This is a genomic window from Thermodesulfobacteriota bacterium, assembly GCA_040753795.1.
In the GTDB taxonomy this organism is placed as follows: domain Bacteria; phylum Desulfobacterota; class Desulfobacteria; order Desulfobacterales; family Desulfosudaceae; genus JBFMDX01.
This window is the reverse complement of the sequence record JBFMDX010000011.1, coordinates 1-57,671: the sequence shown is the minus strand read 5'-3', so window position 1 is coordinate 57,671 and position 57,671 is coordinate 1. Positions and strand designations below refer to the sequence as shown.

Sequence of the window (57,671 nt, the reverse complement as noted above, 5' to 3'; positions counted from 1 at the left end):
AGCCCTGGCCGCCGCCGCCCATGTAGGCCAGGGAACGCGGGCCGTGCTTGGCCAGAATCCCTCGCAGTTTTTCGGAAATCTCGGCCACGGCCTGGTCCCAGGATATGGGGACAAAGGCGTCGCCGACACGCTTGAGGGGGTGGGTGAGCCGGTCGGCGTGGTGCTGGTGATGGGCCACATTTTTTCCCTTGCGGCAGATATACCCCCGGCTGCGGGGGTTGTCCCTGTCCGGGGTGACTTTAACCATGGTGTTGTTTTCGACGGTCACTTCCAGGCCGCAGTTCTGGGCGCAGAGCACGCAGCCGGTTTTATGAATTGTCTTCATACAGATCCCTTATGGCGTATAATATGTTCTTGCATATTGTTTAACGAAAAAGTCGCGCTCGACTGGTAATGGTTGGGTAGCATCAAACGGCTCAAACATAAACCGGAAGGAGATTTTCTGATGTTAAGGATAGCAAAAGGCGCGGAGGAAGCAAAGAGGTAAAAACGCTTCAGGTGATCGATGCCGATCGGTCGGCGCATAAATTTTGTTCGATTACCGAGGGGGACTGCCCTATTATTCATGCTGGATGCTCATGTATTGCTCAATACTCAAGTACTTTTCCCGAATCATTTTTATCAGATAGGGCGGGACAGGCTCATGTTCTAACCATGATTCAGAAACGATCCCGGGCTCAAAAGCGCTATAATATTCATTTAATCCTCTACGGATAAAGCGATCATCGACTTCTCCTAAGTGGAGTTTTTCCGAGAGAAATTTCATTAGATACACCGCCGCGAGTTTATTGCCCTCCTCATTCCAATGCCCGTCTTTCCTGAAATGACACAGATCAGATATCCGTTGGTATTTTATGGCGTTTTCCAATACTGATTTGATGTTTTTTTTGTCAGCGGTTTCAATAAGATGGATTATTAAAGGAAACAGGTATTCGTTTTCGTCTTTTTTGCTATTAAAGGTGTCCATCAATTCAATCAGTTTATTTTTATCGGGATCATCAAGGCTATCCAGTAATTTCCGGCTGGCCGTATCGATATAGTCTTTTCGCATATGGGCCACTTCGTTTTTGTTGCCGCTGAAATACTCCGTTATATTTGAATAAAATTCGTTGATAGTTGATACGTTGGCTTCATTCTCCATCATATTTGCAGGATCAGTTTTTGTCTGGCATGAAAAGGCCTCAAAAAGATCAAGGTACTCGATTTTCATGCTGGCCAACTCCGTTTTAACAGAAATATTAAAATCAGAACCGGGTAAAATGGCCACGAAAAAAGACTGCCCTCTGCGATCCGCTTCTTTCTTCCATTCTTTTAAGATCATCAAAAAAAAATTACGCGCTTCAGACAATTGGGTGTCTTCCGTATAATCTTCAAACAAAAGATATCTGGCCTGAAGTTGCCGCGCTCCACGGTTTTCGTAATCATAGTTAAGGCAGCCCTTTTCCTGATCCCATGCTAAAAAACGTTTAAAGGGCTTAACCGCTTCTACAACCAGATAGGTCATATAGAATTTTTTGATGATGGTGATAAAAACATTTTTATCATATTCGCGGAAACGGAGATTGGATTTCCTGTCAACATAACACAATCTGTTAGCAACCAAATCCATCAGATCATTATTACCGAAAACATAAATAATCGTATCGAGATCATATTGGCGTGTATCATCCATATACTGGAGATACATCTGGTCAGTTCCGTAGCCATCAACTCCGAAGTTCAAGACTTCAAAGGCGTTACCTGTTCTGTTCAGGAGGTAGTCAAGCGGTTCTGTGAAGGAATATTGCGCCGCCACTCTGAGATTTTCAGTAAAGGAATCCCCGAAAAAAGCGATTCTTTCGACCCCAGGCTTTTTTGATTGAGCAAATTCCCTATGCTGCCGTAATCCGAGGCTGTTATGAATCACCAGGTGCTTCCTGCCGGTATCTGGATGGTGACGCGTGCCCCACGTTTTTGGAATGTTCTTATAAATTCTGAATCGGTCTATTTGGTATTTGGCATAAACCACTTCTTTAAGATCAGGACGAAAAAATCTAAGCGCTATTTCGCAAATTGAACATGCAAAAAGGGTGGAGAGAAAAACGATCAGGGCGTTAATGAAAAGCCGGTACTTCTTCGGCAAGTTGTCCGTAATCAATAGTCTTATTTTTCTCTCATGACGATGACGCCGTTCCAGTCGGCCGGGGGCGGGTTGACGGAATACGCTTCGCATCTCTCCGCCATGATCTGGGCAGGTTTGTCCTGCGGCCTGGCAGCCAGAATTTCCTTGAAAACCCGGGCGGCCTCGGCCCACTTTCTGTCCAGGTACAGGGACACGCCGGTATTAAACCGGGCGATGAACGCTTTGTCTTCCCCGGAAATGTTGTCTTTCTCTGAAATCAGTTCATAGATGGGGACCCCGCCGCTCCGCCCCTTGACGGCCACGACATCCAGGAGCCTGGCTTCGATCTCGTTCTGCGCCGCGGAAAAAGTGGAGCCGCTGATGATGATGCCGGTTCCGTAATACTTGTTCAGCCCCTCGATGCGGCTGGCCAGATTCACATTGTCGCCGATGGCGGTGTAGCTTAACCGCTCCTCGAAGCCCATGTTCCCCACCACCGCTTCCCCGGTGTTCAGGCCGATGCGGGTATGGAGAGTGGGCAGTCCTTTTTGCCGAAACGATTCGGCGACACCGGCGATGTGCCGCTGGCACTGCAGGGCTGTTTGGCAGGCCAGGACGGCATGATTGCCCACCGGGGAAGGGGCGCCCCAGAAGGCCATGATGGCGTCGCCGATGAATTTATCCACCGTGCCCTTGTTCTGGTGGATAAGGCCGGTCATGCCCTTGAAATAGACGCCCAGGGTTTCCGCCATCCGTTCCGGGCCCAGCAGTTCCGATATGGTGGTGAAGTTGGCAATATCCGAGAAAAAGATGCTGATCTGCTTTTTTTCCGCTCCCAGGGCCGCTTCCTTCTGCAGCCGGATCAGTTCCGAGACCAGTTCGGCCGGGACATACTTTTTAAAGGAGCGGAGCCCGTTCTTCATGTTGGCCACGGCCGTCTTCATTCTGATCAGTTCGATGACGCGGGATTCGATGCGGGGGTTGCCATCCAGTTCCAGGTTTTGAATTTTTGACATTTCGTCTTGCAGAAGGACCAGCGGCTTGCTGAGAGAACGGGAAAACAGAACGCCGGCCAATGCGAAGATCAGGCAGGCCGCGGCGGCTACGGCCAGAATGATGAACAGGTGCCGGCGCTCATAGCCCACGATCCGGGCCGCGGAAATATCCATGCCGACGATACATTCCAGGTCGCCGTTTTCCGCCAGCACCGGCGCGTAACCGGAAAGCCAGGTGCCCCACTCGTCGGAATAGAACTGATTTTCCACCTGTACGCGGTAAGGTTTTTCAAACGCCGCCATCATGGCGGGGGACTGCTCGCCCTCGTAAACATCGCCCAGATGACTCATCTGTTCCGGATCTTTTTCCGCGTCAACGATAAACACGGCTTGTCCCGCGACGTTCCTTCTCATGGTGTATACGAACCGGACATGGGTCGTCCGGCCCTGAATCTCCTGCAGGCGTTTTTTGATGGTAAGGTAGGCTTCGCTGCCCTCATCCACCACTGTCTGCAGGACCGCGTGGGCTTCCGGGTCTATCTGCATGGCTGCCAGTCCGACCGCGTCATGAAGCCGTTCACTGATGTCCTGCCGGATAAAAAAATGGACGCTGAAATAGGTGGCCAGTCCGACGCAAAGGGAGGTGATCACCACCAGCACGACAAAGGCGCTGGAAAGGCTGAATCGAAAAGTGAAGAGCATGTGGTTTTTGTCTTTTGGTTCCATGGTAAGCCAATCGCTTGTGGGTTGAAGAAAATACGGGTTTCGATAAAATGATGTATCAATAGCAAGGATTCGCAGATGTGTCAATATCCCAGACACCCGGTTTTATTATACATTGACATCCTTTACCACGCTTGGTAAAGTTGAAGTATAAATGCCAATTGATACCATCACTATAATAAAAAGTCTTAACTGAAGAAAGGACCAGGGCATGAAAAAAATTCTCGTGTGCGTCGTTATTCTTGTTTGCCTGTGTTCATGCGCGTCAACCCAGAAGAAAATGCTGACGTTGACCACCGGCATGTCCCAGGAGCAGGTCATCACGGTCATGGGTGTTCCGGAAAGGAGCGAGTTGTACGAAGCGGTGGACGGCAGCATGGTTTCCATTCTTTATTACCGCATGAAAGACAGGGGCGCGGTCATCCTGACACTGAAAGATGAAAGCACCCCGGTCGTTCTGGTCAATGGCCAGTTGATCGGATGGGGGGAGAGACTGCTTGACTCCAACATCAACCAGCTTCGGGTGAAAACAAAATAGATACCGGTCCGCGCCGGCAGATGCTGCCGGCGCGGGCATCCCCTTCAGATCCAAAACGGAGAATCCCGATCACGGACCGGATCGTTCGTTGCCTGTTGTTTTGTTTTTCCCTTCCGTCGGCCATCAGCGCAGGTTGTTTTTATCCCCCGACCGATGTGGCCGGCCGCCGTATTCCCGACTATGAAAATTACCATCTACAATCTGCATGACCTGTGTGAACACAACACCTTGTTCCTATCCCGGGCCCGGCGATACTTTGAGCTGAACGGCCACCATGTGATCGACGATTCGGATCAGGGAGACGGGGTGGACATGATTTTTGTTGGCGGCTGCGCCGTCACCGACGCCATGCGCCAGCGGTGCGAGGAAAATATTCGAGAACTTGCGGCGTCCCGGAATCGGGCCCGGGTGGTGGTGTTCGGCTGCCTGGCAGCCTTTCCGGAAAATCTGCTGACCGGCGATGCCACCGAAAACCGCATCGCCCTCATTCCTGTCCGGGAAGGCCGGGCGCTGGACAACATCATCGACGCCCGAATCCCCTTTGAATCGGTCAGCGTTAATCATTTGACGGGGCATGTCCCCTATCAGCCCCGTATGGGTTCCGACGATGCCTATGTGCTGATAGCCCAGGGATGCGTCAATGACTGCAGTTACTGCACCATCAAAAAGGCCAAGGGCGCGGTGACCAGCCGCCCGGAAGCGGCCATCGTCTCGGAAATCCGCGACCTTTACGACCGGGGCACCCGCACCGTGACCCTGCTGGCCGACGACTGCGGCTCCTATGGACTGGACGGGGCCACGGATCTGCCGTCGCTGCTGGACCGGCTTAACCGCACGACCCCCGGAATGAACTACAAAATTTACGCCATGTTCCCGGGGATTTTTTTGAAACAGGCGAGGCGGCTTGAGCCGTTTGTCGCCGGCCGCCGGATTGCCTACATGTGTCTGCCGGTTCAGTCGGCCGCCCCCCGGATTCTGGACCTGATGAACCGGCGCTATGATACCGGCGAAGTGGCTGAAGCCATCGGTCGGCTCAAGTCGCTTGACCCGGAGCTGTTTGTATGTTCTCATTTCATTTATAATTTTCCCACCGAAACGCCGGAGGAGTTTGAACAGAGCCTGAATTTCGCCCGTTATTTTGATCATTGCGTGTTCATCGGCTACGGGGAAAACAGCGGCACCCGGGCGGCGGCCATTTTCCCGAAATGCGATGACCGGGAGCTGCAAACCAAGACCCGGCGCCTGGAAGGACTGGTCCGGGAAGGCCGGCTGACCGCCTTCGTGGTGCCGCGTACGTGAGGCGGTTTCGGATCCGAAGATCGGCTTGACTGATTGGTGATGACGTTCTACACAATCCCTGACCCGCAAGAGGTATTCTGAAGTGGAAGCTGGAACACCGGCATATCCGCCGGCGCAGCCTGTTGTCACGCCCGACATCGACGGTTCAGTTAGCCGCGGCCGGATTTTTATCTTTGATCCCATCAAACGCTGCGAGCCCAACGCCTACCAGTTTACCCGGATGGTAAAATTTTTTCTGGTCAACGGATATGTGATGACCGGCGACATCGGCGAAAGCGACATCATCCTGGTCAATTCCTGTTGCGTCACCAAAGATATGCTGGCGGCCTCGCGGGCGGACCTGGACGCCGCCCTGGCCCGGGGAAAGGGCAAGCGGGTCGTGCTCTTCGGCTGCCTGGCCGGCCTGCCGCTTCCGGGGGTGGACCGGAAGGACCTGATCGTCATCGGCCCCGAGCACCCGGACACGCTCCTGGAACTGGAACGGCACTTTCCCCACCACGTCCCCTTGAGCCGGATCGAGGTGCATCACCTGCCGCCGGTCTTTTATGAGCCCAGCCAGGGGCTGGGGTACGGAGACTACCTGGTCATGATCGCCCACGGCTGCGCCAACGGCTGTTCCTACTGCAATATCCGGCGGGTCAAGGGCGGCGTCCGCAGCCGGCCGCCGGAAACCATTCTGGATGAAATCCGGCAGGGGCTGTCACTGGGGGTGAAGGAGTTCGCCCTGGTGGCCGATGACTGCGCCAGTTATGGCCGGGATCTGGGGATCGATCTGACGCTGCTTCTGGAAAGGATGTTTTCCCTCGGGGACGGGTTCCGGGTGAAGCTGGGCTATTTGTTCCCCGGAATGGTGTTGAGTCATTTTGAACGGCTCCGGGACCTGTTTGCCACCGGCCGGATCTCCTACGTCAACATTCCGGTGCAGTCCGGCTCCCAGCGGATTCTTGACCTCATGAACCGGCGCTATGACATCGCCGGAATCCGGCAGGCCGTCCGGCAACTGCGGGCCGCGGCCCCGCGTACGCCCTTCTGTACCCATTTCATGATTAATTTCCCCACTGAATCCGAGGCTGATTTCCAGGACTGCCTGCACCTGGCCGATGAGTTTGATGGCGTGATTTTTCTCAACTACTCCGACAATCAGGGGACCATTGCCGCCGGCATCCAGCCCAAGGTCCCGGAGCAGGAAGTGCGCCGTCGTCTGGATCTGGCTTCGGACTATGTCAATCGCCGCCGGCCCGGCAGTGGTGTCGTGATCGGTCATTTCGACTGCAACATGCCTTACAACCTGGACCGGAAAGCAAGGGGCTGCTGACATGGCACCATCTTTCTTCATCATCGATCCCAGCAAACGGTGTGAACCGAGCGCCTATCTTTTTACCCGGGCGGTGAATTTTTTTCTGGCCAACGGCTATGTCCCGGCCGGTGATGTCGAAGAAAGCGACATCGTCCTGGTAAACTCCTGCTGCGTCACCGAGGACAAGATCGCGACCTCGCGGCAGGCTTTAGATGCCGCCCGGGCCGGGGGCGGAGGAAAACAGATCGTGCTGCTGGGCTGCCTGGCCGAGCTGCCGCCTGACGGGCCGGAACCGGAAAACCTCATCCGTATCGGTCCGCATTGCCTGGATCGGCTGCAAGATCATTTTGCTTACCGGATCCCGCTGGACCGGATCGAGACGCATCAACTGCCGCCGGTTTTTTATGAGCCGGGCCAGGGGCTGGGATACCGGGACTATTTTGTCATGATCGCCCAGGGGTGCGCCAACGGCTGTTCCTACTGCAACATCCGGCGGGCCAAGGGGGATGTCCGCAGCCGGCACCCGGAAACCATCCGGGCTGAAATCCGGCAGGGCCTTTCGGCCGGAGTGAAGGAGTTCGCGCTGCTGGCCGATGACTGTGCCAGCTACGGGCGGGATCTCGGGACGGATCTGGCGGCACTGCTGGAGGATATTTTTGCCGTCGCGGACGGGTTCCGGGTGAAACTGGGATATCTGTTCCCGCGCTTTGTCCTCACCCATTTTGACCGCCTCAAGGGGCTGTTCGGAACCGGCCGGATCAGCTATGTCAACATCCCGGTGCAGTCCGGGTCTCAACGGATTCTGGATCTCATGAACCGCCGCTACACAGCCGAAGCGGTCCGGGAGAAAGTGCTGCAACTCCGGGATGCCGCGCCGGAAACCCGGTTCTGCACTCATCTCATGATCAATTTTCCCACGGAAACCGAAGCGGATTTTCAGGCTTCCCTGGTCCTGGCCGACGCCTTTGAAACCGCCATTTTTCTGAACTATTCCGACAACCGGGGGACGGCCGCCGCCGACATTTATCCCAAGGTGTCCGACGAGGAGCGGCGGAAGCGGCTGGACCGGGCCTCGGATTACGTCAACCGCCGCGGGCCCGGCGGCGGTGCCGTCATCAGCGATTTTAACTGCGACCTTCCCTATAATGTGACCCGCGAAACGGGGGGATAATCATGGGCCTGCCGACGATCAACGTGGTGCAGTTGACGGTGACCAACCGTTGCCAGTGCCGCTGCCGGCACTGCGGTGTGTCGCAACTGCGCCGGGAAATGCCGGAGGAACTCCCCCTGGACCGGATCGAGGCGCTTTTCCAGGACCTGAAACTGGCCGGGTGCCGGGTGGTCGATCTGTTCGGCGGCGAGCCCACCCTGCGGCATGATTTGTGTGACATCATCCGGCGGGGCAAGGCATACGGCTTCTTCGTCTCTCTGGAGACCAACGGGTATGTTATTGACGAGGCTTACATGGCCGGCCTGGTGTCGGCCGGGCTGGATCAGATCTATGTCAGCCTGGATGACTACCGGGCCGAACGCCATGACGATGTCCGCGGCCGGCAGGGGTGTTTTGATCGGGCCGTGCGGGCCCTGGAGCTGGGCGCCCGGGCGGGCATCCTCATGCATGTCTCCATCGTTCCGCCGAGCCGGGAATTTTTTTTCAGCGGGGACATGAACCGGTTCATGAGTTTTGTCCGGGAGCGCGGCGCCGCGCAGGTCCGGGTGCTGCTGCCCCGGTTCGCCGGTGATTCCATCCGCGACCAGGGCGGCCCCCTGTACGCCGGAGAAGAAAAGGACCTCTTCTCCTATGTTTCTCCGGAATACTATCCGTTCATCTACGTTCATACGCCGGGAACGCCGCCGGGCGAAAAAAACCTGTGCACGGCCAAACAGGTCTTCTGCCATATCATGAGCAACGGCTGGATGACGCCCTGTCCATACTTCCCGCTGGTCTTCGGGGACGCCGTCCGGGAACCGGTCGTGGATGTGTTCGAGCGCATCCAGTCCCATCCCCTGGTCCGCCTGGGCGGCGACTACTGCCCCATGAGAAACGGGGCGTATATCGACACCTATCTGCGGCCGCTGGGCCTGGGCCGTCCTTTTTTTCCCATTACCGTGGAGAATCAGATCGATCTGGGCGCCCCCTGCGCCACCGCTTGCCCGGAATGCGATTACGGCCGGCGGTCCGCCTGCCGGCCGACGGACGATATCCTTCAGGCAATCGACAGGCTGCCGCCCGACTATACCCGGATCGAATTTTACGGCGGGGACGCCTTCCGGCAGGATGCCCTGTGGGAAATCCTGGCCCGTGTGCCCCGGCACATGAAGATCGTTCTCTGGACCGCCTGCGGCCCACCGGGTATTGATGCCGCCACGGCCGAACGTCTCCGATCCTTTCCCGTGGAAGCCGTTAAGATTCTTCTGGCGCTGCCCTCGCCGGCAACGCAACCGCAAACGGATGTGCCGGCGGAACTGGCCTCCGCCCTTGAAAAGGCCGGGGTCATGGCCCGGCTGGGCCTGCCGGTCCACCTGTACGTGCCCGTGGATCTCATGGCCGTTATTCACCGTTCCCTGGCGGAGCGATTACATGAGACCGGCGTGGAGCGGCTCTACTCCATCAGCAGAGATGACGCCCGCCCCCTGGTCAATGCCGTGGCCTGTTTCGGGAAAGCGGTCGGAACCGCCCGCCTGCTCTGGGCCCGGCGGTAACCCGTTCCTCCTTCGTGCCGGGGCGCTGGCAGGGCCAGCCTGTCTCCCGGGGTTGAGTCGGAATGTTCATATCAATACCGGAAACTGCCTGGTGTCAGGATAGGATTGCCGGTTGTCCGGTGTTGCGTTTTCTGGTATGTCTGTCCGGTATAGCATCGTTTTCAAAATAACAATGGATCAGCGCATCGTTACCTTAAGGACGCAACCCATGACGGAAGAGGCAAAACAACCTGAAGCGCTGGTGCTCTATCTTTCTCCCCACGGCACCACCCGGCGGGCGGTCGAAGCGCTGGCCGCGTCCCTGACGCGAAACGGGGTGGCGGCCGATGTCCGCGACATGCGCGAATTCGAGGGCGACAGGGAGGAACTGTATCTCCGCCTGCCTTCCTACGCGCTGATCGTTTTCGGTTCGCCCACCTATTTCCACCACGCCCCGCCGGTGTTTACGGATTTTATCAGAAACATTCCCGATGCCGGTGGGAACCAGGCCGTGGCCTTTCTTTCCACTTTCGGCGGCGTGTCAAGCGGCGTGATTCAATTTGACCTTGCCAGGTCGCTTTATGGAAAAAAATATCGCCTGATCGGCGGCATTCAGGTGCTGGCCGAGCATTGCCTGACGTTTCAGGAGAAAGAGGCCTTTCATGGCGGCCGTCCCGGGGAAGGGGACCTTGCGGTTATCAGGGAGTTCGGTAAAACGCTGGTTGCCCGGCTGACGGACAAAACCGGCAGGAAATATCTTCCGGAGGCGTTCCGGGACAAACCGTTTCTGCTTAATTTTTTTGATGCCCATGTCAACAGCCTGAAGACCTTCGCCTGGAGCATGCCGGGCATCCGGGTCAAGAAAACGGCCTGTACGGGATGCGGCCTGTGCGTGATGAATTGCCCGACCGGCAATATCGCACTCGATCGGGTGGCTGTTCACGGGAAACACTGTACCTACTGCTACAGTTGCGTCAGGTATTGTCCGGAAGGCGCCACCACGACATTTCTCAAACCCGCGGAGGTAATCGTCAGGTGGCTGGCCGGAAGGTTCGCGCCCCATGAGGAGCAGATCACCCGGCAGGTGGTGTGACCGGCGGAAACCGGCTGACAGGGAAGGGTCAGAACCGGACGCCCACTTCCAGCAGGGCCGTGAACTGGTCGCTTTCCATATCTTCCTCAATGGAATAACTCCAGCTGTCGTTGATATAGGTGTCGGCTGTTCCGTCGGCTTCAATGTAGATCTGGGACAGGGATAAGGCGCCGTACCAGCGCTCCAGAAACGGGTAGCTTCCCCGGAATGAGAGCAGCCACGCGTCCCCGTCGCAATCGGCCCTGGAGGTCAGGTTCCGGGTCAGATGACGGTCCTTGTCGGTGGCGTCGACATACGGGCTGTACCCGGCGGAACATTCCACTGTTATGTTGTCCGCTGTTTCCAGTCGCGCGCCCAGTTCAAGAAAAGGAATCCGGTATTCGACCGAATAGTTCAACGTGCGGCCGGGCACGAAAACATCTTGTCTGCTTCCGCCCGGATAGGTCTGCCAGGTATCTCCGGCTTCAAAGTCGAGCTGCCGGTAAAGATATCCGGCGCCGGCCAGCAGCCGCAGGCGGTCTGCATCGGAAAAAAAGAGAGGAAGACGGCCCAGGCCTATGGCGGGAAAGCGATACTGAATTTTCCCCGAGAGCGTGTCCGTTTCCATGTCCAGATCGCTTTCCGAATAAATGGTGAGCTCATCGGGGGAGTCGATCCAGTCATAATCCCGCATGTCGTCCGGATCACTGCTCAGATCCGTTGCCCAGGAGAAGGAACAGACCAGGCTGTTAAGAAAGGCGATTTCGGCGTTGAGGGAAAGCACGTAGGCGTCGATGGGGAAATCCAGCTTGCTGACGGGGAAATGGGTCACATAGGTCCCGCCGGCGTTTCTGACCCTGCCGCCGATGCGGTATTCCGTGTCCCCGCTGATGGCGCCGCATCCGGCGGAAACATCCGCCTGGAATAGTTCGCCGGCCCCGGCCGGAAGGCCTATAATGGCAGCGACCAGCAGGCCAACAACCGTTTTCCGGAATGAAGGGCGCATTATTTTCCTTTCCAGGTAATAAGTTCGGGACCGCCAGGCCCGGCTGTTTTGACGGGTTTGCCTGAATGAATTGTTTTTTGCTCGTATTTTCAGTAACAAGGCGGTACCTCCGTGTCAATCATTTTCTTGCGGTTTGCCCCGGTGATTCATCCCCTCCCGGGCCACCACGCTCAAACGAAAAAAATATGGATGCATCATTCCAGAAAACAGGCCGTTTTCCGGCCGGTTAACCAAAATAATCGTTGACATTTCTTCCTTATTTTAAAATTATTAATATTATTTAGGGGGGTTATAAATATTTAATCAAGGAGAACATCATGAAACAGTCCTCCCGGCTTTTTTACACGGTCCGTCTGGCTGGTTTTCTGGCCATTCTTGTCCTGGGAATGGTGTCCATCATCGGCACCGGCGGCGGGGGCAGCGGGCTTTCAAACCGTGACGAGTCACGGACCTATTATCGTGACAGCGATGGCGACGGATATGGCGATCCGGATGATTCCGCCCGGTTTGATACCCTCCCGCTGGGTTACTATGTGACCGATAATACGGACTGCCTGGACAGCGACCGGAGCATCAATCCCGGCGCCGCGGAAATTTGCGGCGACGGCATCGACAATAACTGCGATGGCCGGATTGATGTGAATTGCGACTTCACGGATATGGACGGCGACGGCGCCTATGCCGAAACCGGAACCGGCGCCGCCGTGGATTGTGATGATGCCGATCCCGACATCCGTCCCGGTGCGAATGAGGTCTGCTGGGACAATATCGATAACAACTGCGACGGGCAGGTTGACGAGGGCTGCCTCCCCACCTGCACGGACCAGGATGATGACGGCTATTATGCCCAGAATGACTGCGGTACGCCCGTGGACTGCAATGACGGAAACGCCGCCGACCATCCCGGCGCCGTGGAGGCCTGCGGGGACGGTCATGATAACGACTGCGACGGACAGATCGACGAGGAATGCCAGGCCGGGCTGTCGCCTGTCCCGGATACCGGCCAGACCACCTGCTATGACAATGACGGACATGTCATTACCTGTCCCGTCGCCGGAAGGGCCCTTTACGGTCAGGATGCCTGCTATACCATCAATCCTCCCTCTTATACCCGGGTACGCGGTAACGCCAACGATTTCATGGTCAAGGATAATGTCACCGGCCTGATCTGGGAACTCAAGACCGATGACGACGGGATCCATGACAAGGATGACCGCTATACCTGGTATAACGCCCTCAACGTTTTTATCGCCCGGCTGAACGCCGATCAATACGGCGGCTATTCCGACTGGCGGATACCGACCCAGCGGGAACTGCTGTCCATCGTCGATTACGATAATTATAATCCGGCCATTGACATGAATGCTTTTCCCAACACCATCCCCTCCTATTACTGGGCCTATCCGACCTATGCCGACAATCCGGGGGAATCTTCCTGCATCAACTTCCTCTACGGTCATGATTTTGACCTGGACAATACCACGACTTATTACGTGCGCGCGGTTCGCGGCAACCAGACCCCGTCGGCCTTTACCGCTAACGGCGACGGCACGGTCACCGATAACGCCACCGGCCTGATGTGGTCGCAGGTTACCGATCTGACGCCCTTGAACTGGCAGGCGGCCCTGGCCTGGTGCGAAGACCTCTCCCTGGCCGGTTACGAAGACTGGCGGCTGCCCACCCTCAAGGAACTGGCGTCAATCGTGGATGATGATGTGGACGGCCTGGCGGTCGACAGCACCTATTTCCCGGATACCATGGCGGCCTATTACTGGACCTCCACGTCCAGTGCCTACAATCCCGGGCAGGCCTGGCTGGTCAGTTTCAGCCTGGGCAACAACGGTCACGGCAGCAAGAATTCCACCTATTACGTTCGTGCGGTCCGGGGCGGCCGGGGATCGGCTTTCTGATAAAAAGACGATATGGACGGGGATGACAACGGGAACGATTGACGGATATGTGCCGGTCCGGCAGGGTCGGGGATCAGGCGCGCGCAACGGGGCGATGATCAATCTTCGACACATACTGCTCGGTCTCTTGTCCCTGATGATCGGGACGCTGGTTTATCTCGTCGATCGCCCGCCGGACCAGACCTTTTTCCTGCAGGTGTTGCCTGTTTCTATAAGTCTTTACCGGGTGTACCCGCCCCTGTTCGGCCCCCTGGGGGATGTGCTCCCGGATTTTCTGCATGTGGTGGCTTTTATTCTGCTGACGGCGGGAATTCTGAACTGCGGACGGCGGTGGTACCCCCTGGTCTGTCTGTTCTGGCTGGCGGTGGACGGCGGCTTCGAACTGGGCCAGAAATACAGCGTTCAGGCTGCCGGCCTGGTGCCGGACTGGTTTGACGGTGTTTTTCTTCTGGAGAAAACCCGGGATTATTTTATGCATGGAGTTTACAGCAATCATGATATGATCGCCATCGTTATCGGCGCTGTTGTCGCTTATCTGATTTTACTATCCGGTCAGGATAAAAGGAGAACATCATGAAACAGCCTTCCCGACTTTTAAATGTATTGCGTTCGGCCGGCCTGCTGGCAATCGTCATTTTCGGCCTGGCGGCTATCATTGGTACCAGCAGTGGCGGTAACAGCGGCGGCGGTTATTCGAATGACACCGAGGGCGTTTCCTATTACCGCGATGCCGATGGAGACGGGTACGGGAATCCGGCTGATACCATGAGAAGCACTTCCCTGCCCCAGGGTTATGTGTCCAACGACAGCGACTGTGACGATACCGACGCGGAGATCCGTCCCGGAGTGGCGGAGGTCTGCGGCGACGGCGCGGATAACAACTGTGACGGCCGGACCAACGAAGGTTGCCCCTGCACCGACGCGGACGGGGACGGCTTTTTCGGTCAGCCCGGCTGCGGCTCAGTCGTGGACTGCGATGACGCCAACGCCTCCATTTATCCCGGGACAGCGGAAATCGGCGGTGACGGCATCGATAATAACTGCAACGGCGAGATTGACGAAAACACCAACTGCACGGACGCGGACGGCGACGGTTTCTATGTCCAGAGCGATTGCGCCGGAGAGCCGGACTGCAACGATGATAATGCCGCCGTTTATCCCGGCGCCCCGGAAAGGTGCTGGGACGGGACGGACAATGACTGCGACGGCCAGGCGGACGCCGGTTGCCCGTTCTTTCCGGATACCGGACAGATCGCCTGCTACGACAACGCCGGCAATGTCTCCGCCTGCCCGGCACCGGGCGCGGCGCTTTACGGCCAGGACGGCTGTTATACCCTTCACCCGCCTTCTTATGCCAAGCTGGACGGCGACGGCAATGAACTGCCGGACGACGCCGCGGAATGGGTCACGGTCCGGGACAATGTCACCGGCCTGATCTGGGAGGCCAAGACCGATGACGGCGGCTTTAACGACAAGGACAACCGCTATGCCTGGTATAACGCCGCCGACGCCTTTATCGCCCGCCTCAACGCCGACCGGTTCGGCGGTTTTTCCGACTGGCGGATCCCCTCCAAGCTGGAGCTGATCTGTCTGGCCGATTACGGCGTCTACAGCCCGTCCATCAATACCGACTATTTTCCCCACACCGTCTTTTCCTACTACCTGACGTCAACGGCTTACGCCGACAACATGGGCGCTCCCTGGAGCGTCAATTTCATTACCGGGCAGGACCACGATCTGTATGAATCCATCTCTTATTATCTGCGGGCGGTCCGCGGCCAGCAGACCGCGCCGTCGTTTACGGATAACAGAAACGCCACGGTGACCGACCAGGCCACCGGCCTGATGTGGTCGCAGGTGACGGCCCCGAACGCCATGACCTGGCAGCAGGCCCTGGCCTGGTGCGAAAACGCCTCCCTGGCCGGATATAATGACTGGCGCCTGCCCACCCTCAAGGAACTGCACTCCATCGTGGACGGGGACGGCGGTTTTGTGAAGATCAACACGGGCTTATTCCCGGATACGGTTTCCTCCTCGTACTGGACGTCCACGACCAACGCCTATTATCTGGACGACGCCTGGCTGGTCAGCTTCAGCTCCGGCGGCAGCGGTCATGTCAACAAGACCGCCACCTATTATGTGCGCGCGGTACGCGGCGGAAAATAACGGCCTGACCCGTGCCGGACTGAAATGACCATGCCATGTCGGGGATGACTCCTTTTGATGTCCTGACGGTTCCCCTGCAGGGAACCCGTCTGATCGAAGCCAGCGCGGGAACCGGCAAGACGTTTGCCATCACCGGCCTGGTGCTGCGGCTGATTGCCGAGGAAGGGCTGGATATCGGCCGGATCCTGGCGGTCACGTTCACCGAAGCCGCTACCCGGGAGCTGCGGGACCGGATCCGGGGCCTTCTCCATCTTGCCCGGATATGGGTTGATGAGCCGGAATCCGGAGGGCCTGCCCCTGACCCGGCGGCGGCCGGCATTCTCGATCAGGCCATCCGGCGCCATGACCGGCGGACCGTGGGGAAAGCCCTGCGGAAAGCCGTGCTGTCCTTTGATGAAGCCGGTATTTTCACCATCCACGGGTTCTGCAACCGGGTCCTGCGTCAGTTCGCATTTGAATCCTCCCTGTCGTTTTCCACCGAACTGGTTACCGATCAGAGCCGGTTTGTCCGGGAGGTCTGCGATGATTTCTGGCGGCGGACGTTCGGGCGGGCCTCACGGTTGATCTGCGCCGCGGCCGTAAAAAGAAACTTCTCCGCCGATCAACTGTCCGCCTTTGCCCGGATATTGATTGACAAGCCGACCCTGCGGCTGATCCCGGCGGCTTCTCCGGATGCCCGCGGGGAAATGGAAGACGCTTTTACGGCCGCCGGGCGCCGGTGGCAGGAAGATCATGGCCTGATCCTGGACATGCTGAACCAGGATCAGCGACTCAGCCGCGGCCGAGATGCCTACAAGGCCGAATCCGTGGCGGCGTACGCGGACGCCCTGAACCGGCTTTTTGGGGGCGACATCACCCCGGCCGGCCTGGCGGTTCTGGACCGGTTTACCCCGCGGGCCCTGGCGGCAAGCGTCAAGACCTCCAAAAAACACCTGGGCGCACCGGCGCATCCGTTTTTCGACTGCTGCGGCCGGTACGCGGCCGCCGAGCAGGCCTGGGCGGTCGATTGCCGGCATGAGTTCCGCGGGTATCTGGAGCATGAGCTGATCCGGCGCAAGCAGGCCTGTAACGTCCAGTATTTCAGCGATCTGCTGATCAGTCTGCACCGGGCCCTGGCCGCCGATCACCGGGGAGCGCTGGCCGCCGCCATCCGGGAGAAATACAGGGCCGTGCTGATCGACGAGTTCCAGGATACGGACCCGGTACAGTATGATATTTTCCAGACCCTTTTCGGTTCCGACGACCACCGCCTGTTTCTGATCGGTGATCCCAAACAGTCCATCTTCGCTTTCCGGAGCGCCGATGTCTTTTCCTATATCCGGGCCGCGGCCCGGATCTCCCCGGACCGGACATACGCCCTGCCGCGGAACTGGCGGTCGGAAACCAGCCTGGTGCGGGCGGTCAATCATCTCTTCGCCCAGGCCGACAATCCCTTCGCGCTGGGATCGGCGATCGGGTTTCACGAGGTAACCGCCGATCCCGGCAACGTCGGCAACCGGTCGCCGTTATTGATCGACGGCCGCCAGGCGGGGCATGTCGAGCTGTGGTTTGTGCGGGACGAAGAGGGCGGCGCCGGCGCCTTGAGCCGGGAACGGGCCCGGGATCTGGTTATCGACGCCGTCGCCCGGGAGATCGCGTCTCTGCTGAACCGTTCCGCCGGAGGCCAGGTCCGTCTCGGAGACCGGCCCCTGGGGCCCGCCGACATCGCCGTGCTGATTACCTGCAACGCGGATGCCGGCCGGGTCAGGGACCGGCTGGCGGAACTGAACGTACCGTCGGTCATATCGAAAACGGGCGGCGTCTTTTCCACTCCGGAAGCCTCGGCGGTGGAACGGGTGCTGCTGGCCATGGCCTCACCGTCGGATTTGAGACGGGTCAACGCCGCCCTGGCCGATGATCTGATCGGCTGCTCCGCGGAGGATATCCGGGCGTTTGCCGAGGATGACGCCCGCCATGACGAATACGAGGCGCATCTGGGGCGGTTCGCGGCGTATCACCGGATCTGGCGGTCCGGCGGCTTTATCCGGGTTTTCCGCCGGTTCCTGTCCGATTACCGCGTCCGGGTGAGGCTGCTGGGTTTTGCCGACGGGGAAAGACGGCTGACCAACGTCCTGCACCTGTCGGAACGGATTCACCAGGCCGACGTCACCGCCCGGCCGGGCATGAATGGCCTGCTGGACTGGATCGCGGAAAGACGCGGCGCCGCGGAGGAAGCCCCCGAGGAAGAACAGCTGCGGCTGGAACGGGACGACGAGGCGGTCCGGATCGTGACCGTATGGAAGAGCAAGGGGTTGCAGTATCCGGTCGTCTTCTGCCCGTTCATGTGGGCTAACGGCGCGGCGGTAAAAGACGGCAGTATTGTGTTTCACGACGGCCACGACCTGACCCTGGACATCGGTTCCGGAGATGAAGACCATCGCCGGGCCGCGGTCCGCGAGAACCTGTCCGAACTGGTGCGGCTGCTTTACGTGGCGGTGACCCGGGCCGTCAATCGCTGTTATCTGGTGTACGGCAGAATCGGCACGCCCGGGAAAGCGGGTATCACGTCCCTGGATTATATCCTGACCGGCGGGGCGCCCGTTGAAACCTTTTCGCTGGATGATTTGAAAACGCGGATCCAGTCGCTGGATGCCGGATCCCTTTATCAACTGGTGACCGGGCGGCTGGAGAATGCTCTGGATCTGATTCATTGCGGCTTTCATGATCCCGGGCCGTCCGCTCCCTATGAACCGTCCGCTGCCCTGCCGGAGAGTCCTTTGCGGCGGCGGGTGCCGGCCGGCGACCGCGTCGACCTGGGCTGGCGCATCGCCAGTTTTACCCGTCTGGCTCCCCACGGCCGTGCCGCGGCCTATCTGCCGGACGAGGGCGATATCAAGCGGGACGAATTTTCGACAAAGGCCCCGGCCGGGGACCGGGCTCCGGCCCGCACGATTTTTGACTTTCCGGCCGGTGCCGGTCCGGGTCTGTGCGTGCATGCCATTTTCGAGCGACTGGACTTCTCTCTGGCCGCCCCGGAAGAAGCCCGGCAGGTGATTGACGCGGCCCTGAAGCTGTATGGATTGAACGGGCCGGCGCCGGGCGGCGGTGATGCCTGGGGCCCGGTCGTTTACCAGATGGTGACGGACGTCCTGCGGTCACCCGTGCTGCCCCATGACCCCGGTTTCACGCTGGCTTCCCTTTCTCCGGAGCGGAAGATGACCGAGATGGAATTTTATTATCCGGTCCGCCGGCTTTCCCCCGGCCGCTTGCGGGCGGCCCTGGAGCGCGCAGTCGGCGGCGGATTGCTGCCGGATGTTGCCGTCAGCGGCGAAAGGTTCGAATTCAAGCCTTTCCACGGATATATGCGGGGGTTTATCGATCTGGTGTTCGAACAGGACGGAAAATATTATCTGCTGGACTGGAAAACCAACCACCTGGGATATGACCGCAACGATTATGATCATGCCGGCCTCTGCCGCAGCGTGGCCGAGGAGTCATACTATCTTCAATATTACATTTATACCGTGGCCCTGCACCGTTATCTGGCCGGGCGCCTGCCGGATTATGACTATGACGCCCATTTTGGCGGGATTGTTTATCTGTTTGTCCGCGGCGTAAGTCCCGACATGCCGGGCAGCGGCGTCTATTTTGACCGTCCCGGCCGGGAACTGGTGGAGGAACTGAATGGGGCGCTGGGATAAAGCATGAACGGTTATCCCGTAAAACAGCTTTACGACCGGGGACTGCTGACGGACATCGATCTGCGCTTCGCGGATTTGATGGCCGGGCTGTCCGGCGACCGGGGCGGCGACGCCCTTTACCTGGCCTGCGCGCTGCTCAGCAACACGGTGGTCCGGGGCAAGCATGTCTGCCTGGATTTTGACGCCTGGTCGGCCAGGCCCCTGGCCGTGCTTCTGGATGACGACCGCGACGCGCGGGAAAAGGCGGGACCGCTTGATGTCCTGACGCCGCCCGCGGAGGAGTGGATGCGGCAGATCGCCCGCAGCCCGGTGGCGGCAGCGCCCGGCGATTATGCCCCGCTGGTTCTCGACCACCCGGGCCGGCGGCTTTACCTGTATCGATACTGGCAGTATGAGCGGCAACTGGTCGCGGGCTTCCGGGACCGGCTGGCTCAGGCGCCCGGAAATATCCCTGCCGACCGTCTTCGGGACGCCCTGAACCGGTGTTTCCCCGCGTCGGGGATCGCCGCCGGCGTCAACTGGCAGAAAGTAGCGGCCTTCGCGGCTCTGACCCGGAACGTCTGCGTTATTACCGGCGGCCCGGGAACCGGCAAGACCTTTACCGCTGCCCGGATCATCCGGCTGATGCTGGAACAGCGGCCGGGCGTCACCATTGCCCTGTGCGCTCCGACCGGCAAGGCCGCCGCCCGGCTTCAGGAGGCGATGGCCAGGGTCCGCGGGGAGATGGCGGCAGCGGGCGCCGGCCCGGCCGACCGGTTCCCGGAAACCGTTACCACCATCCACCGGCTGCTGGGGGCATCCGACGGCGGGTTCGGATTCCGCTATCATGAGCATCGCCGCCTGCCGGCCGATGTCATCATCATTGACGAAGCCTCCATGGTCTCCCTGTCGCTGATGGCCAGGTTGTTTGCCGCTGCCGATCAACGGGCCCGGCTGGTGCTTCTGGGGGATAAGAATCAACTGGCTTCGGTGGAGGCCGGCGCCGTTCTCGGTGATATCTGCGGCGCGGCATCGGCCGGCGGGTTTTCCGATTCCTTCCGGAACGACTGCCGGACGGTCTGCGGGGAATCGCTGCCGGGATCCGGACCGGGCAGCCGCCTGGAGGACTGTGTCGTGGAACTGAAGAGCAACTTCCGTTTTCCGGAAGGCTCTTGCCTGGCCGCCGTCAGCCACGCCGTCAACCGGGGAGACGCCGATGAAACCGTCCGGGTTATCGACCGGGATGGCTCCGGGATGGTGGTCAAAGAACCGCTGCCGGACCGGCAGAATCTGGAAGCCGGCCTGGAACGGATCGCCCGCGGTCATTTTGAAAACATACTGGGGGCGGGAACGGTCGAAGCGGCCCTGGCCGCGCTGGATGCGTTCCGTATTGTCTGCGCCCTGCGGCATGGGCCTTACGGGGTTGAAGCCGTCAACCGGCTGGTGGAAAAGATGCTGGCCGTCCGGGGATTGATCGATATGTCAGATCCGTTTTACCACGGCCGGCCGGTCATGATTACCCGCAACGATTATGGCCAGAGGCTGTATAACGGTGATGTGGGTATCCTCTGGACGGACGCGGCCGGTATCCGCCAGGCTTTTTTCCCGGATCCGCGGCGACGCTTCCGGTCGTTTTCGCCTCCGCGGCTGCCGCCCCACGAAACCGTGTACGCCCTGACCATTCACAAGGCCCAGGGGTCGGAGTTTGATACCCTGCTGATGATCCTGCCGGAGAAAATGTCTCCGGTTCTGACCCGGGAACTGGTGTACACCGGTCTGACCCGGGCCAGAAAACAGGTGACCCTCTGGGCCGGGGATGATATCCTTAAAGCGGCGGTTGCCGCCCGCGTCAGCCGGCGCTCGGGCCTGCGGGACGCCCTGGCGGACATCGGCGCCCCGGCGCCGGCCGCCGGGGAAAAGGCATTAACAGGGCAAGAGGAACGGGCATGAGAAAAGACGGAAAAGATCAGCGCGCGTTTTCTGATATGTCGGGAGAGACAGCATGAAGGCATTGACGCCAGTCGCCGGAAGGCGCCCGGATGCCGGCTTCCCGGGCGGGTTGTTCTTTGACAGCAGGGACCACTATATCGTCCGGATGGTCAACGACATGATGACCGCCGAGAAGGTTCACTCCCACACCCAGCGCCGTTTCTTTCATGATTTCCACCCCCGGGGCATAAAGGAGATGGCCGAAACCCAGGGGCTCCGCATCGCTTACGCCGTCATCCACCTGCTGGAATCGCTGGAAAGCGGTCAGATTGAGCACCGGCTCAACGCCCTGCGGGCCCTGCGGGACGAGGTGATGTGCAGCACCAATCAGGACCTTCAGATCAACACCGGCCGCGTGCTGATAGAGATCATGAAGGACCTGGTCAGGGCGCACGGGAATTATCCCCGGCAGCTGGAACTCGCCCATGACTTCCGGCTGACCGCCACCGGCAAGCCCCGCATCGTGAGGGAATGCCTGAGAAAATATCACCTGCTCGAAATGCCGGAAGAGTGGAACCAGCTGGCGTTTGACGATCACGTCCACGACGCCAACACCAAGGGCCGGAAATCGGCCACCCACCTGATCATGGACGCCTGGATCAAGGGGATCCGCCGGCTGCGGGTCATCTATTACAATTTCATCCGGCCGGAAACCGCCGCCGAACTGCTGGAGGCCGCCGCCGTCATGGGCATTGTCGTGCGGATCGGCATTGAATACTCGGCCCGGTTCCACGACCGGTTCGCCCAGATCATCTGGGTGCCGCGCGGTTTCGCGGGCGCCCATGACTTCCTGAAGTTCCTGGACACACCACCGGTCCGGTCACTGATGGGTGAAGGCCGCCAGGTGTCTGAATTCCAGCGCCGGCATGTGATGGCCATGCTGGATCACTTCAACCGCCGTCACCGCCCCGACATCAACCGGGACCTGGGCATTGATCTGCCCCCCCTGGAAGAGTCGGATTTCTCGGCCTTTGTCGGGATGGGACAGGCCTCTCTGCTGCACCTGGCCAAGTTCATCCATATCCGCCTTCTTCCCCTGATGCAGGAAAAGGCCGCCCGGCTGCGGGAGCAATACGCGGATGCCGACGAGGCCGGACGGCGGAAGATCGCGATACGGATCAACCGCATGGACGAGATGGATACGGATCTCCTCCACGATCTTTATCTGGAGCCCGGGGACAACCCGGAAGTGCCGGACGCGGGGCGGCCCGATGCCCCGGACCTGCCGCCGCTGATGCGGCTGGCGCCCTGCGAACTGGTGGACCGGCTGGCCCAGATCCATTCGGGTTACCGTTTCACGCTGAACCTGAGCAACATGAAGGCCCATGACGTCCTGGAGCTCGTTTATGAATGCCGGGGGCGCATTTCCCGGCTGGAAATATTCAACCTGAAGGACTACGCCAACGGCAAGGTCGATCACATTCCCCTCATTGCCCGGCTGCAGGAGATTTTAAACAGCGGCAACGTGATCCAGCTCAAACAGATGATCCTGCGCATGATCGAAGAGCTGAAGCAGAGCCGGGACCCGCTGGATCACTCCCGGATCGGAAAATTCATCGGGATCCTCTCCGATCTTGAAACGCTGCAGAACATGTACCGGGTCAGGGAACTCAAGCCCAGGGTCGGCAGCGACTCCACCGGGCAGTCCCCCCGCCTTCACGGCATGGGCCTTGTCGTCATGGACTCCCTGCCGAAAAGGGCCCGGAAAGCGGCCGTCGAGGGCGGGGAATCCCCCCGGCTGGTCATCCCTTTCCGGGTGGAAACCCACCTGCGGATCAGTTACCTGCCGGTTCCCGCCACCGGTCCGTTGAGCGCCCTTCTCCTGAAGGTGATCCGTGCCGTTCCGGGCTGCGGCCACCTCGGCATGCAGCGCCGCCGGGAATGGTATGCCAGGGAAGGGTCGGTGAAAATGGTGCCGGACGGGAATATCGTCACCCTGGGCGGGCTGCAGCCTTACAACGCCAACCGGATTTCGCTGCGCCAGCCCGAAGCGGAGGTCTACCGGCCGCGCCTCCGGTGGCGGTATCTGCAGACCCACCTGAAAAACGCCCTTAAAATCACCTTCGGGTTCATCCCGGCGTTCCTGACGTTTTTCCTCGCCCATGACTGGTGGGTGCTCAGTTTCTTCGGCGCGTTCATCTGGTTCGGCATCACCGGCCTGCGAAACGTTATCCAGATGGTCCTGGGCGGGGGCGGGTTGAAAAGGTCCCGCCTGCTGAGATGGAACGACTATATCAGCTGGGAACGGCTGACCGACTCCCTGTTCTTTACGGGGTTTTCCGTCCCCCTGCTCGATTATTTCGTCAAGACGCTTCTGTTGAACCAGGGGTTCGGGATCACCACCGCCACCCACCCGGTCCTTCTTTATGCGGTCATGGCCATGGTCAACGGGGTGTACCTGACCAGTCACAACCTGTTCCGCGGCCTGCCCCCGGAAGCGGCCTTCGCGAATTTTTTCCGGAGCCTCTTGTCCATACCGGTCGCTTTCGGCCTCAACCAGCTGGTCGGCGGCGTGATGGGGTTTTGCGGGGCGGCGGCTGTTGACGCGACGCTTCAGCAGTGGGCGGCGGTGATTTCCAAGGCGGCCTCGGATGTCGTCGCCGGATTCATCGAAGGCACGGTGGACCGGACCCGCAACATCCGTCACCGGGTCAGCGACTACCAGAAGAAGTTCCGCCAGTTCCTGGATGTGTATGCCCATCTTGAAATTCTTTTCCCGGAAAAGGACGTCTTCGAGCTCCTGGACAGCCCATTGGAATGGTTCAAGTCCGCCGATGAAGAGGCCCGGCACAGTATCACCATCCTGATCATCAACGCCCTGGACCTGCTTTATTTCTGGATGTACCAGCCCCGGGCGCGGACCGCTTTTAACAAGCTTTTCTGCGCCATGGACCCTGACCAGCGCCGGATCCTTGTCAAGGCCCAGAAAGTGCTGACCATGGAGCGCGAAATCAGCCAGCTGCTCCTGGACGGGGTCCTGGGCCGGAATTTTTCAAGACCCCTGGCGTTTTACCTGGATAATTCCCCTGAATATCTGGCGGCGGTTGAACGGCTGGATGAGATGCTCTCGGACCGGGCGCCGGACGATGTCGGCTCCTGCCGCCTGAACGGTTCCATCTCCGGTTCAGGCCCCGCAGCCGGCCGGCTTTGGGAAAAAAGTTGATCCTTCGTATCTGTTTTTGCTATAGGTGGGGGCCGCAATGGAGGCCTCTTTTTTTATGACATATCCGGGCCCGGACCCGGCCGGTTTCAACAGGCCGCACCGGTGACTGGCCTTATCTCCAACCACAACGGGGGAACGCGCATGACAGACGGAATACGCAGGGGGGCGGTGCTGATCGTTGACGACGAGCCCGATCTGGTGGAGTTCGTCCGCTGGCAACTCGAGGAACGCTCCTTCCGGGTTGAATCCGCATTGTCCGGCGTCGAGGCCATCAGAAAGCTGGCCGCCAAACCCGCCGATGTCATGGTGGCCGACATTCGCATGCCGGGCATGGACGGCATCGAGCTGATCCGCCGGGCTTTGGAAATCCGGCCGGACATTCAGTGCATCGTCATGACCGGCCACGGTGAAATGGACACGGCCGTGGCGGCCATGCGGCTGGGTGCCATCAACTACCTGCGCAAGCCGGTGGGCATCGAGGAACTGGAAGTGGCCGTGGAAAAGGGAATGGAAAAGGCCGACCTCATCCGGGCGCTCCAGGAAAAGACCGCCCGCCTGGAAAAGGCTAACCTGGAACTGACCCGGCTCCGGCGCCAACTGGAAAATGAGCTTCAGAAGGAGAAGTCCGAGCGCCGGGCCGTGGAGGAGGAACTGCTCAAAACCCGCCGGCGCGAGACCGCCGTGGAACTGATGAACCACGCCCTGCGCTGCTGGAAGCAGTCCTCCGGCAAGACCAAGATCGACCTGGCCGAAGAAAGCCGCCTGTGGTCCGCCTCGGTCGACAACGGCGGCACCTACCGTACCCGTACCCTGGACCGGTACCTGAGCATCGCCACCCTGCCGCCCAATCCCCGGTTCAACGACGTGCTGGACACCGGCTATTTCGTTCTCAACAACTGCCGGACGGGGCCGGAAGAAAAGACCGAACTGGAACGGCTGGTCCGGCATCTGGCGGAACTCCTTTCCCGATGACAGCAATACCCATGCCGTTATTTACAAACAATCCATTTTTGTCCGGAATTGACGGATATTGCCGGTTTGTGCTTTTGACATTACCGGCCGCTTTCTTCAGGATGACAGCCATAGGGGAAAGAAAATTTAAAACCAGTAACTCACAAACCAAGAGGAGGTCATCCATGTCAAACCGGCGTCAATCAATTAACGTCTGGCTGCTTGCGGCGCTTCTGATCCTGTCGCTGTGCATCAGCGCCTGCGACAACGGCAGTTCGTCTCATTCGTCCCAGGCCAAACCCGAATATTACACGGCCGTGGCCGGGGACGAGATGTACTCGCTTAACGGCGAGGGCGACATGGCCCCGACAGCCGATGAAATGGATGACGGTTCCCGGGACGTGGCCCGCGAGATCGAGGAGGCGGACATCATCAAGGTCGACGGCACCCGGTTGTACATCCTCAACCAGTACCGGGGGCTTTACGTCTGCGATATCGCCAACCCGGACAGCCCGTCCATTATGGGCCGCCTGGCCATCAGCGGCGAGCCGGTGGACATGTATATCCGGGACGGCCGGGCCTATGTCATCGTGTCCCTGCCCCAGTACCTTTACTACGGCATCATGGAAACCGGCGGCGGCATGAACAACGGCATCCCGACGGAAGGGAGCCGGGTGACCATCGCCGACGTGAGCAATCCGGCCAATCCTTCAGCGCTGGGCACGGTATCCCTGGAAGGCCGGGTCACCGATTCGCGGATCGTGGGCGATATCCTCTATGTAGTTTCTTCCGAGGATTTTTACTACGGCTGGCTGGGTGATGCCGGCGGCATCATCCGTTCCGTGACCGGTGAAACCGACGGGCGGCAATCCTATGTGGCCTCCATCAATATTGCCAACCCCGCCAGCGCGGTGGAAGTGGACCGGGAAACTTTGGAAGGCGCTTCCGATTATATCCATGTAACCGATGCGGCCATATTCGTTCCTTCCATGGCGGGCTATTATTCAGCCGACCGGACCACCGTCACCTACGTGGATATTTCCGACCCGGCCGGCGACATCCGCAAACGGGGCAATATTACCTTCCCGGGCAGCGTTCAGGACAAATTCAAGATGGATTACGCCGGCGGTTATTTCCGGGTCTGCTCCTATGAATGGAACGAGGAAGGCGGCAAAAGCAGCCTGCGGGTGATCGATGTCAATGATCCGGACAACATGGCCGTGACCGGCACCGTTGAACTCGGCCATGGCGAGCAGTTGTTCGCCACCCGTTTTGACGGGAACCGGGCCTACATGGTTACCTTCGAGCAGGTGGACCCCCTCTGGGTGATCGACCTGAGCGATCCGGCCAATCCGCAGATCGCGGGCGAACTGACCGTGCCGGGCTGGTCCACTTATATTGAGCCCAAGGGTGACCGTCTGATCGCCCTGGGCGTGGACAACGAAAACGGCTGGCAGGTATCGGTCTCCCTGTTTGACGTGACCGATCCGGCCGGCCCCTCACTGGTGGACCGGGTCTCCTTCGGCGACCAGACCGGCTGGAGCTCGTCCACAGCCTACGACGACGTCAAGGCCCTGACCATCATCGACGAAATGGGCCTGATCCTGCTGCCCTATTCGACGTCGAGCTGGACAAACGACCAGTATGCTTATGAGGAACGCCTGCAGCTGGTGGATTTTACCGCCGATGATCTCCAGGCCAGGGGCTGGGTCACACAGGAAGGCAGCGTGCTGCGAAGCCGCACGGTGAATGATCGCCTCTTCTCCGTGTCCGGCCGGCAGCTCCAGGTCATCAACGCCGCCGACCGGGATAAACCGGTCGTTACGGCCTCCCTGGGCCTGATGGAAAACATCGTTGATTTCGAGCCGCTTAACAGCCAGTACGGCGTCCGGGTGGTCCAGGACGACATGGGCGTGACCACGCTTCAGGCAGTGCCCATGCGGGATCCGGAATACGGGACCGTGGCCGGCCAGATCGACCTGGAATCGGGCGACTCCTTCGTGGCGCTTTACGGCGCGGGCGACAAGATCTACGTGGTTTCCAACTACTGGAATTATCCCGGTGACGGGCAGATCTACCGCTACGATATTTACTATGAAGGCGCCACCCGGGTGACGGTGTACGATTTCGCCAACGCGGCCGCGCCGGTGAAACGGGGCCGGGTTGAACTGGAGGGCAGCTACTACACGGCCGCGCAGCCGGACATTTACGGCCTGCTCTATCCCTACAACTACTCCCAGGGCGAATTCCTCCGCCTGGGGCAGAACGCTTTCGTGTTCGTCAAACCGCCCCGGAACAACGACTATCCCATCCTCTATGCCGACGCCGAAGGCGGCGATGACGGCACGGATGTGGCGGCTGCCGTGGCCCGTTCCGTGACAGAAGATGAGGGCGCGGGGGATGAAGGTGATGCCGGCGGAGATGTGCCCATGCTGATCAGCACCCTGGATACCGGTGAAGAAGAACCCATTCTCATCAGCCCCTACGTCGAACCCGGCGAAGGGGAAGAGCCGGTCCTGATCAGTGAACCGGAAACGGAAGAACCGCAGGAGACCGAGGTGACGGTGGTGGATCTGTCCAACGCCGACGCCCCGGTGGTGGCCGCCAAGACCGTTCTGGCCCGGCCCGAAGCTTCCGGTTATTTTGTCAACGGCAGCACCCTCTGCTACAGCTACTTCGAGGAGCAGGAGGAAAAAGACGAACTGGGCCGTCCCCGGACCCAGTACTTCCTGGGCCGCCTTGACTTGAGCGACATGAGCGTCCCGACGGAGCTGGCCGGCATCAATATCCCCGGTCTTTGCCTGGGTCTGAACGCGGCCGGCGACACGGGATACACCCTGAACATGGAGTGGGTCGGCACGACCGACAGCCGCGCCTTCTCCTTCAACACCATCCAGCTGGACGGCGATGCCGCCTATGCCCTGGGCCAGGTGGACCTGGGTACCACGGATTACGGCTGGTACTACGGCTATGATTACCTGCTGACCGGCAGCCGGACTTATTTCACCGGCTTCGGGCAGTCCTCAGCCGACCAGACCGTCCTGAAGGTCATCGATACGGCCGACCCCGCCAACCTGAAGACGTATGACCATCCCTTCAGCGCCGGCAGCTGGATGTATCTGATGGAAGCCTCCGGAACCGACGTGTTCCTGCGGGTGTCCGACAGCATCGCCTGCTACAACCTGGCCAATCCCGCCGTCCTGACCCTGGATGGATACCGGAGCCCGGGCGGGTGGGGCAACCGGATCGTGTTCGCCGGCGGCAATGCTTACGTGCCCATGGGGTATTACGGCCTGTGGGTCAAGAGCATGAACTAAAGAAGTCGTAAAATAAAACGCGGTTTCCCCGGCTCCGTCAAATCAGGGAGCCGGGGAATCGCATTTTTCGGATTTTTCTATGAGGCCAGGCCTTTTTCACCGGGTGCTAACGGCGGCGATGCTCTGCCTGGGTCTGTGGCTGACCGGGGCTTTCCCGTCCCTGGCCGGGCCGGACCTTCCGGCCGGCACCCCGCCCGCCGCGGCGGACCCCGGTGAGGAAGACCTCTGCCGCACCCTGGACTATCTCACGGAGATCGCCACCCGCACCCGCTTAAACGCCGATGATACGCCCGGCATGGTCACGGTCCTCTACGGCGACGATCTGGAAAACCGCGGCATCCGCACCGTGGCCGAGGCCGTGTCCCTGGTGCCCGGCATGCGGCTGGCCCTGGCCGGCGAGAATGTCTGGCGCATGGTCATCCGCGGCGTTCCCCGGGCGTTCTCGTCAGGCCAGGTGAAAATCCTCCTGGACGGCACGCCCCTGACCACCGCTTTCGGCGTGGACCCGGTACCCAACATGCCCATCGAGCAGGTGGACCGCATCGAGGTCATGCGGGGACCGGTCTCGGTCATCCACGGCGAATTCGCCGACGCCGGCGTCCTTAACATCATCACCCGCAAGGAAGGCCGGCGGGTGTTCGGCGGTGTCGGGCATCACGGCGTTTACACCGCCGGCGGCGCGGTCGGCGCGGACAACGAAACCGGCGATGTCCGTTTCAGCCTCAACGCGGCCGGGCAGAAAGCCGACGGCGCCGCCCTCATCGCCGCCCCCGGCCTGTCGTCGGCCATGGTGGACGAATCGGAAGACTCGCCGGACGCCCTCGCTTCGGAAAGCCTGGCGCCCCTGGCCCGGTCTCCGGGCGGGTCCTCCGACGAAGACAAGACCTACGGGTCCGGAATCGCCTCCCTGCGGGCGGGCGCCCTGGATGTCCAGGCCCACGGGTTTTCCAACCGGCAGAACGATTTCTACGATTCCCGCCTGGAAGGCATCAGCGCCCGTCATTTTTTTGATCCCTCCGACACGGTCCGGGTCAACTGGGGCCTGGGGTGGCAGGTCAACCGCTTCCGGTCCGACAGTGATTTTTATGCCGCCTTTGATCCGGCCGCGGCGTCGGAATCCTGCCTTTACGGCTACGACTATGACCAAAACGAGTTCCGGGGCCAGGCCTCCGTTACCGCCGACATGCTGGAGTCCCAGACGCTGCTGCTCCAGGGCGATTTCATCCGGACGAACCTGGATGACGTCACCGCGGGCGAAGGCGCCGATGAAATCCGTTACGGGGACGCCCAACGCCGCCTGACCAGCCTGACGCTCCAGGATGAAATCCGGGTGGCAAAGCCTGTCACCCTGACGGCGGGCCTGCGCTACGATCATTACAACGATATCGGGGATTACACCACGCCGCGGCTGGCGGCGGTCTGGCGTCTTGATCCGGGCGGTCCGCCGGGCCCAAGCCACGTGCTCAAGGCCCAGGTGGCGCGGTCCTACCGGCCGGCCGGCTTCATGGATATGACCCTGGCCGGGGCTTACGGATACGACTGGGACGACGAACTGACCGGCCGGGCCGACACCCTGGAGCTCGGCTATATCTGCCGGTCCGGGCCCCGTCTCGGCCGGGTGACCCTGTATCACTCGCTCATCGACCCGGGGCGCGGCGTGGATGCCCTTGCCGAAGACGATGATATCCGTTCCAGCGGGGTCGAGGCCGAAGTGGAATTCCCCCTGATCCCGGAAAAACTGACCTTTGACGGCAATATTTCCTTAAACACCCTGGAGAACGACTCGGACCGGGTCAACGACTGGATGACCAACCTGATCCTGACGGCGCGGCCCTGGCGGCCGCTGGCCCTTTCCCTGCTTTACCGGTTCGAGGATCCCCACCGGTTCCTGCCGGGAACCTGTGTGACGGGAGACGCCGCCATGGACGAGATCCACCGGCTGGACCTGACGGCGACGCTGACCCTGGCCTGGCTGCGGGGCGTTACCCTGCGCGCGGGAGTGAAAAACCTCACCGGCGAGGACATCCGTTACCCCGGCTACGGCGACGTTTTCGCTTACCGTTCGGATGAGCCCGGCGGGATCGGATTGCCGCCGGGTGAGCAGCGCCTGTCCCGCTGGTGGTGGACCGGCCTGAGTTTTGAATTTTAACGACAGAAGAGACACCCATGTCCGACCGCTATGCCACATATCATGAAGGAAGGGGCCCGCTGAAGGCGCTGTGCCTGGCCCTTGTCCTCTGCCTGTGGGCCGCGGCCGGGTTCGGCGGCGAGCGGGACGTGCGCCGGGCATGGGTCGGCCTGGAGCTTTTTCCGACCCTGCTGGCGGCGGACATGGATATCACCGCCCGGCAGGACGCCTCCGGCGCGCTGCCGGTTCTCCTGCTTTACCGGGACGACCCGGCCACGGCCCTTGACATGGCCGACCGCCTGCGCCGGATCGACCGCGTCCGCGGCCTCTCCCTGCGAATTGAAACAGCGGGGCTGGACTCCCTGGACAACCTGGGCGCCCTGTCGCCGGCCGGGGTTTTCCTGACCCAGTCCGCGGGGGACGACCTGGAACGGGTGGCCGCCTTCTGCCGGGAACGGGGCATCCTCCTTTTTTCTCCCTTCGAGGGAGATGTGGAAAACGGCGCCGCCGCCGGCATCCGCGTGAGCGACCGCATCCAGCCCTATGTCAATCTCGAGGCCGTCCGCGCTTCGGGCCTGCGTCTCAAACCCTTCTTCCTGCAAGTGGCCGTCGTGTATGAGTAAACAAGGGAAAAGCCGGGACGGAACACTGCGTTCATCGGGATGGGCGCGTCTCCAGACCTGGCTGACACTCATGTTTCTCGTGCTGACCCTGACCCTGGAAGGCATGATGGTCCTCTACTGGGTCCGGATCCTGGAGCCGCTCCTTACCCGCAAGGCCGAAGTCACGGCCCGTTCCCTGGCCCGGTCCCATACCCAGGAACTGGCCGTCCTCCTGGAAAACCTCATGACCCGGCCCGCGCCGCCGGCCATTGAGGCGGACCTGCGGACGGCCCTGGACCGGCTGCTGCTGCTCCAGGACCCGGACGACGGCACCCCCTTTGTCGAGGGCGCGGCCCTGGCGGTGGACTACAGCGTCATCCCGGCGTCCGAAAAGAGCCTGGACATGGAGTCGGGGAAGATGGACGCCACAGCGGTGTTCGTGTCCGAGATCCCCCTGTACTCGTCCGGCGGGCGGGAACTCATGGGCGTTGTCCGCATTCACAACTCCCGGGTCTTTCTCACGCGGTTCAAGGCGGAGGTGCGGTCTGCCTATTTCATCGGCCTGACCGGGGGCTTTCTGGTGCTCATCGTTATCTGGCGGCTGATGATCGGCCAGCTCCGCCGCATCCAGAGGACCGAAACCGAACTGCTGGAGCAGCAGGCCCAGATGATTCACGCCGGGCGCCTGACGGCCATGGGCGAGATGGCTTCGGGCATCGCCCACGAGATCAACCAGCCCCTGGCCATCATCCGCATGGCGTCGGACGGGCTGAACCGTTATTTTGAAAAGCAAGGCGAGGAATCCATGGAAGCCCGGGCTGCCGGCAAGATCGTGCAGCAGGTCCAGCGGGCCTCCCGCATCATCGACAACATGCGCTCCTTTGTCCGGGCCGGCAGCAGCGCCGAGGCAATCATTTCACCGGCCGGGCCGGTGGAGGATGCCCTGTCCTTTTTCCGGGAACAGTTCCGCATCCATGAAATCGACCTGACGGTGGAGATCGCCGACGGGCTGCCGGACATCCGCGCCAACGCCCAGAAGCTGGAGCAGATCGTGGTCAACCTGCTGTCCAACGCCCGGTACGCCGTGGAGGCAAGGAAGAAGAACGCGGGCGGGGAGTTCCGCAAGGCCGTTGCCGTCCGCCTGGTTTCCGATAACGGCAGCGGCCGGGTCGTGCTGGAGGTCAGGGACAACGGCATCGGCATGAGCGCCGACGAGGCCGAGCGCTGCCTGGAACCGTTTTACACCACCAAGCCCGTGGGCGAGGGGACCGGCCTGGGGCTTTCCATCGTTCACACCATCGTCCGTGAATCGGACATGAAAATCGAAATCGACAGCCGCCCCGGCCAGGGCAGCGCTTTCCGCGTTTTCATGCCGGTTTGCTCGGAAAAAATCTGATTTTCCGTGGTTTATATCAATTTCGGATCAAAGATGATCTCAAGGCGGCCAGGAGGAGGCGACGCAGGCGTATGGTAATACGTCGAGGAGCCGACGACGCAGTCAACGAAGAGAGCGCTTTGATCCGGAATTGATATCAGCGGGTCAGCGGCCGGTACTTGATCCGGTGGGGCTGATCCGCCTCCTTGCCCAGCCGCCGCTTGCGGTCGGCCTCGTATTCCGAGTAGTTGCCGTCAAACCAGACCACCCGGCTGTCGCTTTCAAAGGCCAGGATGTGGGTGGCGATCCGGTCTAAAAACCAGCGGTCGTGGCTGATGACCACGGCGCAGCCGGCGAAATGCTCCAGGGCCTCTTCCAGGGCGCGCATGGTGTTCACGTCCAGATCGTTGGTCGGTTCGTCCAGCAGGATGACGTTGCCGCCCTGCTTGAGCATGCAGGCCAGATGAACCCGGTTGCGCTCGCCTCCGGAAATCATGGAGGTCTTCTTCTGCTGATCGGTTCCGGAAAAATTGAACCGGGAGACGTAGGCCCGGGAGTTCATCTCCCGGTTGCCCAGCTGGATGTTGTCGGCGCCGCCGGATATCACCTCCCAGATGGACTTGTCCGGATCCAGGCTCTGGCGGTCCTGGTCCACGTAGGCCAGCTGGACGGTGTCCCCGACGCGGAGCGTGCCGGAATCGGGCTTCTCGGCGCCGGTGATCATTTTAAAAAGCGTGGTCTTGCCGGCGCCGTTGGGGCCGATGACGCCGATGATGCCGCCCGCCGGCAGGGCGAAATTCATGTCTTCAAATAAAAAACGGTCGCCGTACGCTTTGCTGACTTTTTCCGCTTCGATCACGACCTGTCCCAGGCGCGGACCGGGCGGGATATAGATTTCCAGGCTCCCGCCCAGCTTTTCGTTCTCCTGGCTGAGCAGGTTCTCGTAGGCGGTGATGCGCGCCTTGGATTTGGCGTGGCGGCCCTTGGGCGACATATGAATCCACTCCAGTTCGCGCTGCAATGTCTTCTGGCGTTCGCTTTCCGATTTTTCTTCCTGTTTCAACCGCGTCTGTTTCTGTTCCAGCCACGAGGAATAGTTCCCTTTCCAGGGCACGCCGCGACCCCGGTCCAGCTCCAGAATCCAGCCGGCCACGTTGTCCAGAAAATAGCGGTCGTGGGTGACGGCGATGACCGTGCCGGCATATTGCTGCAGGTGCCGCTCCAGCCAGGCCACGGTTTCCGCGTCCAGGTGGTTGGTCGGTTCGTCCAGCAGCAGGACGTCCGGTTTCCGGAGCAGAAGCCGGCACAGGGCCACCCGCCGCTTCTCGCCGCCGGAGAGTACCTTGACGGGGGTATCGCCCGGCGGGCAGCGCAGGGCGTCCATGGCCATTTCCAGGCGGGAGTCAATGTCCCAGGCGTCCATGTGGTCGATTTTCTCCTGAAGTACGCCCTGGCGTTCGATAAGCTTTTCCATGGCCTCGTCGTCCATGGGTTCGGCGAATTTTTCGCTGATGGCGTTATATTCGTTGATCAGACCCACCGCCTCGCTCATGCCTTCCTCGACCACGGCTTTGACGGTTTTTTCCGGATCGAGCTGCGGTTCCTGTTCCAGAAACCCGAGGGTATGTCCCGGCGACAGCACCGCTTCGCCGTCAAAATCCGGGTCCACACCGGCCATGATTCTCAGCAGGGAGCTTTTGCCCGATCCATTGAGTCCCAGCACGCCGATCTTGGCGCCGTAGAAATAGGACAGTGAAATTTCCTTCAATACCTGCCGGGTCTGATAGAACTTGCTTACCCGCATCATGGTGTAGATGATTTTTTCCGGTTCCGTACTCATATCCGCTCCTGGACTTTTTGATTTTTGGTTGTATGGCCAAGAGAAATTATCACAAAACCGGACAGGTGCCAAACGTTTCATTTTGCGACCCGGTTTTCGATCGTGATTCGGACAGGCGGGAAATTGACCGCACGGGTTGACTTTTAACAGAATAATAATATAAAATAACAATAAATCATCATCATTATCAGCATTCAGGATCAAGTCCGCCTTGACAGACGAAAAGCAAGACAGAGTCGAAGACAAATACCGTGCCCTGTTCGATCAGTCCGTGGAGGGGATCTATCTTCACGATCTGGACGGCCGCATCCTGGACGTCAACCGCATGGCCTGCCTCCAGTCCGGATACAGCCGGGAGGAACTGCTGGGGCTGACCGTTTTTGACCTTCACGGGGACAGAACCAACCAGGATGATATTCTGGCCCAGTGGCGGCAATGGGACGACGGCCACCGGTTCACGGTCGAGGGCGAGCACCTCCATAAGAACGGATCGGTTTATCCGGTGGAAATCTCTACCGGCCGCATCCGGCATGGAGACCGGGACCTCCTGCTGGCCATTGTCAGGGATATTACCGAACGCAAGCGGATCGAGCATCAACTGCGGGAAAGCGAAGCCCGTTTCCGGGCGCTGTTTAACAATGCCGCCGAAGGCATCCTGGTGGCGGACCTTGAGACCCGGCAGTTTGTCTATGCCAATCCGGCCATCTGCCGGATGCTGGGATACACGGAGCAGGAACTCACGCTTCTGGGTTTAAAGGACATTCATCCGCCGGAGAGCCTGGCCCATACCATTTCCGAATTCGAAGCCCAGGCCCGCGGAGAGAAAACACTTGCTCCGGACATCGCCTGCCGGCGAAAGGACGGCAGCGTCATTTACGCCGATATCAACACGGCCCGGGTGGATTTAAACGGCCGGGAGCACAATATCGGCCTGTTTTCCGACGTCACCGAACGCCGCAACGCCGAAAGGGAACGGCTGCGCCGGCAGAAACTGGAAAGCCTGGGCACCATCGCCGGCGGTATCGCCCACGACTTCAATAACCTGCTCATGGGCGTGTTCGGCAATATCGAAATGGCCCGGATGGGCCTGCCGGACAGCCACCCCTCCGGGCGCTATCTGGACAACGCCGGCGGCGCCCTGGAGCGGGCCCGGCGCCTGACCGGACAACTGCTGACCTTTGCCCGGGGCGGCGATCCCGTACGGGAGGTCGTGGATGTCCGGGAAATGGTCAGAGAGGCGGTTTCTTTTCATTTGAGCGGCAGCAATGTACTGCCGCATTTTGATCTGCCGCCGGACCTCTGGCCGGTTCGGGCGGACAAGGGGCAGATCGGCCAGGTGCTGGCCAACCTCATCATCAACGCCGTCCAGGCTATGCCGGCCGGCGGCTGTCTCCATGTGTCCGCGGTCAATATGGACAATCCCGGGGAAAGCCGGGCGCTATCCCCGTCCGGTCCATGGGTCCGCCTGTCCATCCGCGACGAAGGCACCGGCATCCCGGCCAAAATCATCGACCGGATATTTGATCCGTATTTTACCACCAAACAGAACGGAAGCGGCCTGGGGCTGGCCGTTGCCCATGGCGTCATCACCCGCCACGGCGGGCTCATCCGTGTAGACTCAACGCCTGATGTCGGCACCATTTTCACGATTTTTTTCCCGGCCGATCCGGCGGCCGCGATCGAATCCCCGCGGCAGGTTTCCCGGGCCGAAGAACCCGCCGGTCGAAAGCCCCGGCGTATCCTGTTCATGGACGACAATGAGGCCATCCGGAAACTGGGCGTAAGCATGCTGAATACTTTCGGACATTCCGTGGAAGTCTCCAGGGATGGTCAGGACGCCGTAGCGCAATATACCGCGACCATGGAACAGGGCAGCCCCTTTGATCTGGTGATTCTGGACCTGACCGTTCCCGGCGGCATGGGCGGAAGGGAAGCCGTGCAAAAGATCCTGGCTGTTGACCCTGGCGCCCGGGCCATTGTCTCCAGCGGCTACTCCTCTGACCCGGTTCTGTCCAATTACCGTGACTATGGTTTTGCCGGGGGACTGGTCAAACCGTTCACCATGGCCGCCCTGGAGGCCGAGCTCACGCGCGTTCTGGCCGATGATTGACCGTCTTCCTATCTTTGGTTCTTCTCCAAATTTCGTTGGTACGGAGGGTTCAAGGATTCAAGGGGCCCCTTGATCCATACCGAAGCGCTGAATGATACCAACCCCAGATCAAAGATGATCTCAAGGTGCCCTTCATTATTCGTGGCGCAGGGCGTCGATAGGATTCAACCGGGCCGCCCGGCGGGCCGGAAAATAACCGAAGATGACGCCGATGGCCCCGGAAAACAGAAAAGACAGCAGGTTGATGCCGGGGTTGAAGAGATAGGGAACCTTCATCAGGTCGGCCAGTAAAATGGAGACCACCGTGGCCAGAACGATGCCGATCAGGCCGCCCAGGCAGGACAGGGCCACGGCTTCCACCAGAAACTGCAGCAGCACTTCCCGCTCCAGGGCGCCGATGGCCAGCCGGATGCCGATCTCCCGGGTCCGCTCGGTGACCGACACCAGCATGATGTTCATGATGCCGATGCCGCCCACCAGCAGACTCACCGCGGCCACGGCCCCCAGCAGCATGGTCATGATGCGGGTGGTGCTGGTCAGGGCCTCGGCGATCTGGCGGGTGTCCATGACGCGGAAATCGTCTTCCTCGTTGATGCCGATCTTGCGCCGCTCCCGCAGCAGCAGGGTGAGTTGATCCTTGACCGCGTCGATGGCGGACGGGTCGCGTACGGAAATGATCAGCCGGTTGATGTCCTGGTTGCCGGACAGGCGCCGCTGCACGGTCCGCAGCGGCAGGACGACGATATCGTCCTGGTCGTGTCCCATGGCCGACTGTCCCTTGGGCCGGAGCAGGCCGACCACCTGGCAGGAGAACTGCTTGATGCGGATTTCGCTGCCGACCGGGTTCTGCCGGCCGAACAGTTTGTCCCGGACCGTTTCCCCGATAACGCACACCGCCTTTCCGGACCGTTCTTCGGTTTCGGAAAAATCGCGGCCGGCGGCCAGCTCCCAGTTGCCGGCCGGTAAATAATCATTGGTGGTGCCGTACACCACGGTCGCCCAGTTGCCGGCCTGAACCACGGCGGTAACCCCTTTGCTGACCATGGGCGCGATCCGTTCGACGCCGGATATCTGGTCCCGGACGGCCTCTATGTCCGCGCTTTTGAAGCTGGGGGCGCCTTCGGAACCGGGGCCGAACCGCTGGCCCGGAATGGCGATCAGCAGATTGCTGCCCATGCTGGCGATCTGGTCGGTCACGGACCGGGTGGCGCCGTTGCCCAGGGTAACCATGGTGATGACGGCAGCCACGCCGATGACGATGCCCAGGACCGTGAGAAAGGACCGCAGCAGGTTGCGCCGGATGGCACGGATGGAGAGCAGCAGGGTATTGGCGATCATCAGGCGGCCTCTCCGTTTTCCCGGTCGCTTTCCACCCGGCCGTCGACGAATCGGATCACGCGCCGGGCATGAGCGGCGATGTCGGGTTCGTGGGTCACCATGATGACGGTGACGCCCAGTTCCCGGTTGAGATTCACAATCAGCTCCATGATCTCCCGGCTGGTGGCGGTGTCGAGATTACCGGTGGGTTCGTCGGCCAGGAGCAGGGCCGGCCGGGTGACGATGGCCCGGGCAATGGCCACCCGCTGCTGCTGCCCGCCGGACAGCTCGGCCGGGGTGTGGTGCTCCCAGCCCGTCAGCCCCACCTGGGCCAGGGTGGTACGCGCCGCGGCGTGGCGGGCGGCGGCGGCTTCGCCGCGGTAGATCAGAGGCAGTTCTACGTTTTCCAGGGCGGTGGTGCGCGCCAGCAGGTTGAACCCCTGGAAAACAAAGCCGATGTAATATCGCCGGACCAGGGCAAGCTGCCGGCGGGACAATCGCTCCACGTGCACGCCCTGAAATTCATAGCTGCCGCTGGTGGGCGTGTCCAGGCAGCCGATGATGTTCATGGCGGTGGATTTGCCGGAGCCGCTGTGGCCCATGATGGCCACAAAATCGCCGGTCGCCACGGTCAGGTCGATGCCGTTGAGTGCCCGCAGGGCGGCCTGCCCGCTGCCGTAGGTTTTGGTGATGCCGGCCAGCCGGATGAGGGCGGTCTCGCTCATGGGGCCTCGCCGCTGGTTTCGGTGATAACCTGCTGACCGGCCTTGATGTCGCCGCCGGTGATTTCGGTAAAGCGGCCGTTGCTGGCGCCGGCCTGGACGGAAACCGCTTCAGGCCGGCCGTCCCGCAGCACCCAGACGCGGGCCTGGCCCTTATCGGTCGTCACCACCTTGCGTGCCTGCCGCGGCCGTTGCGGGATCAGCATTCTGGCTAACCCTCCGCCTCCGTCCTTTTCCGTAGCGTCAATCTCCGGCGGGGAGAAACGGAGGGCCGCGTTGGGCGCCAGCAGGGCGTTCTCGCGGGTCAGGGTGGTGATCTCGGCGGTACCGGTCATGCCGGGCCGGAGGCTCAGGTCATCATTGTCGACCCGCAGGACGGCGGGATAGGAGATAACGCCGTTCTCTTCCTGAGAACCGTAGCCGACCCGGGTGATGACGGCGGTGTACTGGCGGCCCGGCCAGGCATCCACGCTGAACGTGGCCTGCTGTCCTTCCCTGACCTGACCCACGTCGGCTTCGTCGATGTCCACCTGGAGTTCCATCCGGGTCAGGTCTTCGGCCAGGGTGAACAGCACCGGCGCCTGGAAGGAGGCGGCCACCGTCTGTCCCGGCTCCACTTCACGGCTCAGGACCACGCCGTTGATGGGTGAACGGATGCTGGCCTTGGCCAGGTCTGTTTCTCCGGACTGGAGGGTAGCCCCGGCCTGGGCCACCGCGGCCAGGGCGGCAGCCTCGTCCGCTTCGGCGCGCTTTACATCAGCTTCGGCCATGTCCATTTCCTCGGCCGAGGGCACTTTTCCCCCGGAGATCCGCGACACCTCCCGGAGACGGGCCAGGCCGGCCTGTTTTTCGGCCACCGTGGCCCGGGCCTGCAGGACGCCCGCTTCGGCGGAAGCCAGCGCGGCCCGCGATCTGGCCACCGCGTCCCGCAGCTTGGACAGGTCCAGCCGGGCCAGTTCCTGTCCTTTTTCCACCCGGTCATTGTCGTCGACAAAGACCTGCTCGATGATGCCGGACAGTTCGCTGCCCACCTTAACCTGGTTGGTCGGCTGCAGGTTGCCGGTGGCCGATACCTTGACCACCAGGGTACCGGTCTCGACCGCTTCGGTTTTGTAGCGGTCGGCGGTGGCGTTGTCGTCGGAGAGCAGGAAAAAAAGCAGGACCGCGCCGACGATCAGCGTCAGGGCGCCGGCCAGCCACAGGCCGCGTCGTCCGAAGCGTTTCCCGGCGCGGGTGTCAAGCAGTTGTTCCAGGCTGGCGGGTTGACGGGTTCCGGGTGCGGGAATATCGTTCATGGGGTCTCCTTGCCGGTGGATTGAAGGTCGGGCGCCGGCCAGCCGCCGCCCAGGGCCTTGTACAGGCGGATGAGGGCGAGAAGGCCGTCGGCCCTGGCGATGGCGAGGCTTTCCTCCACGGCCAAAGCGGTGCGTTCGGTGTCAAGTACCGACTGGAAATCGGTCAGTCCGGCGCTGTACCGCTGCCGCGTCATCCCGGCCGCGCTGCGGGCTGCCTGGTCGGCGGCGGTCAACGCCCGGACCCGGTCACGGTTGCCGGCCAGGGCCACCAGGGCGTTTTCCACCTCCTGGAGGGCGTTGCGCACGGCCTGTTCATATTTTATCTGCGCCTGTTCGCGGACGGCATCCTGCGCCTCTACCTGGCTGCGGAGCCGTCCGGCGTCAAAAATCGGCACGGTGATGCCGGCCAGCAGCGAGGAGGCGTCGGCGCCGCTGTTACCCAGGGAGCTGAAGTGCAAAGCCTCCAGGCCGATGGAGCCGGAGAGGTGAAAGGAGGGGTAACGGGCCGCTTCGGCCAGGCCCGTCCGGGCGGTTTCGGCGGCCAGGGTGCGCTCGGCGGCGCGGACATCGGGACGCTGGCGCAGGGTGTCGGCCGGAATACCCACGGCCACGTCGGCGGGCGGTTCCGGCAGGGCGCCGGCCGCGGCCAGGCGCCGGCGCATCGTTCCCGGAAGATGGCCCAGCAGGATATCCAGGGCGTGTCCGGTTTCGGCCAGGCTGATCTCCAGGCTGGGGATCCGGGCCCGGATCTGTTCGCAGTTGCCGCGGGCCTGTTCCACGTCCAGCTCGCTGACCAGTCCGGCCCGGGCCCGCCACTCGGTCAGTTGCAGCGTTTCAGACTGGCTGGCCAGGTTGTCCCGGGCGATGGCGATGCGGTTTTGCAGGGAGCGGGTCTGGATATAGCCGATGGCCGTCTCGGCCGCCAGGGAAACCCGGGTATGATCCAGGCCGGCCGCGGCCGCGGCCAGATCGGCTTCGGCGGCTTCGATGCTCCGGCGGGTGCCGCCGAACACATCCAGTTCCCAGCCGGCGTCAAATCCGGCGGAATAGAACTCGCTGGTATCGCCGCTGCCGACCTCCTCGCTGGACCGTGATTGCCGGGCGGAGCCCGCGGCGGAAACCTCGGGAAACAGGTCGGCCGAGGCCGCGGTTCGCCGGGCGCGGGCCTCCCGCAGCCGGGCGCGGGCGATGGCCAGGTCGGGGCTTGACCGCAGGACTTCCTCCACCAGTTCCGACAGCAGGGGATCGTTCAGCCGCTGCCACCATTGGCCAAGATCGCCGGTCGCGTCCGCCAGGGCCGCGGGCCGGTCTCCCGGATCGAGGCGGTCCCAGGCCGTCGGCGTTTCCGGGGCCGGCGCGGTATAGTCCGGTCCCACCGTGATACATGAGGCCAAGCAGAGGCAGGCCGCCGCTGTCAGCAGTTTGATCCAGAAAGGATGTGATCGTTGCCGGGTCATGGTCCTTTATCCACAAAATAATATATTTTAACAGATCTTCAGGATTTATATAAGGATAAGTCAAGGGGAAAGTCCCCGGCCTGCCCGGACGGAACACGGCAGTATTTTTGGGCTTGAAAAAGCGGGGGCAATGGTTGCGCCTACCGGGACAATCATATAGGATAACCGAAGATATCAATATTACGGACGGTGCCGCAACATGACATCATTTAACGGTATCCATCATCTGGCCCTGGTTACCCGTGACATGGACATGACCATCCGCTACTGGCGGGACCTGCTGGGGCTTCGTCTGGTGGCGGGCCTGGGCGACGGGCGCTACCGGCACTATTTTTTCGCCCTGTCGGAAACCGACATGGTGGCCTTTTTTGAATGGCCGGACGCGGAGCCGCTGCCCCCCAAGGACCACGGCGTACCGTCCCGGGAACCCCGGGCCTTCGATCATGTCTCTTTCGGGGTCGATAGCGAAGACGAGCTCTGGGCCCTGAAGGACCGGATCGAGGCGGCCGGTTTCTGGGTGTCTGAAGTCATTGACCACGGCTTTATCCATTCCATCTATACCTTTGACCCCAACCACATCCCCATCGAATTCAGCGCCCCCGTTCCCGGCGTGGATGTCCGCCGGCATCCGAAGATGAAGGACAAAGCCCCCTGCCGGGCGGCCCGGGAGGGCCCGGAACCGCAACCCGGCCAGTGGCCGCCGGTTATCCGGCCGACGGCCACGGCGGACCGTACCGTTTTCCCTGGCGAAGGCACGGTGCTCGCCGAAGAGCCCGGCGACCGACAGAAAAATGAACAATCGTTTTCAGGAGGAAAGAAATGAAAGTGATCGCGTTTAACGGCAGCCCGAGGAAAAATGGCAATACCGCCATGCTGATCAACCGTGTTTTTGAAGAACTGCAAAAAGAGGGCATTGAAACCGAACTGATTCAGCTCGGCGGCCGGAACATCAAAGGCTGTCTGGCCTGTTTAAAATGTTATGACGCGGCCGATAACACCTGCGCCAGAAAAGACGATATCCTGAACGACTGTTTTGCGAAGATGCTGGCGGCCGACGGGATCATCATCGGTTCGCCGACGTATTTTGCCAATGTCAGTTCCGAGACCAAGGCCCTCATCGACCGGGCCGGCATGCTGGCCATCGCCAACGGCTACGCCCTGAAACGCAAGGTCGGGGCAGCGGTGGTGGCCGTGCGCCGGGCCGGCGCCACCAATACCTTTGACGCCATCAATAAATTCTTCTTTATTAATCAGCTCATCGTCCCCGGTTCCGTGTACTGGAACCTGGGGGTGGGCATGGAAAAGGAGGAAGTCCGGGACGACGAGGAAGGCTTGAACACCATGAAGGTGCTGGGCGAGAACATGGCCTGGCTGCTGAAAAAGCTCCGCGCATGATGACGGCGCGGAACGCAAACCGGGTGGCGTATTGAACTTTAGTGGTCATCGTCCGGCTCGACCGGACGATCCAGAAGAATGAATAGGGTCAATTTTATTCTGGATCCCCTGATCAAGTCGGGGGATGACCTCGAAGCGGAGTCCTACATTCCGTCGATCCGCGCCCGCTGCGACCGCACCCGCTGGGACCATGCCTTATCCCCGCGCAGATACAGGGCCGCCAGGTCGTTGAATTGCGTTGCCCGGGCCGGGTCCTGCTTACCGATCCAGGCTTCGGCCAGATAATAACAGGCCGGCCCATCCTGGGGATTGACGCCCACGGCCTGTTCCAGAACGCGGATGGCCCCGTCGAAGTTTTTCTCTTTTACCAGCCGAGATCCTTCCAGCGTCAGACTTTCGGCGGCCCGGGCCCTGGCATCCGGTGTTGTGCCCGGGGCGGAGGGTTGTTCAACAGCGGGAGGCGCCGGCATCGGGCGGGCTGCGGGCACTGGAGCGGAGGCCGGCTTTGTTCTGACCGTCTCCGTTTTTTCAGCAGAAGGCTGGACACCGGCGCAGGAGGCCATGGCCAGCATCACCGCCAGACAGACCCCGCCACGGAAACATCGTCTCGTTTTACTGGAATAATTTTTTAAGGCCATTGAAAACCTTTTTAAAGGCGTCGGTGGCGCCGTGGAGATCGCATTTTTCCTTCGGCTGGTTTGTCTCCAGAAAATATTCATCATCAGTTTCCGGACAGCTCAACAGAACCGGAAGTTTGCCGCTCTGACGGCAGACGGTTTGTTTGACGATTCCCGGCGGCATGGCAAATTCCTTGCCGGAGACATAGCCGGGCATGGACTTGACCAGTTCGGCAAAGATGGGGATGGCCGCTTCCGCTCCCGTGGCCGAGACCGGCTCGCCGTTATCAAAGCCCACCCAGACCAGGGCCAGAAAATCCGGGGTGTACCCGATAAACCAGGCGTCCCGGTAATTGCTGGTGGTCCCGGTTTTCCCGGCCAGGGGGAAATCAAGTCCCGATTTTTTCAGGGAACGGGCCGTGCCGCCGCCGACCACCGATTCGAGCATGGAGGTGATCAGCCAGGCCCTGGCCGGGGACAGGACCGGCGAGATGGTCATGTGACGGCGCACCAGGACATGGCCGCTTTCATCGCTGATATCCCTGACCGACAGGGGAAAGGGCTGGACCCCGTCGGCGGCAAAGGCGCAGTAGGCCCGGGCCAGCTCCAGGGGGATGACGTCAATGGCGCCCAGGACGATGGAGGGGTAGGGGGGGAAATCCGTGGAAAAATTGAACGGGCGGAGGCGGTTGGCCACCGATTCCACTCCGCCGCGGACCACCAGATCCACGGCCGCCCGGTTGCAGGACAACCGCAGCATGTCCCGCACGGTCAGGGACTTCTCCGGAACGTTTTCGTAATTTTCCGGGGTCCAGGGCTTGCCGTTGACCGTGTAGGTGCGCTTTTCGTTGGACAACCGGTCGGAAGGCTTGAACATGTCCAGAAAACAGGCCGTGATGACGGGCTTGAAGCAGCTGCCCGGCTGGCGGCGGGCGCTGGTAACCCGGTTGAACTGGCTTTCCCCGTAGTCGCGGCCGCCGGCCATGGCCAGGATATTGCCCGTGCGGGGCTGCATCACCAGCACGGCGCCCTGGAGCTTTTTTTGCGGGTCCGTCCGCGTCAGGGAGGGGTTTTGTTTTTCCAGCCGGGTCAGTCCGTTGCCAAGCGCTTTTTCGGCGGCTTCCTGGACATCGACATCCAGGGTGGTGAAGATGGAGAAGCCGTGGGAAGACAGGGTGGCTTCAGGGTACAGGTCCTGAATCTGGCGGGAGACGTAATCCAGAAAGTAGGGGGCCCGCCGCATGTATTTGCGGAAGGCCACGGTATTGACCGGCTCCTTGACGGCCCGGTCATGTTCTTCCCGGGAGATGAACGCTTTCTCCAGCATGGCGGCCAGCACCTGGTCGCGCCGCTCCCGGCAATTGTCCGGATGGGTATAGGGCGAATAGAGGTTGGGCCCTTTGATGATGCCGGCCAGCATGGCCGATTCCGGCAGGCCCAGGTCTTTTACGTCCTTGCCGAAATAAAAGTCCGCCGCCTCGCCGGCGCCGTTGATGGAGACCGATCCCTGCTGGCCGAAATAGATTTCGTTCAGGTAGATCTCCAGGATTTTTTCCTTGCTGTATTTGGCTTCCAGGACCAGGGCGATGAAAAATTCTTTAAACTTCCGGCTCAAGGTCCGCTCGGGCGTCAGGAAATAGTTTTTGGCCAGCTGCTGGGTCAGGGTGGAACCGCCCTGGCGGACGGCGCCGGAACGGACATTGGCGAAGAGGGCCCGCAGCATGCCTATGGGGTCGATGCCGAAGTGACGAAAAAAACGGCTGTCTTCGGCCGCCATCACCGCTTTGACCAGGGTGTCGGGAATGTCTTCAAAAGAAATCACCCGGCGGACCTCCCGGTCTTGTCCCAGAAAGCGCATGATGACTTCCGGTTCCAGTTCCGCCACGGGAATAAGATGTTTGGCGCCGATGTGACGGATCTCCCGGATCGCGCCGTGCTGGATGGTGATGTCGGCGGGAAATCCCTCCCGCTTTTTGTCCGGCAGGGGTAAATCATGGAAAAAAATTTCAAGGCCCCGGTCTGTCAGGCGGTATTCCCCCTTTTTGGCCGGTTGCGCCTCCGTGGCCCGGTAGTTCAGCCGCTGCAGCTTTTTCTCCAGGGCAAACCGGTTGATTCGTTTACCGGGAAACAGCAGGGCGGCGTCGGAATAGACGGTGGAAGGGATATTCCATTTCCGGCCGGCAAAACGCGTTTCTATCCTGCCGGAAAGATACCAGCCGTAGGTCAGAGACAGGGCCAGGCAGACCAGCCCGAGAAGGAAGAGGCCGATCAGGCCCTTTCTCATCAGGGACCGACCGGCGGAAACGGTTTTTTTCTTCTTTGCTTTTTTCTTTTTCGGTTTGGCGGTCATGAGCGATTATTCCGGCGGTTAAGTAAAACAACACATTCTTTTTCGGTGTATACCATGAAAACCGGGGAGAAGGAAGGTGCTCCTTTCAACTCTGACCGGCTTCGTGATATATATTAATGAACGGAAAAAGCCGACGGCGGGCCGGGGCTTTTGGCTGGATCGACGATAATATGATCTAGAAAACAGCAGGTTATTTAAAAAGTAGAGGCGACATGCTTTCTTTCGTCAAGGCCCATGTTTTTGTGCGCACCCGACCCGGGCGGACGATTGCCCTGATCCTGTTTTTCATCCTGGTGCTGACCGGCCTTTATCACCATTACAAGCACATGCCCGCCAATCTGAACGCAAGCGGTCCGGCCTGTCCTGTCGATGCCGACCGGATCGAATTTCTTTACGACCTGACTTACCGCAACCCGGAAAATCTTCCGGTCCGGGAGCAGGAGATATTCGACACCATCCTGAAACGGATCGATACCGCCCGGAAATACATCCTGATCGACATGTTCCTGTTCAACCCCTGGCTCGGCCGGGCAGCCGGTTCGTACCGGCGGTTGTCGTCGGAACTGACCGACGCGCTGGTGGCGCAGAAGGCAAAATTCCCGGAACTGAATATCGATTTTATCACCGATCCGATCAACACCGTGTACGGTGGCAGCCGTTCAGTGGAACTGGAGCGGCTGCGCCGGGCCGGCGTTCATGTCATCGTCACCGACCTGAATCCTCTCAGGGACTCCAACCCGCTGTATTCCACCCTCTGGCGACTCGGCCCCGGATGGCTGGGCAACTCTTCCCGGCCGGGCTTCCTGAAACACCCCTTCGCGGAAACGGAAGCAAAGGTCGGCTTGCGGAGCTATCTGGCGCTCCTGAATTTCAAAGCCAACCACCGCAAGGTGTTCCTGGCGGACAGGGGGCCTGAGTATACCTGCCTTCTCCTGTCGGCCAATCCCCATGACGCCAGTTCGGCGCATTCCAACGTGGCGGTGGAGGTCGGCGGCGGCGACCTGTGGCAATCGGTCTACGTCAGCGAGGCCGGGGTGGCGGCGCTCTCCGGCGACAGGCTGCATGTCATCGAGGCGCCGGACGGTGGCGGCCGGGCGGGCCCCGGCGCGGTCAGCGTCCGGCTGGTTACCGAACGGGCCGTCAAGGATGAACTGCTGGATGTCATCGGCTCGACCGTTTCCGGTGACGCCATCCGCCTGGCCATGTTTTATCTGTCGGACAGGGATGTCATCGGGTCCCTGCTGGCGGCCGCGGCCAGGGGTGTATCCGTGAAAATCATTCTGGATCCGAACAAGGACGCCTTCGGCTATACCAAAAACGGCATACCGAACCGGCCGGTCGCAAGCGAACTGGTGACAGGATCTCAAGGCAAAATCCGTGTCCGCTGGTATGCCACCGGCGGCGAGCAATTCCACTCCAAGCTGACCCTGGTCGGAAAAGGCGGGAAAACCCATTTGATCCTTGGCTCGGCCAATTTAACCCGAAGGAATATCGCCAACTACAACCTTGAGGCCGACCTCTCTATTATTGCCGATGACGGATCCGGCCTCGCCCGTGAAGCCGTCGACTATTTTGACCGGCTCTGGAACAACCGGGATGGCAATACCTTTACCCTTGATTACACGGCCTATGCGGATGATTCCAAAACACGATATTTTGTTTATCGCCTGCAGGAAGCGTCCGGCCTGTCCAGTTTTTAAACCGATTCCATGATTCGTCCCGGTTCCACCCGGCGTTTCCAACGTCGTCTTTCCAGTTGACGGAAAACGCCGGGAACGGGTAAACTTGAGGGCATCTGTATTGTTTCCGCCAAGGGCGGATGCTGCCTTATCCGTCATTCCAAACCGCCAGGGGGTTCGCCATGAAAAAACTTTCGGACTTTCGCGCCATGAAACAGCAGGGCCGCAAAATCACCATGCTGACGGCCTACGATTATCCCACCGCCGTTTTTCAGGACCGGGCCGGGGTGGACATCATCCTGGTCGGCGACAGCGTCGGCCGGAACATGCTGGGCTATGCCAGTGAACTGGAAGTGACCATGGCGGACATGCTGCATCATGTCCGGGCCGTGGCCCGGGGCGTTAAAAACGGCCACGTCATGGCCGACATGCCCTTCCGGTCGTTCGACACCGCGGATCTCGCCCTGGACAATGCCCGGCAATTTCTCGCGGCGGGGGCCCACAGCGTCAAGATCGAAGGCGAGCTGGAAATGGCGGACCGGATCAAGCATGTGGTCGACGCCGGTATCGAGGTGTGCGCCCATATCGGCTATACGCCCCAGACCCGGGGCAAGGCCGCCGTCCAGGGCCGTGATTTCGAGCGGGCCCGGGAGTTGATCGAGGCGGCCCGTGGCCTGGAGCGGGCCGGCGCGGCCATGGTGGTGTTCGAGCTGATCCCGGAGCTGCTGGCCAGAGAGATTACCGCCCTGACGGCCATGGCCACCATCGGTATCGGCGCCGGCCGTTTTTGCGACGGCCAGGTCCAGGTCTACTGCGACATCCTCGGGCTGTCCGCCCGCATCTTCAAACACGCCAAGGCCTATGACGCCCTGGGCCAACGCTACGAGGAAATTTTCGCGGCCTATGTGGACGATGTCGTCGCCGGCCGCTTCCCCACGGCCGAGAACTCGGCCGAGCTCCCCGAGGACGTGGCTGAAAAGGTGCGGGCGTGGGTGAATACGGGACAAGGCCCCAAATGAACAGAAGAAAACTACTGGAAAAAATTATCGGTGGGTCGAAAAATATCAGATTTTCTGATATGATAAATCTTGCTGCGGGATTTGGTTTTGAAATATCCAGGATTGAAGGCAGCCATCATATTTTAACCAGACCCGACATCCCCGAACTGGTTAATCTTCAGGAAGTCAAAGGTCAGGCAAAACCCTATCAGGTTCGACAGTTTCTGAAACTGGTTGAAAAACACAACCTCACGCTGGAGGAGACATAATGCGGGATTATCACATCAATATTTTTTATTCAGATGATGACGGTGGATATATCGCTGATATTCCTGATCTTGAGGCTTGCTCCGCATTCGGAGAGACACCTGACGCCGCATTGCGAGAAGTTCAACTTGCCAAAAGGGCATGGCTGGAGGCGGCAAAGGCAAACGGTAAGCCCATTCCGCAGCCCTCATATCGCCCGGTAATCTATCAGATTGCCTCTGCCTGATTAGCAAGAATTGAAAATCGTGATGTCCGGTGAGGTGTCAGGCCAGCGCATACACCTTAATCGGCTCGCTCCGTCCCTTGACCTGAACGGGGCCGAATTCACCGGTCGACCTGACCTCATCCCGGACCGCTGCCCACACGGTTTCCGACACCAGGATACGGGTGCCGTAGGTCTTGTTGAGGCTTTCGATCCGCGACGCCAGGTTGACCGCGTCGCCGATGACGGTGTACTCCTTCCGCAGTTCCGAGCCCACGTGGCCGGTGACGACTTCGCCGGCATGGATCCCGATGCCGGTGCGGGTCGGCGGGATCCGGTCGGCGGCGGTTTCCCGGTCGACCCAGGCCGTGATCTCCAGGGCCGCCCGGACCGCGTTCCGGTGAATGTCGCCGGTTGAAACCGGGGCCCCGAAAATCGCCATGAACCCGTCACCCAGGAATTTGTTGATGATGCCGTGATGCCGGTTGATGATGGTGATCATTTCGTCAAACAGGGTGTTCAGGTACGCCACCACCGCTTCCGGGGTATTGGCGTGGGAAAAATTGGTAAATCCGCGGATATCAAGGAACAGGACGCAGACCTGACGCGTTTCGCTTTCCATCTCCATCTCCCCGGACAGAAGCCGTTCGACCAGTTCGGGAGAAACGTGCTGGCCGAAAATTTTTTCGATCCGGTTCTGCTCCTGGGCGGCCTCCATCACCCCGACTACCCGACGGCGAATCTGCGATCCCACGAATCCGGCGGTCATCCCGACGATCAGCAGGACCCCGCTTTTGGCCGTGTAAATATAAAGGGCGCTCATGGCGGAAAAACAGCCGGTGACCGGCTGCCCCGCCAGAATGTCCAGGGCGACCCAGCCATAGCCGACGCTGGCCACCAGTCCCATGACCAGGGAAATCATAAAGTTCAGCCGCAGGGCCGAAAGGGCGATAAAGATGAAATAGACAAACGGCAGGGGCGTGAGCAGGGCGTCGGCGCCCAGGTGCCGGGAGGCGATATGCAGGCAACCGGTGGGGATGGCGGCTTCGACAATGGCGTTCATGTAAAGCGCGCCGGTGGGCGGCTGGCGGTTGTTTTTTTTCAGCAGGGCGAACAGGCGACTGACGAAAAATTCATACAGCGCCACCAGGGCCCAGAAGCCGGCCACCCACTTGTGAAGGGGAAGACCGTGAAGGGCGCCCTGGAGCGGGAACTGGATTTTAAAGAAATCGGGGGAAAAATAAACGCCGACGGCGGTCAGGGAAAACAGCCCGGACAGAATCGTCAGCCGGAGTTTTTCGCTGATCAGCAGTTCCGAGAGAAACGCTTCCTCAAAGGAATCCTGAGGCGCCTTCAGCCGGGCGGCGATGAAACGGTCGATGAACACGTTGACCTCGAAGCATAAGATTTTGTTTTTATTGAAATTGTTTATACAGATACCGGCCTTGTCTGTCAATATTTTTCCGGCTGTGATATGGTCGCCGCAAAATGAGGCCCCTGATGATCATTTTGAAAATATTTCAGAGACAACGGATCGAGGAGGAAATCATGGAATGCCATCAATCAAAGAACTTGAAACATTGCAACTGCTCATACGACCCCTGCCCGCGCAAGGGCGCCTGCTGTGAGTGCCTTCAATATCATCTGAAGATGCGGCAACTGCCGGGGTGCTGCTTCCCGGATGAGGCGGAAAGAACCTATGACCGTTCGTTTGAACATTTTGCCCGGCTGGTGGGCGCGGGAAAGGCGTAACCCGTTTTATCATTTTCTCCCCCTTGACATCCCGGCGGACAATGATTAACTATTTTCCACGTCCGGGGGGGCGCCTGCCCCCGGCAGGCAGAATCGGATCAACCCATCGCGAAACATCCGGCCGTTTTGTCGCGGGTTCGGAAAAGGAGCGGAAGATGATACAGGTCGAAAACCTGACGCGCTATTATGATGATGTCTGCGCGGTCAACCACATTAATCTGAACATTCAACAGGGAGAGATCCTCGGCCTGCTGGGGCCCAACGGCGCCGGCAAGACCACCACCTTGCGGATGCTGACCGGTTTTCTGAGGCCTACTTCGGGTTCGATCCGCGTCAGGGACCTTTCCGTGGACACCGACATGCTGGCGATCAAGCGGCTGATGGGCTACCTGCCGGAATCGGCCCCCCTGTACCCGGACATGCTGGTGTACGACTACCTGGACTATGTCGCCGGGCTGCGGGGCGTTGATCGCAGCAAACGGCTTGACCGGATCCGCGCCATGGCCGACATGTGCGCCCTGGGCGAGGTCATGCATCAGCCGGTGGCGGAACTGTCCAAGGGTTACAAACAGCGGGTGGGCCTGGCTCACGCCCTGATCAACGACCCGGAAGTGCTGGTACTCGATGAGCCGACCTCCGGCCTGGATCCCAACCAGATCGTGGAAATCCGGGACATCATCCGGCGGATCGGCCAGGCGAAAACCATCATTTTTTCCACCCATATCCTGAGCGAGGCCGAGGCCACCTGCGATCGCATCGTTATCATCGACAAGGGAAAGATCGTGGCCGACGAGCCTACCGCCGCCCTGAAGCAGAAAGCGTCCCAGGACTATTATATCCACCTGACGCTGACCGGCGCCGTCATGGAAGCGGTTCGGCCGGCACTGGCAGAGGTCCGCGAAGTGAGCGATATCCGGGAGGCGCCGCCCGCCGAGACCGGTCAGGCCGCCGGTGAACTCCGGCTGCAGCTCCGGTGCCGGGCCGGCTCCGATCCGCGACGGGAAATTTATGCCCGCATCCGCCGTCAGGACTGGGATCTGCTGGAGTTTTACAGCGAAACGCCCAGTCTTGAAAACATCTTCAGAAAACTGACCCGGGAGAGTTGACATGACCCAGATCCGGAACATGTTCGTCAAAGAGTTCAAGACGTATTTTGTCTCGCCCATCGCCTATATCGTCATCGCTATTTTTCTGATGATCACGGGCTGGTTTTTTTTTTCCACCTATTTTCTCCGCGGGCAGGCGTCCCTGACCTATTTTTTTGAAATGCTGCCGTACATGTTTTCCTTTATCGCGCCCGCCGTCACCATGAAACTTTTTTCCGAGGAATACAACACCGGCTCTTACGAGATGCTGCTGACCCTGCCGGTGACCCTGACGCAGATCCTGATCGCCAAGCTCGCCGCCGCCGCCGCTTTCATTACGGTGATGCTGATGCCGACCATTGTTTACGCCCTGTCCGTTTCCTTAACCGGTGATCTGGAGTGGGCGCCGGTGATCGGCGGCTATATCGGCGCCGTGCTGCTGGGCACGGCCTTTTCTTCCATCGGCCTGTTCGTCTCCTCCCTGACCCGGAACCAGATCATCGCTTTCATCCTGGCGGCAGCCGTCTGCTTCGGGTTGACCATGCTGGATTTCGCGCTGTTCTTTCTGCCCGGCCCGGCACTGGACGTGGTCCAGTTCCTGTCCGTTCGATCCCATTTTGACAGCATCGCCAAAGGCGTTCTGGACAGCCGGGATCTGCTCTATTTCTCCAGTATCGTTTTTATCAGCCTGTACGCGGCCTATCTGGCCCTGTGTGAAAAACAGTAAGGAGCGTGTCCATGAAGACAACCCAGTCGAAAATACAACCGTACGTCAAATTCGCGCTTTACTGCCTGGCGGTGGTGCTGGTCAATATTGTCGGCGTCACTCTCTTCTTTCGCCTGGACCTGACGGCCGACAACAAGTACTCCCTGTCGACGGCTTCCAGGGAGACCCTGGCGCGGATATCCGAGCCGCTGACCATCAAGATTTTTTTTACCCGGGACCTGCCGGCGCCCCACAACATCACCGAGCAGTACCTCCATGACCTGATGGAGGAGTATGCCGCCGGCGCCGGCAAAAACTTCAATTACCAGTTTTACAATGTCACCTCCCGGGACGGCCAGGAAGATTCCCTGGTGTCGGCCGACCAGAAACTGGCCGAGGATTACGGTGTTTTTCCCGTTCAGGTCCAGAACATAGAAGCCGATGAAGTCAAAGTGAAAAAAGCCTACATGGGGCTGGTGATCATTTACGGGGATATGGTGGAGAAGGTCACCCCCATAAGAAGCACCGACGGCCTGGAGTACCAGATCACCACCGCTATCCGCAAGCTGGCCGACAAGGTCAGCGCCTTCGCCGGACTGCCGGGCAAGATCAATATTTCCCTGGTGCTGTCGTCTTCCCTGTATCCGGTCGCGCCCTACATGGGGCTCAAGGACCTGGCCGGGCTGCCGGACAGCGTCGGCAAGGTCGTGGCCGGCATGAACGACCGGCTGGCCGGTAAACTGGATTATGAAGTGGTCGATCCGGTCAAGGCGACCGGCCGCGAGGAGGAAATCAAAAACCTGGATCTGATCCGGCTGGAGTGGCCGGAAATCGCCGAGCCGGACATGGCCCCCATCGCCGCCGGCCAGGGCGTCATCGGCCTGGTTATGCGCTACCAGGGCCGCACCGCCACACTGCCCCTGCTGAACGTGATGAACCTGCCTTTTTTCGGCACGCGTTATTCTCTTCCCGACGAAAAAGACATGTCGGCGCAGATCGATCAGTCCCTGGAATCCCTGGTCGGCATCAATGACGATCTCGGTTACCTGGCCGGCCACGGCGCGCCCAACGCCAACACGCCCAACATGTTCGGCCAGCAGCCGGTCGCCGATGACAGCCTCATCAACCTGCGCCAGCTCACGGGCCGCAGCTATTCCTGGCTCAACATCGATCCCGCCGGTGACGACCTGGGACGGGAGTCCGTCGAATGTCTTATCATCGCCAGCCCCACCGAGCCGTTTACCGATTATGAACTGTTCCAGATCGACCAGTACCTGATGCGCGGCAGGAACCTGGCGATTTTTCTCAACCAGTTCCAGGAGGTCTATCCCGAAGGTCAGCCGGCGGCCTATGCCCAGCCCCGGTCCGTTCCCGTCTCCACCGGCCTGGAAAACCTTCTGGCCCATTACGGTGTTAAAATCAGGCCGACGACAATCCTGGACGAAGAATGCTTCAAGCGTCCGGCGGATCCCCGGACAGGAGATGGGGAGGAATCTTTATATATCGCCCCGCTGATTAAAAATGAAACCATCAACAATCAGCCCGCCTTCATGAAGAACATCAAGGGACTGGTGGCGGTCAGTGTTTCGCCGCTGGAACTGCAGACCGAGACGCTGAAAGCCAACGGTATCACCGCCACCACGCTTTTCTCCTCCAGCAAGCGGTCCTGGGAGCACCAGGGCCCGGTTTCCCTGAACGCCATGTTCATGCCGCCGCCCTCACCGGACGCGGAGCGGAAAAGCTTCCCCCTGGCCTGCCTGCTGGAAGGGGAGTTCCCCAGCTATTTTGCCGGCAAGCCGGTACCGGTAAAGGAAGACCCGGCCATCACGGAGGAAAACCTGGACGCGGAAACAAACAAGGCCGGCGGCGAAAAGGCCCGGCCGGTGGCGGCCAGCGGCCAGGTCATCGCCAAGGGAAAGCGCGCCAGAATATTTGTCATGGGTTCATCCCAGATGCTGTATGATCACATGCTGGATGTGGAAGGCCGGACGCCCAACGCCGTATTTATCATGAACCTGCTGGACACGCTTAACCACCGTGATAAGATCGCCCAGTTGAGAAGCAAACGGCAGGCCTATAACCCCATCAATGAAACCGCCGCCCCGGTCCGTTCCCTGATCAAATGGGGCAACATTGCCGGACTGCCGGTGCTGGTGATCGTCCTGGGATGTCTGGTATGGGCCAGGCGGTTGTCCAGAAAACGGCAAATTCGCATGCTTTTTTCAAAATAGCGGTATGACCAGCCGGCCGGAAAAGAAGGAGAGATCATGCTGAAAAAAGAGTACCTGATTCTTTTGGCGGTAATTATCGGCGCCTGCCTGTATCTCTATCTTAAAGACAGGGACCGCGTCAACTACCAGTTGCCGGATGTCAAACCGGTGGAACAGGCGGCCATCACCGCCATCGACATCCGCCGGCCCGGGCGGGAAGTGGTGACCCTGGAAAAAGTCGACGGCCGCTGGTGCCTTGCCGCCGGCGGGTATCCGGCGGATGAGGCCCAGGTCAAGGGCATGCTGGAGGCGCTTTCCGGTCTGGCCCTGACCGCCCTGGTATCTGAATCAAAAGACTACGACCGCTATGATCTTTCCGAAGCCAAGGCCCTGCTGGTGACCGCCCGGTCCGGGGATAAAACCGCGGTCCGGGAACTGGCGGTGGGCAAGCGCGCATCTTCCTACAACCACACCTTCGTCCGGATCGGGCAGGACCCCAATGTCTATCATGCCGGCGGCAGCATTCACGACACGTTTGACAAGGACGCCCAGGCCCTGCGGGACAAGACGGTTCTGGCCTTTGACCGGCAGGAGATCCAGCGGATCGCCATCGACATGGCCGGCGAGAAGCTGGAACTGGAAAAACAGCCGGTAGCGGCGCCGGCTCCGGTCGCTGAGGAGGGGGAGGTAGCGCCGGCAGCAACACCGCCCGCGGAACAGAAGCCGGTCTGGAAGACTGCTGACGGCCAGTCGCCGCCGGACCCGGCCCGGATCGACAAGCTGCTCGGTGAGTTGTCCGCTCTTAAAGGCAGCGGGTATCTGCCGGAAGGGTCGGAAAATGACCTGAAGAACCCGGCCTATACGATTACCCTGGCCGGTAAAAAGACCTACACCCTTTCCCTGTTTGCCGGGGCGGATAAAGAGAAAAACGGTTATGCCGGGCTTTCCTCGGAAAACAAGTCGGTCTTCACCCTGTCCGACTTCCAGGCCGAGCTGATCATGAAAAAGCCGTCCGAATTGATGGCTGCTCCGGCTGCTCCGGCCGCACCCCCGGCAATACCCCCGGATGCTCTCCCGGGCGCACCCCCGGCAGTCGAGAAATAGCAAAGGAAGACGCCCATGACCAATCTCATCCTGCTGGCAAAGATGGTTGCCTGCCTGATGGTCAGTATCGCCCTGGGCAACTGGTTTCTGACCAAGGCCCGGGCCGCCAATGCCCGGGGAGACGCCTGGTACAAGGCCTACATCAGCCTCCCCGGGCTGATCGTGCTGGCGTCCCTGCTGGGCCTGCCGCTGCTGTTATGGCTGACCGGAAAGTAATGGCGCTGTCCTCCAAGGCGGTTTCTCCGGGCCATGATCAGGACGCTTTAAGATGCTCCCGGCAACCGATCCAGCGGACTTTGCAGATCATCAATATCTTTGCGCATGACATGGGTGTATATTTCAGTGGTTTTCACATCGGCATGGCCCAGAAGCTCCTGCAGCACCCGGATATTCACTCCGTTTTCCAGCATGTGAGTGGCGAAACTGTGCCGCAGGGTATGACTGGAGACCCGTTTGTCGATAGCGGCCCGGCGCGTCGCCATCTTGATGGCTTTTTGCAGGGTGGATTCCATGACATGGTGACGGCGTTTTTCTCCGGAACGGGGATCCAGTGACAGTTCTTTTGCCGGAAAGACATACTGCCAACCGGTTTCGGCAGGCGCGTTGGGATATTTTCTGTCCAGCGCTCCCGGCAGATATACCCGTCCGTAACCCGCTTCAAGGTCCTCCCGGTGTGTTTGTTTGACCCGTTCAATATGCCGTCGGAGTTCTTCCTGGATACCCGCCGGCAGCAGGGTGGTCCGGTCTTTGCCGCCCTTGCCGCCGCGGACGTAAATTTTCCGCTGACCGAAGTCAACATCATGGATGCGCAGGCGGATGCATTCCATCAGGCGCATGCCGGAGCCATACATCAGTCTGGCCATCAGCGCATTGGTGCCGGTCATCTGCTCAAGAACCCGAAGGACCTCCTGTTGTGTCAGGACCGTTGGCGGACGCCTGCTTCTTTTGGTCCTGGCAGGCGAAATTTTTTCCGTCAGCGGGATATCCAGCACCTCACGGTAAAGAAACACCAGGGCATTTAACGCCTGACGCTGGGTCGAGGCCGCGATATTGACATCGACGGCCAGATGCGATAAAAAACTTTCAATGTGTTTTTCGTTTAATTCCCGGGGGTGGGTTTTACCGCCATGGTAATAGATGTAGCGTTTGATCCAGTGACAGTAGGTGTGCTCAGTGCGATAGGCGTAGTGATGGTATCGCAGTACCTGGCGAACCTGATCCAGTATTTTCAGTTTGGGATTGGGACGGAATTTGGGTTTATCTTCCATGATGACCCTTTCAACGTTCCATGTTTGGTGCTTTAATATGTTAATTAATGGAAAATATCAAGGAAAATATATTGAAAAGGTCAAACATGGAAAACTGGCGCAAGATTTTCCATGTTTGGGGGTTTAATACCATAATTAATGGAAATTTTTCCATCTATATGCGTCAATAACATGGAAAATTTTCCATTTATTACACTGTTAAGTGCCTTCTTTTAAAAGAGAGAATATAAAAAGGGATTTTGTTGTTTGCGATTTTGATTGGCGTTAAGAAAATTCGCAACGATTGATTTTTAGTACGGTAAAGATAAGCTGTATATTCGAACT

General features: G+C 60.0%; 43 protein-coding genes (1 of these 43 running past the window's edge). 30 read left to right on the top strand and 13 right to left on the bottom strand.

What is annotated here, in order from left to right:
- The 3 genes from AB1724_13285 to AB1724_13275 form a co-directional block, all read right to left on the bottom strand.
- On the bottom strand, window positions 1-325 hold the 5' end (the start) of the coding sequence (locus AB1724_13285; GenBank protein ID MEW6078783.1) for a molybdopterin-dependent oxidoreductase. 2,183 nt of this gene lie to the left of the window's left edge; 325 of the gene's 2,508 nt are visible here — the first part of the coding sequence; it begins with the start codon at window positions 323-325; its stop codon lies off the left edge, out of view.
- Between the two features lie 234 nt (window positions 326-559).
- Window positions 560-2,212 (bottom strand): SGNH/GDSL hydrolase family protein, encoded by a 1,653-nt coding sequence (locus AB1724_13280; protein MEW6078782.1) that lies wholly within the window; start codon window positions 2,210-2,212, stop codon window positions 560-562.
- On the bottom strand, window positions 2,143-3,822 hold the full coding sequence (locus AB1724_13275; GenBank protein ID MEW6078781.1) for an adenylate/guanylate cyclase domain-containing protein: 1,680 nt from the start codon (window positions 3,820-3,822) through the stop codon (window positions 2,143-2,145). Before AB1724_13275 ends, AB1724_13280 begins: the two co-directional genes overlap by 70 nt.
- Before the next feature lie 208 nt (window positions 3,823-4,030).
- Here AB1724_13275 and AB1724_13270 point away from each other — a divergent pair, with 208 nt between their 5' ends.
- From AB1724_13270 to AB1724_13245, 6 genes are all read left to right on the top strand, one after another.
- Window positions 4,031-4,357: a DUF3192 domain-containing protein gene (locus AB1724_13270; GenBank protein MEW6078780.1), complete on the top strand. Its 327-nt coding sequence runs from the start codon at window positions 4,031-4,033 to the stop codon at window positions 4,355-4,357.
- A gap of 180 nt (window positions 4,358-4,537) precedes the next feature.
- Window positions 4,538-5,656, top strand: coding sequence for a radical SAM protein (locus AB1724_13265; GenBank protein MEW6078779.1), 1,119 nt, complete (start codon window positions 4,538-4,540; stop codon window positions 5,654-5,656).
- 82 nt (window positions 5,657-5,738) lie between these two features.
- The gene (locus AB1724_13260) at window positions 5,739-6,971 is read left to right on the top strand and encodes a radical SAM protein (protein MEW6078778.1); all 1,233 of its coding nucleotides are present in this window, start codon (window positions 5,739-5,741) and stop codon (window positions 6,969-6,971) included.
- 1 nt (window position 6,972) lies between these two features.
- Window positions 6,973-8,124, top strand: a complete 1,152-nt coding sequence (locus tag AB1724_13255) for a radical SAM protein (protein MEW6078777.1) — start codon at window positions 6,973-6,975, stop codon at window positions 8,122-8,124.
- Between the two features lie 2 nt (window positions 8,125-8,126).
- On the top strand, window positions 8,127-9,656 hold the full coding sequence (locus tag AB1724_13250) for a radical SAM protein (GenBank protein MEW6078776.1): 1,530 nt from the start codon (window positions 8,127-8,129) through the stop codon (window positions 9,654-9,656).
- Between the two features lie 208 nt (window positions 9,657-9,864).
- Entirely contained in the window at window positions 9,865-10,728 is an 864-nt protein-coding gene (locus AB1724_13245) for an EFR1 family ferrodoxin (protein MEW6078775.1), read from the top strand.
- 28 nt (window positions 10,729-10,756) lie between these two features.
- On the opposite strand, the gene AB1724_13240 is transcribed toward AB1724_13245, so the two are convergent.
- Window positions 10,757-11,713 (bottom strand): omptin family outer membrane protease, encoded by a 957-nt coding sequence (locus AB1724_13240; protein MEW6078774.1) that lies wholly within the window; start codon window positions 11,711-11,713, stop codon window positions 10,757-10,759.
- Window positions 11,714-12,030: 317 nt separating this feature from the next.
- Between AB1724_13240 and AB1724_13235 the strand changes: the two genes are divergently transcribed.
- From AB1724_13235 to AB1724_13185, 11 genes are all read left to right on the top strand, one after another.
- Window positions 12,031-13,623, top strand: coding sequence for a DUF1566 domain-containing protein (locus AB1724_13235; protein MEW6078773.1), 1,593 nt, complete (start codon window positions 12,031-12,033; stop codon window positions 13,621-13,623).
- Between the two features lie 22 nt (window positions 13,624-13,645).
- A complete protein-coding gene (locus AB1724_13230; protein MEW6078772.1) occupies window positions 13,646-14,200 on the top strand; it encodes a hypothetical protein in 555 nt (184 codons plus the stop codon).
- Window positions 14,197-15,789, top strand: a complete 1,593-nt coding sequence (locus AB1724_13225; protein MEW6078771.1) for a DUF1566 domain-containing protein — start codon at window positions 14,197-14,199, stop codon at window positions 15,787-15,789. Before AB1724_13230 ends, AB1724_13225 begins: the two co-directional genes overlap by 4 nt.
- A gap of 44 nt (window positions 15,790-15,833) precedes the next feature.
- Complete coding sequence (gene recB, locus AB1724_13220) at window positions 15,834-19,469, top strand: exodeoxyribonuclease V subunit beta (protein MEW6078770.1); 3,636 nt, start codon at window positions 15,834-15,836, stop codon at window positions 19,467-19,469.
- Between the two features lie 3 nt (window positions 19,470-19,472).
- Window positions 19,473-21,398, top strand: a complete 1,926-nt coding sequence (gene recD, locus AB1724_13215; GenBank protein ID MEW6078769.1) for an exodeoxyribonuclease V subunit alpha — start codon at window positions 19,473-19,475, stop codon at window positions 21,396-21,398.
- 52 nt (window positions 21,399-21,450) lie between these two features.
- Entirely contained in the window at window positions 21,451-24,600 is a 3,150-nt protein-coding gene (locus AB1724_13210) for a hypothetical protein (GenBank protein MEW6078768.1), read from the top strand.
- Between the two features lie 141 nt (window positions 24,601-24,741).
- Window positions 24,742-25,572 (top strand): response regulator, encoded by an 831-nt coding sequence (locus AB1724_13205; GenBank protein ID MEW6078767.1) that lies wholly within the window; start codon window positions 24,742-24,744, stop codon window positions 25,570-25,572.
- 164 nt (window positions 25,573-25,736) lie between these two features.
- Window positions 25,737-28,868 carry a beta-propeller domain-containing protein gene (locus tag AB1724_13200; protein MEW6078766.1) on the top strand — a complete coding sequence of 1,044 codons (3,132 nt, stop codon included), beginning with the start codon at window positions 25,737-25,739 and terminating at the stop codon, window positions 28,866-28,868.
- Between the two features lie 79 nt (window positions 28,869-28,947).
- Complete coding sequence (locus tag AB1724_13195) at window positions 28,948-31,017, top strand: TonB-dependent receptor (GenBank protein MEW6078765.1); 2,070 nt, start codon at window positions 28,948-28,950, stop codon at window positions 31,015-31,017.
- Between the two features lie 17 nt (window positions 31,018-31,034).
- Window positions 31,035-31,619: a YfiR/HmsC family protein gene (locus tag AB1724_13190; GenBank protein MEW6078764.1), complete on the top strand. Its 585-nt coding sequence runs from the start codon at window positions 31,035-31,037 to the stop codon at window positions 31,617-31,619.
- Window positions 31,612-32,994, top strand: coding sequence for an ATP-binding protein (locus tag AB1724_13185; protein ID MEW6078763.1), 1,383 nt, complete (start codon window positions 31,612-31,614; stop codon window positions 32,992-32,994). Before AB1724_13190 ends, AB1724_13185 begins: the two co-directional genes overlap by 8 nt.
- A 136-nt stretch (window positions 32,995-33,130) precedes the next feature.
- Here AB1724_13185 and ettA read toward each other — a convergent pair whose 3' ends face one another.
- Window positions 33,131-34,813, bottom strand: a complete 1,683-nt coding sequence (gene ettA / locus AB1724_13180) for an energy-dependent translational throttle protein EttA (protein ID MEW6078762.1) — start codon at window positions 34,811-34,813, stop codon at window positions 33,131-33,133.
- 211 nt (window positions 34,814-35,024) lie between these two features.
- Between ettA and AB1724_13175 the strand changes: the two genes are divergently transcribed.
- Window positions 35,025-36,923, top strand: coding sequence for a PAS domain S-box protein (locus AB1724_13175; GenBank protein MEW6078761.1), 1,899 nt, complete (start codon window positions 35,025-35,027; stop codon window positions 36,921-36,923).
- Window positions 36,924-37,058: 135 nt separating this feature from the next.
- Here the strand turns inward: AB1724_13175 and AB1724_13170 are convergent, their stop codons facing one another.
- The 4 genes from AB1724_13170 to AB1724_13155 are packed head-to-tail and all read right to left on the bottom strand — an operon-like array spanning window position 37,059 to window position 41,714.
- Window positions 37,059-38,261 (bottom strand): ABC transporter permease, encoded by a 1,203-nt coding sequence (locus tag AB1724_13170; GenBank protein ID MEW6078760.1) that lies wholly within the window; start codon window positions 38,259-38,261, stop codon window positions 37,059-37,061.
- Entirely contained in the window at window positions 38,261-38,965 is a 705-nt protein-coding gene (locus tag AB1724_13165) for an ABC transporter ATP-binding protein (protein MEW6078759.1), read from the bottom strand. The genes AB1724_13170 and AB1724_13165 overlap by 1 nt, the downstream gene beginning before the upstream one ends.
- A complete protein-coding gene (locus tag AB1724_13160; GenBank protein MEW6078758.1) occupies window positions 38,962-40,257 on the bottom strand; it encodes an efflux RND transporter periplasmic adaptor subunit in 1,296 nt (431 codons plus the stop codon). Before AB1724_13160 ends, AB1724_13165 begins: the two co-directional genes overlap by 4 nt.
- Window positions 40,254-41,714: an efflux transporter outer membrane subunit gene (locus tag AB1724_13155; protein MEW6078757.1), complete on the bottom strand. Its 1,461-nt coding sequence runs from the start codon at window positions 41,712-41,714 to the stop codon at window positions 40,254-40,256. Before AB1724_13155 ends, AB1724_13160 begins: the two co-directional genes overlap by 4 nt.
- A 199-nt stretch (window positions 41,715-41,913) precedes the next feature.
- Between AB1724_13155 and AB1724_13150 the strand changes: the two genes are divergently transcribed.
- Window positions 41,914-42,537: a VOC family protein gene (locus tag AB1724_13150; GenBank protein ID MEW6078756.1), complete on the top strand. Its 624-nt coding sequence runs from the start codon at window positions 41,914-41,916 to the stop codon at window positions 42,535-42,537.
- Complete coding sequence (locus tag AB1724_13145) at window positions 42,534-43,109, top strand: flavodoxin family protein (protein MEW6078755.1); 576 nt, start codon at window positions 42,534-42,536, stop codon at window positions 43,107-43,109. The genes AB1724_13150 and AB1724_13145 overlap by 4 nt, the downstream gene beginning before the upstream one ends.
- A 143-nt stretch (window positions 43,110-43,252) precedes the next feature.
- On the opposite strand, the gene AB1724_13140 is transcribed toward AB1724_13145, so the two are convergent.
- The gene (locus tag AB1724_13140) at window positions 43,253-43,747 is read right to left on the bottom strand and encodes a tetratricopeptide repeat protein (protein MEW6078754.1); all 495 of its coding nucleotides are present in this window, start codon (window positions 43,745-43,747) and stop codon (window positions 43,253-43,255) included.
- Window positions 43,722-46,076 (bottom strand): PBP1A family penicillin-binding protein, encoded by a 2,355-nt coding sequence (locus tag AB1724_13135; GenBank protein ID MEW6078753.1) that lies wholly within the window; start codon window positions 46,074-46,076, stop codon window positions 43,722-43,724. The genes AB1724_13140 and AB1724_13135 overlap by 26 nt, the downstream gene beginning before the upstream one ends.
- 212 nt (window positions 46,077-46,288) lie before the next feature.
- On the opposite strand from AB1724_13135, the gene AB1724_13130 reads away from it, so the two are divergent.
- From AB1724_13130 to AB1724_13115, 4 genes are all read left to right on the top strand, one after another.
- The gene (locus tag AB1724_13130) at window positions 46,289-47,776 is read left to right on the top strand and encodes a phospholipase D-like domain-containing protein (GenBank protein ID MEW6078752.1); all 1,488 of its coding nucleotides are present in this window, start codon (window positions 46,289-46,291) and stop codon (window positions 47,774-47,776) included.
- A gap of 161 nt (window positions 47,777-47,937) precedes the next feature.
- Window positions 47,938-48,774, top strand: coding sequence for a 3-methyl-2-oxobutanoate hydroxymethyltransferase (gene panB / locus AB1724_13125; protein ID MEW6078751.1), 837 nt, complete (start codon window positions 47,938-47,940; stop codon window positions 48,772-48,774).
- Window positions 48,771-49,022, top strand: coding sequence for a type II toxin-antitoxin system HicA family toxin (locus tag AB1724_13120; GenBank protein MEW6078750.1), 252 nt, complete (start codon window positions 48,771-48,773; stop codon window positions 49,020-49,022). Before panB ends, AB1724_13120 begins: the two co-directional genes overlap by 4 nt.
- Entirely contained in the window at window positions 49,022-49,246 is a 225-nt protein-coding gene (locus tag AB1724_13115; GenBank protein ID MEW6078749.1) for a type II toxin-antitoxin system HicB family antitoxin, read from the top strand. The genes AB1724_13120 and AB1724_13115 overlap by 1 nt, the downstream gene beginning before the upstream one ends.
- A 37-nt stretch (window positions 49,247-49,283) precedes the next feature.
- Here AB1724_13115 and AB1724_13110 read toward each other — a convergent pair whose 3' ends face one another.
- Complete coding sequence (locus tag AB1724_13110; GenBank protein ID MEW6078748.1) at window positions 49,284-50,678, bottom strand: adenylate/guanylate cyclase domain-containing protein; 1,395 nt, start codon at window positions 50,676-50,678, stop codon at window positions 49,284-49,286.
- Window positions 50,679-50,770: 92 nt separating this feature from the next.
- Between AB1724_13110 and AB1724_13105 the strand changes: the two genes are divergently transcribed.
- From AB1724_13105 to AB1724_13080, 6 genes are all read left to right on the top strand, one after another.
- Complete coding sequence (locus AB1724_13105; protein MEW6078747.1) at window positions 50,771-50,974, top strand: DUF6485 family protein; 204 nt, start codon at window positions 50,771-50,773, stop codon at window positions 50,972-50,974.
- A gap of 155 nt (window positions 50,975-51,129) precedes the next feature.
- Window positions 51,130-52,080, top strand: coding sequence for an ATP-binding cassette domain-containing protein (locus AB1724_13100; GenBank protein MEW6078746.1), 951 nt, complete (start codon window positions 51,130-51,132; stop codon window positions 52,078-52,080).
- A 1-nt stretch (window position 52,081) separates the two neighbouring features.
- Window positions 52,082-52,786 (top strand): ABC transporter permease subunit, encoded by a 705-nt coding sequence (locus AB1724_13095; protein ID MEW6078745.1) that lies wholly within the window; start codon window positions 52,082-52,084, stop codon window positions 52,784-52,786.
- 11 nt (window positions 52,787-52,797) lie between these two features.
- Window positions 52,798-54,996 carry a Gldg family protein gene (locus AB1724_13090; protein ID MEW6078744.1) on the top strand — a complete coding sequence of 733 codons (2,199 nt, stop codon included), beginning with the start codon at window positions 52,798-52,800 and terminating at the stop codon, window positions 54,994-54,996.
- A gap of 36 nt (window positions 54,997-55,032) precedes the next feature.
- A complete protein-coding gene (locus tag AB1724_13085) occupies window positions 55,033-56,079 on the top strand; it encodes a DUF4340 domain-containing protein (protein MEW6078743.1) in 1,047 nt (348 codons plus the stop codon).
- A gap of 15 nt (window positions 56,080-56,094) precedes the next feature.
- Window positions 56,095-56,295 carry a hypothetical protein gene (locus AB1724_13080; GenBank protein ID MEW6078742.1) on the top strand — a complete coding sequence of 67 codons (201 nt, stop codon included), beginning with the start codon at window positions 56,095-56,097 and terminating at the stop codon, window positions 56,293-56,295.
- 47 nt (window positions 56,296-56,342) lie between these two features.
- Here the strand turns inward: AB1724_13080 and AB1724_13075 are convergent, their stop codons facing one another.
- A complete protein-coding gene (locus AB1724_13075; GenBank protein MEW6078741.1) occupies window positions 56,343-57,347 on the bottom strand; it encodes an integron integrase in 1,005 nt (334 codons plus the stop codon).
- Window positions 57,348-57,671 lie beyond the last annotated feature (324 nt).

Excerpts from the sequence above, each read along its gene's own strand:
- recD (MEW6078769.1), top strand. The coding sequence starts at position 19,473 with ATGAACGGTTATCCCGTAAAACAGCTTTACGACCGGGGACTGCTGACG.
- AB1724_13190 (MEW6078764.1), top strand. The coding sequence starts at position 31,035 with ATGTCCGACCGCTATGCCACATATCATGAAGGAAGGGGCCCGCTGAAG.
- AB1724_13280 (MEW6078782.1), bottom strand. The coding sequence starts at position 2,212 with ATGCGAAGCGTATTCCGTCAACCCGCCCCCGGCCGACTGGAACGGCGT.
- AB1724_13160 (MEW6078758.1), bottom strand. The coding sequence starts at position 40,257 with ATGAACGATATTCCCGCACCCGGAACCCGTCAACCCGCCAGCCTGGAA.
- AB1724_13250 (MEW6078776.1), top strand. The coding sequence starts at position 8,127 with ATGGGCCTGCCGACGATCAACGTGGTGCAGTTGACGGTGACCAACCGT.
- AB1724_13225 (MEW6078771.1), top strand. The coding sequence starts at position 14,197 with ATGAAACAGCCTTCCCGACTTTTAAATGTATTGCGTTCGGCCGGCCTG.
- AB1724_13275 (MEW6078781.1), bottom strand. The coding sequence starts at position 3,822 with ATGGAACCAAAAGACAAAAACCACATGCTCTTCACTTTTCGATTCAGC.
- AB1724_13090 (MEW6078744.1), top strand. The coding sequence starts at position 52,798 with ATGAAGACAACCCAGTCGAAAATACAACCGTACGTCAAATTCGCGCTT.
- AB1724_13130 (MEW6078752.1), top strand. The coding sequence starts at position 46,289 with ATGCTTTCTTTCGTCAAGGCCCATGTTTTTGTGCGCACCCGACCCGGG.
- AB1724_13255 (MEW6078777.1), top strand. The coding sequence starts at position 6,973 with ATGGCACCATCTTTCTTCATCATCGATCCCAGCAAACGGTGTGAACCG.
- AB1724_13170 (MEW6078760.1), bottom strand. The coding sequence starts at position 38,261 with ATGATCGCCAATACCCTGCTGCTCTCCATCCGTGCCATCCGGCGCAAC.
- AB1724_13140 (MEW6078754.1), bottom strand. The coding sequence starts at position 43,747 with ATGGCCTTAAAAAATTATTCCAGTAAAACGAGACGATGTTTCCGTGGC.
- AB1724_13120 (MEW6078750.1), top strand. The coding sequence starts at position 48,771 with ATGAACAGAAGAAAACTACTGGAAAAAATTATCGGTGGGTCGAAAAAT.
- AB1724_13210 (MEW6078768.1), top strand. The coding sequence starts at position 21,451 with ATGAAGGCATTGACGCCAGTCGCCGGAAGGCGCCCGGATGCCGGCTTC.
- AB1724_13165 (MEW6078759.1), bottom strand. The coding sequence starts at position 38,965 with ATGAGCGAGACCGCCCTCATCCGGCTGGCCGGCATCACCAAAACCTAC.
- AB1724_13200 (MEW6078766.1), top strand. The coding sequence starts at position 25,737 with ATGTCAAACCGGCGTCAATCAATTAACGTCTGGCTGCTTGCGGCGCTT.
- recB (MEW6078770.1), top strand. The coding sequence starts at position 15,834 with ATGACTCCTTTTGATGTCCTGACGGTTCCCCTGCAGGGAACCCGTCTG.
- AB1724_13240 (MEW6078774.1), bottom strand. The coding sequence starts at position 11,713 with ATGCGCCCTTCATTCCGGAAAACGGTTGTTGGCCTGCTGGTCGCTGCC.
- AB1724_13195 (MEW6078765.1), top strand. The coding sequence starts at position 28,948 with ATGAGGCCAGGCCTTTTTCACCGGGTGCTAACGGCGGCGATGCTCTGC.
- AB1724_13235 (MEW6078773.1), top strand. The coding sequence starts at position 12,031 with ATGAAACAGTCCTCCCGGCTTTTTTACACGGTCCGTCTGGCTGGTTTT.
- AB1724_13145 (MEW6078755.1), top strand. The coding sequence starts at position 42,534 with ATGAAAGTGATCGCGTTTAACGGCAGCCCGAGGAAAAATGGCAATACC.
- AB1724_13115 (MEW6078749.1), top strand. The coding sequence starts at position 49,022 with ATGCGGGATTATCACATCAATATTTTTTATTCAGATGATGACGGTGGA.
- AB1724_13080 (MEW6078742.1), top strand. The coding sequence starts at position 56,095 with ATGACCAATCTCATCCTGCTGGCAAAGATGGTTGCCTGCCTGATGGTC.
- AB1724_13105 (MEW6078747.1), top strand. The coding sequence starts at position 50,771 with ATGGAATGCCATCAATCAAAGAACTTGAAACATTGCAACTGCTCATAC.
- AB1724_13205 (MEW6078767.1), top strand. The coding sequence starts at position 24,742 with ATGACAGACGGAATACGCAGGGGGGCGGTGCTGATCGTTGACGACGAG.
- AB1724_13245 (MEW6078775.1), top strand. The coding sequence starts at position 9,865 with ATGACGGAAGAGGCAAAACAACCTGAAGCGCTGGTGCTCTATCTTTCT.
- ettA (MEW6078762.1), bottom strand. The coding sequence starts at position 34,813 with ATGAGTACGGAACCGGAAAAAATCATCTACACCATGATGCGGGTAAGC.
- AB1724_13150 (MEW6078756.1), top strand. The coding sequence starts at position 41,914 with ATGACATCATTTAACGGTATCCATCATCTGGCCCTGGTTACCCGTGAC.
- AB1724_13230 (MEW6078772.1), top strand. The coding sequence starts at position 13,646 with ATGACAACGGGAACGATTGACGGATATGTGCCGGTCCGGCAGGGTCGG.
- AB1724_13075 (MEW6078741.1), bottom strand. The coding sequence starts at position 57,347 with ATGGAAGATAAACCCAAATTCCGTCCCAATCCCAAACTGAAAATACTG.
- AB1724_13155 (MEW6078757.1), bottom strand. The coding sequence starts at position 41,714 with ATGACCCGGCAACGATCACATCCTTTCTGGATCAAACTGCTGACAGCG.
- AB1724_13135 (MEW6078753.1), bottom strand. The coding sequence starts at position 46,076 with ATGACCGCCAAACCGAAAAAGAAAAAAGCAAAGAAGAAAAAAACCGTT.
- AB1724_13095 (MEW6078745.1), top strand. The coding sequence starts at position 52,082 with ATGACCCAGATCCGGAACATGTTCGTCAAAGAGTTCAAGACGTATTTT.
- AB1724_13185 (MEW6078763.1), top strand. The coding sequence starts at position 31,612 with ATGAGTAAACAAGGGAAAAGCCGGGACGGAACACTGCGTTCATCGGGA.
- AB1724_13265 (MEW6078779.1), top strand. The coding sequence starts at position 4,538 with ATGAAAATTACCATCTACAATCTGCATGACCTGTGTGAACACAACACC.
- AB1724_13100 (MEW6078746.1), top strand. The coding sequence starts at position 51,130 with ATGATACAGGTCGAAAACCTGACGCGCTATTATGATGATGTCTGCGCG.
- AB1724_13085 (MEW6078743.1), top strand. The coding sequence starts at position 55,033 with ATGCTGAAAAAAGAGTACCTGATTCTTTTGGCGGTAATTATCGGCGCC.
- panB (MEW6078751.1), top strand. The coding sequence starts at position 47,938 with ATGAAAAAACTTTCGGACTTTCGCGCCATGAAACAGCAGGGCCGCAAA.
- AB1724_13270 (MEW6078780.1), top strand. The coding sequence starts at position 4,031 with ATGAAAAAAATTCTCGTGTGCGTCGTTATTCTTGTTTGCCTGTGTTCA.